51 protein-coding genes, 8 tRNA genes, 3 rRNA genes and 3 pseudogenes (1 of these 65 running past the window's edge) are annotated in these 56621 nt (G+C 59.9%); 28 read left to right on the top strand and 37 right to left on the bottom strand.

Going from position 1 to position 56621, the window contains the following annotated elements; genetic code table 11:
* The 3 genes from JV551A3_RS04975 to JV551A3_RS04965 form a co-directional block, all read left to right on the top strand.
* Window positions 1-3144, top strand: the 3' portion of a protein-coding gene (locus tag JV551A3_RS04975; protein ID WP_133970211.1) for a sensor domain-containing protein. The gene continues 687 nt to the left of window position 1, outside the view; the window shows 3144 of its 3831 coding nt (coding positions 688-3831); its start codon lies off the left edge, out of view; the stop codon is at window positions 3142-3144.
* A gap of 342 nt (window positions 3145-3486) precedes the next feature.
* On the top strand, window positions 3487-4740 hold the full coding sequence (gene glyA / locus JV551A3_RS04970; protein WP_133970210.1) for a serine hydroxymethyltransferase: 1254 nt from the start codon (window positions 3487-3489) through the stop codon (window positions 4738-4740).
* A 277-nt stretch (window positions 4741-5017) separates the two neighbouring features.
* The gene (locus JV551A3_RS04965) at window positions 5018-5971 is read left to right on the top strand and encodes an arsenic resistance protein (protein WP_133970209.1); all 954 of its coding nucleotides are present in this window, start codon (window positions 5018-5020) and stop codon (window positions 5969-5971) included.
* A 259-nt stretch (window positions 5972-6230) separates the two neighbouring features.
* On the opposite strand, the gene JV551A3_RS04955 is transcribed toward JV551A3_RS04965, so the two are convergent.
* A complete protein-coding gene (locus tag JV551A3_RS04955; protein WP_133970207.1) occupies window positions 6231-7160 on the bottom strand; it encodes a malate dehydrogenase in 930 nt (309 codons plus the stop codon).
* Window positions 7161-7412: 252 nt separating this feature from the next.
* Between JV551A3_RS04955 and JV551A3_RS04950 the strand changes: the two genes are divergently transcribed.
* On the top strand, window positions 7413-7922 hold the full coding sequence (locus JV551A3_RS04950; RefSeq protein ID WP_085618674.1) for a ferritin-like domain-containing protein: 510 nt from the start codon (window positions 7413-7415) through the stop codon (window positions 7920-7922).
* 42 nt (window positions 7923-7964) lie between these two features.
* Here JV551A3_RS04950 and JV551A3_RS04945 read toward each other — a convergent pair whose 3' ends face one another.
* From JV551A3_RS04945 to JV551A3_RS31325, 4 genes and pseudogenes are all read right to left on the bottom strand, one after another.
* Entirely contained in the window at window positions 7965-8840 is an 876-nt protein-coding gene (locus JV551A3_RS04945) for a manganese catalase family protein (RefSeq protein WP_133970206.1), read from the bottom strand.
* 58 nt (window positions 8841-8898) lie between these two features.
* A pseudogene (locus tag JV551A3_RS30940) lies at window positions 8899-8991 on the bottom strand (con-10 family general stress protein); the annotation flags it as partial.
* Window positions 8992-9138 (bottom strand): annotated as a pseudogene (locus tag JV551A3_RS31330) (con-10 family general stress protein); the annotation flags it as partial. It lies immediately after the preceding pseudogene.
* Window positions 9133-9252, bottom strand: a pseudogene (locus JV551A3_RS31325) (KGG domain-containing protein); the annotation flags it as partial. The pseudogenes JV551A3_RS31325 and JV551A3_RS31330, both read right to left, overlap by 6 nt.
* 460 nt (window positions 9253-9712) lie before the next feature.
* Here JV551A3_RS31325 and JV551A3_RS04935 point away from each other — a divergent pair.
* Window positions 9713-9964, top strand: a complete 252-nt coding sequence (locus tag JV551A3_RS04935; RefSeq protein ID WP_085618681.1) for a hypothetical protein — start codon at window positions 9713-9715, stop codon at window positions 9962-9964.
* 483 nt (window positions 9965-10447) lie between these two features.
* On the opposite strand, the gene JV551A3_RS04930 is transcribed toward JV551A3_RS04935, so the two are convergent.
* Window positions 10448-10675 (bottom strand): hypothetical protein, encoded by a 228-nt coding sequence (locus JV551A3_RS04930; RefSeq protein WP_133970218.1) that lies wholly within the window; start codon window positions 10673-10675, stop codon window positions 10448-10450.
* A 646-nt stretch (window positions 10676-11321) separates the two neighbouring features.
* Here JV551A3_RS04930 and JV551A3_RS04925 point away from each other — a divergent pair.
* Window positions 11322-12080, top strand: coding sequence for an NYN domain-containing protein (locus JV551A3_RS04925; protein ID WP_133970204.1), 759 nt, complete (start codon window positions 11322-11324; stop codon window positions 12078-12080).
* 133 nt (window positions 12081-12213) lie between these two features.
* Here the strand turns inward: JV551A3_RS04925 and JV551A3_RS04920 are convergent, their stop codons facing one another.
* On the bottom strand, window positions 12214-13398 hold the full coding sequence (locus JV551A3_RS04920; RefSeq protein ID WP_133970203.1) for a hypothetical protein: 1185 nt from the start codon (window positions 13396-13398) through the stop codon (window positions 12214-12216).
* Window positions 13399-14519: 1121 nt separating this feature from the next.
* On the opposite strand from JV551A3_RS04920, the gene JV551A3_RS04910 reads away from it, so the two are divergent.
* The 10 genes from JV551A3_RS04910 (at window position 14520) to JV551A3_RS30920 (ending at window position 20761) form a co-directional block, all read left to right on the top strand.
* The gene (locus JV551A3_RS04910) at window positions 14520-14945 is read left to right on the top strand and encodes a hypothetical protein (protein WP_133970202.1); all 426 of its coding nucleotides are present in this window, start codon (window positions 14520-14522) and stop codon (window positions 14943-14945) included.
* Window positions 14945-15931, top strand: coding sequence for a hypothetical protein (locus tag JV551A3_RS04905; RefSeq protein WP_133970201.1), 987 nt, complete (start codon window positions 14945-14947; stop codon window positions 15929-15931). Before JV551A3_RS04910 ends, JV551A3_RS04905 begins: the two co-directional genes overlap by 1 nt.
* Before the next feature lie 774 nt (window positions 15932-16705).
* Window positions 16706-17416 carry an NYN domain-containing protein gene (locus JV551A3_RS04895; protein ID WP_133970200.1) on the top strand — a complete coding sequence of 237 codons (711 nt, stop codon included), beginning with the start codon at window positions 16706-16708 and terminating at the stop codon, window positions 17414-17416.
* A gap of 295 nt (window positions 17417-17711) precedes the next feature.
* Window positions 17712-18002, top strand: a complete 291-nt coding sequence (locus tag JV551A3_RS30925) for a hypothetical protein (protein WP_235874542.1) — start codon at window positions 17712-17714, stop codon at window positions 18000-18002.
* Between the two features lie 196 nt (window positions 18003-18198).
* Window positions 18199-18477, top strand: a complete 279-nt coding sequence (locus JV551A3_RS04885; RefSeq protein ID WP_133970199.1) for a hypothetical protein — start codon at window positions 18199-18201, stop codon at window positions 18475-18477.
* Between the two features lie 20 nt (window positions 18478-18497).
* Entirely contained in the window at window positions 18498-18761 is a 264-nt protein-coding gene (locus JV551A3_RS04880; protein ID WP_133970198.1) for a hypothetical protein, read from the top strand.
* A gap of 72 nt (window positions 18762-18833) precedes the next feature.
* Window positions 18834-19391 (top strand): hypothetical protein, encoded by a 558-nt coding sequence (locus tag JV551A3_RS04875; RefSeq protein ID WP_133970197.1) that lies wholly within the window; start codon window positions 18834-18836, stop codon window positions 19389-19391.
* Window positions 19392-19485: 94 nt separating this feature from the next.
* Window positions 19486-19773: a hypothetical protein gene (locus JV551A3_RS04870; protein ID WP_133970196.1), complete on the top strand. Its 288-nt coding sequence runs from the start codon at window positions 19486-19488 to the stop codon at window positions 19771-19773.
* A gap of 128 nt (window positions 19774-19901) precedes the next feature.
* Window positions 19902-20558, top strand: a complete 657-nt coding sequence (locus JV551A3_RS04865) for a hypothetical protein (RefSeq protein WP_133970195.1) — start codon at window positions 19902-19904, stop codon at window positions 20556-20558.
* Window positions 20555-20761: a GNAT family N-acetyltransferase gene (locus JV551A3_RS30920; RefSeq protein ID WP_235874541.1), complete on the top strand. Its 207-nt coding sequence runs from the start codon at window positions 20555-20557 to the stop codon at window positions 20759-20761. The genes JV551A3_RS04865 and JV551A3_RS30920 overlap by 4 nt, the downstream gene beginning before the upstream one ends.
* Before the next feature lie 643 nt (window positions 20762-21404).
* Here the strand turns inward: JV551A3_RS30920 and JV551A3_RS04855 are convergent.
* Together JV551A3_RS04855 and JV551A3_RS04850 are read right to left on the bottom strand one after the other, a co-directional pair.
* A tRNA-Thr gene (locus JV551A3_RS04855) sits at window positions 21405-21480 on the bottom strand.
* 71 nt (window positions 21481-21551) lie between these two features.
* Complete coding sequence (locus JV551A3_RS04850; protein ID WP_133970194.1) at window positions 21552-21962, bottom strand: pilin; 411 nt, start codon at window positions 21960-21962, stop codon at window positions 21552-21554.
* 215 nt (window positions 21963-22177) lie between these two features.
* Here JV551A3_RS04850 and JV551A3_RS04845 point away from each other — a divergent pair, with 215 nt between their 5' ends.
* The 4 genes from JV551A3_RS04845 to yacG are packed head-to-tail and all read left to right on the top strand — an operon-like array spanning window position 22178 to window position 25075.
* Entirely contained in the window at window positions 22178-23386 is a 1209-nt protein-coding gene (locus JV551A3_RS04845) for a type II secretion system F family protein (RefSeq protein WP_133970193.1), read from the top strand.
* 2 nt (window positions 23387-23388) lie between these two features.
* The gene (locus JV551A3_RS04840; protein WP_133970192.1) at window positions 23389-24255 is read left to right on the top strand and encodes a prepilin peptidase; all 867 of its coding nucleotides are present in this window, start codon (window positions 23389-23391) and stop codon (window positions 24253-24255) included.
* Window positions 24255-24878 (top strand): dephospho-CoA kinase, encoded by a 624-nt coding sequence (gene coaE, locus JV551A3_RS04835; RefSeq protein WP_112251900.1) that lies wholly within the window; start codon window positions 24255-24257, stop codon window positions 24876-24878. The genes JV551A3_RS04840 and coaE overlap by 1 nt, the downstream gene beginning before the upstream one ends.
* Window positions 24875-25075, top strand: coding sequence for a DNA gyrase inhibitor YacG (gene yacG / locus JV551A3_RS04830; RefSeq protein WP_003260624.1), 201 nt, complete (start codon window positions 24875-24877; stop codon window positions 25073-25075). The genes coaE and yacG overlap by 4 nt, the downstream gene beginning before the upstream one ends.
* Window positions 25076-25304: 229 nt before the next feature.
* On the opposite strand, the gene JV551A3_RS04825 is transcribed toward yacG, so the two are convergent.
* Window positions 25305-25988: an energy-coupling factor ABC transporter permease gene (locus JV551A3_RS04825; protein WP_133970191.1), complete on the bottom strand. Its 684-nt coding sequence runs from the start codon at window positions 25986-25988 to the stop codon at window positions 25305-25307.
* 110 nt (window positions 25989-26098) lie between these two features.
* Between JV551A3_RS04825 and JV551A3_RS04820 the strand changes: the two genes are divergently transcribed.
* The 4 genes from JV551A3_RS04820 to JV551A3_RS04805 all read left to right on the top strand — a co-directional run bounded on the left by JV551A3_RS04820 (window position 26099) and on the right by JV551A3_RS04805 (window position 28901).
* Window positions 26099-26530, top strand: coding sequence for a hypothetical protein (locus tag JV551A3_RS04820; protein WP_133970190.1), 432 nt, complete (start codon window positions 26099-26101; stop codon window positions 26528-26530).
* 54 nt (window positions 26531-26584) lie between these two features.
* Window positions 26585-27214 carry a DUF1780 domain-containing protein gene (locus JV551A3_RS04815; RefSeq protein WP_013970766.1) on the top strand — a complete coding sequence of 210 codons (630 nt, stop codon included), beginning with the start codon at window positions 26585-26587 and terminating at the stop codon, window positions 27212-27214.
* Between the two features lie 133 nt (window positions 27215-27347).
* Window positions 27348-27521 carry a DUF3094 family protein gene (locus JV551A3_RS04810; RefSeq protein WP_013970765.1) on the top strand — a complete coding sequence of 58 codons (174 nt, stop codon included), beginning with the start codon at window positions 27348-27350 and terminating at the stop codon, window positions 27519-27521.
* 84 nt (window positions 27522-27605) lie between these two features.
* On the top strand, window positions 27606-28901 hold the full coding sequence (locus JV551A3_RS04805; RefSeq protein ID WP_025337608.1) for an NAD(P)/FAD-dependent oxidoreductase: 1296 nt from the start codon (window positions 27606-27608) through the stop codon (window positions 28899-28901).
* Window positions 28902-29070: 169 nt separating this feature from the next.
* Here the strand turns inward: JV551A3_RS04805 and JV551A3_RS04800 are convergent.
* From JV551A3_RS04800 to rluD, 8 genes are all read right to left on the bottom strand, one after another.
* A tRNA-Lys gene (locus tag JV551A3_RS04800) sits at window positions 29071-29146 on the bottom strand.
* A gap of 5 nt (window positions 29147-29151) precedes the next feature.
* Window positions 29152-29228: transfer RNA gene (locus tag JV551A3_RS04795), tRNA-Pro, on the bottom strand.
* A 46-nt stretch (window positions 29229-29274) separates the two neighbouring features.
* A tRNA-Lys gene (locus tag JV551A3_RS04790) sits at window positions 29275-29350 on the bottom strand.
* 6 nt (window positions 29351-29356) lie between these two features.
* Window positions 29357-29433 (bottom strand) — tRNA-Pro (locus tag JV551A3_RS04785).
* A 4-nt stretch (window positions 29434-29437) separates the two neighbouring features.
* Window positions 29438-29513, bottom strand: a tRNA-Asn gene (locus JV551A3_RS04780).
* 465 nt (window positions 29514-29978) lie between these two features.
* Window positions 29979-32543 (bottom strand): ATP-dependent chaperone ClpB, encoded by a 2565-nt coding sequence (gene clpB / locus JV551A3_RS04775; protein WP_112251897.1) that lies wholly within the window; start codon window positions 32541-32543, stop codon window positions 29979-29981.
* A 250-nt stretch (window positions 32544-32793) separates the two neighbouring features.
* The gene (gene pgeF / locus JV551A3_RS04770; protein WP_133970189.1) at window positions 32794-33534 is read right to left on the bottom strand and encodes a peptidoglycan editing factor PgeF; all 741 of its coding nucleotides are present in this window, start codon (window positions 33532-33534) and stop codon (window positions 32794-32796) included.
* Complete coding sequence (gene rluD / locus JV551A3_RS04765; RefSeq protein ID WP_085626778.1) at window positions 33531-34493, bottom strand: 23S rRNA pseudouridine(1911/1915/1917) synthase RluD; 963 nt, start codon at window positions 34491-34493, stop codon at window positions 33531-33533. Before rluD ends, pgeF begins: the two co-directional genes overlap by 4 nt.
* Before the next feature lie 147 nt (window positions 34494-34640).
* Here rluD and JV551A3_RS04760 point away from each other — a divergent pair, with 147 nt between their 5' ends.
* Both JV551A3_RS04760 and JV551A3_RS04755 read left to right on the top strand, forming a co-directional pair.
* Window positions 34641-35660, top strand: a complete 1020-nt coding sequence (locus JV551A3_RS04760; RefSeq protein ID WP_085626733.1) for an outer membrane protein assembly factor BamD — start codon at window positions 34641-34643, stop codon at window positions 35658-35660.
* Between the two features lie 94 nt (window positions 35661-35754).
* Window positions 35755-35985 (top strand): PP0621 family protein, encoded by a 231-nt coding sequence (locus tag JV551A3_RS04755; RefSeq protein ID WP_133978386.1) that lies wholly within the window; start codon window positions 35755-35757, stop codon window positions 35983-35985.
* 148 nt (window positions 35986-36133) lie between these two features.
* Here JV551A3_RS04755 and thiO read toward each other — a convergent pair whose 3' ends face one another.
* From thiO to JV551A3_RS04730, 5 genes are read right to left on the bottom strand one after another with little or no spacing between them, the layout of a single operon-like run.
* Window positions 36134-37231: a glycine oxidase ThiO gene (thiO, locus tag JV551A3_RS04750; protein WP_133970181.1), complete on the bottom strand. Its 1098-nt coding sequence runs from the start codon at window positions 37229-37231 to the stop codon at window positions 36134-36136.
* A 54-nt stretch (window positions 37232-37285) separates the two neighbouring features.
* A complete protein-coding gene (locus JV551A3_RS04745; protein WP_112251888.1) occupies window positions 37286-37675 on the bottom strand; it encodes a type IV pilin protein in 390 nt (129 codons plus the stop codon).
* 1 nt (window position 37676) lies between these two features.
* Complete coding sequence (locus JV551A3_RS04740) at window positions 37677-38141, bottom strand: hypothetical protein (RefSeq protein WP_133970180.1); 465 nt, start codon at window positions 38139-38141, stop codon at window positions 37677-37679.
* A complete protein-coding gene (locus JV551A3_RS04735; protein ID WP_133970179.1) occupies window positions 38138-38782 on the bottom strand; it encodes a PilW family protein in 645 nt (214 codons plus the stop codon). The genes JV551A3_RS04740 and JV551A3_RS04735 overlap by 4 nt, the downstream gene beginning before the upstream one ends.
* A complete protein-coding gene (locus JV551A3_RS04730) occupies window positions 38779-38961 on the bottom strand; it encodes a prepilin-type N-terminal cleavage/methylation domain-containing protein (RefSeq protein WP_133970178.1) in 183 nt (60 codons plus the stop codon). Before JV551A3_RS04730 ends, JV551A3_RS04735 begins: the two co-directional genes overlap by 4 nt.
* 109 nt (window positions 38962-39070) lie before the next feature.
* Between JV551A3_RS04730 and JV551A3_RS04725 the strand changes: the two genes are divergently transcribed.
* On the top strand, window positions 39071-39568 hold the full coding sequence (locus JV551A3_RS04725; protein ID WP_133970177.1) for a GspH/FimT family pseudopilin: 498 nt from the start codon (window positions 39071-39073) through the stop codon (window positions 39566-39568).
* Between the two features lie 156 nt (window positions 39569-39724).
* On the opposite strand, the gene ispH is transcribed toward JV551A3_RS04725, so the two are convergent.
* The 6 genes from ispH to murJ form a co-directional block, all read right to left on the bottom strand.
* Window positions 39725-40672 (bottom strand): 4-hydroxy-3-methylbut-2-enyl diphosphate reductase, encoded by a 948-nt coding sequence (ispH, locus tag JV551A3_RS04720; RefSeq protein ID WP_133970176.1) that lies wholly within the window; start codon window positions 40670-40672, stop codon window positions 39725-39727.
* A 14-nt stretch (window positions 40673-40686) separates the two neighbouring features.
* Window positions 40687-41124 (bottom strand): FKBP-type peptidyl-prolyl cis-trans isomerase, encoded by a 438-nt coding sequence (gene fkpB / locus JV551A3_RS04715; protein ID WP_112251882.1) that lies wholly within the window; start codon window positions 41122-41124, stop codon window positions 40687-40689.
* On the bottom strand, window positions 41117-41632 hold the full coding sequence (lspA, locus tag JV551A3_RS04710) for a signal peptidase II (RefSeq protein WP_112251881.1): 516 nt from the start codon (window positions 41630-41632) through the stop codon (window positions 41117-41119). Before lspA ends, fkpB begins: the two co-directional genes overlap by 8 nt.
* Window positions 41625-44456: an isoleucine--tRNA ligase gene (gene ileS / locus JV551A3_RS04705; RefSeq protein ID WP_112251880.1), complete on the bottom strand. Its 2832-nt coding sequence runs from the start codon at window positions 44454-44456 to the stop codon at window positions 41625-41627. The genes lspA and ileS overlap by 8 nt, the downstream gene beginning before the upstream one ends.
* Entirely contained in the window at window positions 44453-45403 is a 951-nt protein-coding gene (gene ribF, locus JV551A3_RS04700) for a bifunctional riboflavin kinase/FAD synthetase (protein ID WP_133970175.1), read from the bottom strand. Before ribF ends, ileS begins: the two co-directional genes overlap by 4 nt.
* 118 nt (window positions 45404-45521) lie before the next feature.
* Window positions 45522-47060: a murein biosynthesis integral membrane protein MurJ gene (murJ, locus tag JV551A3_RS04695; protein ID WP_133970174.1), complete on the bottom strand. Its 1539-nt coding sequence runs from the start codon at window positions 47058-47060 to the stop codon at window positions 45522-45524.
* A 250-nt stretch (window positions 47061-47310) separates the two neighbouring features.
* Here murJ and rpsT point away from each other — a divergent pair, with 250 nt between their 5' ends.
* Window positions 47311-47589, top strand: a complete 279-nt coding sequence (gene rpsT / locus JV551A3_RS04690; protein WP_003247625.1) for a 30S ribosomal protein S20 — start codon at window positions 47311-47313, stop codon at window positions 47587-47589.
* A gap of 238 nt (window positions 47590-47827) precedes the next feature.
* On the opposite strand, the gene JV551A3_RS04685 is transcribed toward rpsT, so the two are convergent.
* The 8 genes from JV551A3_RS04685 to JV551A3_RS04650 all read right to left on the bottom strand — a co-directional run.
* Complete coding sequence (locus tag JV551A3_RS04685) at window positions 47828-50128, bottom strand: PqiB family protein (RefSeq protein ID WP_133970173.1); 2301 nt, start codon at window positions 50126-50128, stop codon at window positions 47828-47830.
* Window positions 50121-50744, bottom strand: coding sequence for a paraquat-inducible protein A (locus JV551A3_RS04680; RefSeq protein ID WP_015268842.1), 624 nt, complete (start codon window positions 50742-50744; stop codon window positions 50121-50123). Before JV551A3_RS04680 ends, JV551A3_RS04685 begins: the two co-directional genes overlap by 8 nt.
* Window positions 50731-51390 carry a paraquat-inducible protein A gene (locus JV551A3_RS04675; protein WP_133978384.1) on the bottom strand — a complete coding sequence of 220 codons (660 nt, stop codon included), beginning with the start codon at window positions 51388-51390 and terminating at the stop codon, window positions 50731-50733. Before JV551A3_RS04675 ends, JV551A3_RS04680 begins: the two co-directional genes overlap by 14 nt.
* A 303-nt stretch (window positions 51391-51693) precedes the next feature.
* Window positions 51694-51809, bottom strand: a 5S ribosomal RNA gene (gene rrf, locus JV551A3_RS04670).
* A 131-nt stretch (window positions 51810-51940) separates the two neighbouring features.
* Window positions 51941-54832, bottom strand: a 23S ribosomal RNA gene (locus JV551A3_RS04665).
* Between the two features lie 243 nt (window positions 54833-55075).
* Window positions 55076-55151: transfer RNA gene (locus tag JV551A3_RS04660), tRNA-Ala, on the bottom strand.
* Window positions 55152-55175: 24 nt separating this feature from the next.
* A tRNA-Ile gene (locus JV551A3_RS04655) sits at window positions 55176-55252 on the bottom strand.
* Window positions 55253-55337: 85 nt separating this feature from the next.
* Window positions 55338-56621: ribosomal RNA gene (locus JV551A3_RS04650) — 16S ribosomal RNA — on the bottom strand; the annotation flags it as partial.

Genomic DNA, 56621 nt, shown 5'->3' with positions numbered 1-56621 from the left:
TTCATCGACAACAGTACCTGGCAGTTGCGCGGCCTGTTCGACGCCAAGCTGGCCCAGCAGAAGCTGCTGCCGGCGCTGCTCGGCAAATGTCTGCTGGTGCTGTTCTGCGCCCTGTTGCCGGTACTGGCCCTGATCAACATGCGCCGCCGCCAACGGGCGCTGCAGGAAGACCGTCGGCGCTATCAGGAAATCTTCGAAGGCACCGGCGTGGCCCTGTGCGTGCTCGACCTGTCCAGCCTGCCCGGCCAACTCGACCGCTACCACCTGCGCAACCGTGCCGCGCTCAAGCACAGCCTGGCGCTGGACCCGAACCTGCGCCGCTCGCTGCTGCTGGAGCTGAAGATCACCGAGATCAACCAGGTGGCCCGCCAGTTGTTGAACATCGACAGCCACGAAGGTGCCTGGCAGCGCCTGATCGACGGCACAGGCGATGGCCGCGACAGCATCGGCATGCAACTGATTGACGCGCTGATCGAGCAGCGCCCGCTGCTGGAGCTGGAAGTACGCCTGCCGGCGCCGCTGGGTGGCGAGCTGCACCTGTGGCTGATGGCCCGCCTGCCGCAGCAGCGCCGTGACTACCAGGCGGTCATCCTCAGCATCAGCGACATCACCAGCCGCAAGCAGGTGGAGCTGTCGCTGCTGGAGCGCGAAAGTTTCTGGTCGGACGTGGTGCGCACCGTGCCCGACCAGCTGTACGTGCAGGACGTGCTCAGCCAGCGCATGATCTTCAGCAACCGCCACCTCGGCCAGACCCTGGGCTACGACCGTACCGAGCTGGCGCAGATGGGCGACCGCTTCTGGGAGCTGCTGCTGCACCCCGAGGACGCCGCGCACTACCAGGCGCTGCGCCAGCAACAGCGCGACAGCGGCCATGACCAGCCGCTGCACTGCCAACTGCGCTTCCGCCACCGTGATGGCGGCTGGCGCTGCTACGACATCCGCGAACAAGTGCTGACCCGTGACGCCGACGGCCTGGTGACGCGCATCATCGGCGTGGGCAAGGACGTGACGGTGCAGATCGAGGCCAGCCAGTCACTGCGCGACAGCGAACAGCGCTACCGCATGCTCGCCGAAAGCATCAGCGATGTGATCTTCTCCACCGACAGGCTGCTCCAGCTCAACTACGTAAGCCCCTCGGTGCAGAGCGTGCTGGGCTACCAGGCCGACTGGATCTTTACCAACGGCTGGCAGTCGATCGTTGCCAACCCCTCCCAGCTCACCGGTATCTACAGCCTGATGGAACGCGTCAGCAAGGCCATGGGCGACCCGGCCCAGCTGGCCCTGCTGCGCAGCCAGTTGCCCACCCAGCTGTTCCTGTTCGACTGCCTGCGCGCCGATGGCCGCAAGATCCCCATCGAACTGCGCCTGGTGCTGGTGTGGGACGATGAAGAACGCTTCGAAGGCGTGCTTGGGGTAGGCCGCGACATCAGCCAGCAACGCCGCGCCGAAAAAGACCTGCGCATGGCCGCGACGGTATTCGAGCATTCCACATCGGCCATCCTCATCACCGACCCGGCAGGCTATATCGTCCAGGCCAACGAAGCGTTCAGCCGCGTCAGTGGCTATGCCGTCAGCGAGGTGCTCGACCAGTTGCCGGGCATGCTTACCGTCGACGAGCAGCAGGAAGGCCACCTGCGCTACGTGGTCAAGCAGCTGTTCCAGCGCGGAAGCTGGGAGGGCGAAGTGTGGCTAAAGCGCCGCGACGGCGACCACTACCCGGCCTGGGTCGGCATTACCGCGGTGCTGGACGACGAAGGCGACCTGGCCAGCTACGTGTGCTTCTTCACCGACATCAGCGAGCGCAAGGCCAGCGAACAGCGCATCCACCGCCTGGCCTACTACGACGCCCTCACCCACCTGCCCAACCGCACGTTGTTCCAGGACCGCCTGTACAACGCCCTGCAGCAGGCCGAGCGGCAAAAGGCCTGGGTGGTGCTGATGTTCCTGGACCTGGACCGCTTCAAGCCGATCAACGATTCCCTCGGCCATGCCGCTGGCGACCGCATGCTCAAGGACATGGCCCAGCGCCTGCTGGCCTGCGTGGACAACGACGACACCGTGGCGCGCATGGGCGGCGACGAGTTCACCCTGCTGCTGCAACCGCGCGCTACCCGCGAGATGGCACTCAACCGCGCCATCCACGTGGCCGAAAACATTCTTGCCAGCCTGGTGCGGCCGTTCGTGCTGGAAAACCGCGAGTTCTTCGTTACCGCCAGCATTGGCATCGCCCTCAGCCCGCAGGACGGCAGCGAGCTGAGCCAGCTGATGAAAAACGCCGACACCGCCATGTACCACGCCAAGGAGCGCGGCAAGAACAACTTCCAGTTCTACCAGGCGGAGATGAACGCCAGCGCGCTGGAACGCCTGGAGCTGGAGAGCGACCTGCGCCATGCCATGGAACAGAACGAGTTCATTCTCTACTACCAGCCGCAGTTCAGCGGCGACGGCAAGCGCCTGACCGGCGCCGAAGCCCTGCTGCGCTGGCGACACCCGACCCGCGGCCTGGTGCCGCCGGGCGATTTCATCCCGGTGATCGAAGAGCTGGGCCTGGTGGTGGACGTGGGCGACTGGGTACTGCGCGAGGCCAGCCGCCAACTCAAGGCCTGGCACAAGGCCAAGGTGCGTGTGCCCAAGGTGTCGGTGAACATCTCGGCGCGGCAGTTCTCCGACGGCCAGCTGGGCACGCGCATCGCCACCATTCTGGAAGAAACCGGCCTGCCACCGGCATGCCTGGAACTGGAACTGACCGAAAGCATTCTGATGCGCGAAGTGAACGAAGCCATGCAGATTCTCGCCAGCCTGAAAAACCTCGGCCTGAGCATCGCGGTGGACGACTTCGGCACCGGTTACTCGTCGCTGAACTACCTCAAACAGTTCCCAATCGACGTATTGAAGATCGACCGCACCTTCGTCGACGGCCTGCCCGAAGGCGAGCAGGATGCGCAGATTGCCCGGGCGATCATCGCCATGGCCCACAGCCTCAACCTGGCGGTGATCGCCGAAGGCGTGGAAACCCACGAGCAGCTGGAGTTCCTGCGCGAGCATGGTTGCGACGAAGTGCAGGGCTACCTGTTCGGGCGGCCGATGCCGGCGCATCAGTTCGAGGCGCAGTTCGCCAACGAGACGTTGTTCATGTTCCATTGACCCCGACGCCTCCTGGCGGGCACGGACTCTTGTAGGAGCGGCCTTGCGTCGCGAAAGGGGCGCGCAGCGGCCCCACGATTGCAGCGTTGCCGCCGAAATCGTCGGGACCGCGTTGCGGTCCTTTCGCGACGCAAGGCCGCTCCTACAGGGACCGCACCCGGGCTGAGAAGCGCGCCTGTAAAAACGGACCTTTGAGTCAACTCCGATCCCCGCCCAGCCCAGACACGGCGCGGGATGCAACATGAAGCCCATTGGTCCGCGACTTGATGCCACTTCATATGCCAGCCGCGAATCAATCGGTTAGAATGCCCCCCCAATTCACCCCGATCCTTGAGGACCGCCATGTTCAGCCGTGATTTGACCATTGCCAAGTACGACGCCGAGCTCTTCGAAGCCATGCAGCAAGAAGCTCTGCGCCAGGAAGAGCATATCGAGCTGATCGCTTCGGAAAACTACACCAGCCCGGCAGTCATGGAGGCCCAGGGCTCGGTCCTGACCAACAAGTACGCCGAAGGCTACCCAGGCAAGCGCTACTACGGTGGTTGCGAGTACGTCGACGTCGTCGAGCAACTGGCCATCGACCGTGCCAAGCAACTGTTCGGCGCCGACTACGCCAACGTCCAGCCGCACGCCGGCTCCCAGGCCAACGCCGCCGTCTACCTGGCCCTGCTGTCGGCCGGTGACACCATCCTGGGCATGAGCCTGGCCCACGGTGGCCACCTGACCCACGGTGCTTCGGTAAGCTCCTCGGGCAAGCTGTACAACGCCATCCAGTACGGCATCGACGGCAACGGCCTGATCGACTACGACGAAGTCGAGCGCCTGGCTGTCGAGCACAAGCCGAAGATGATCGTTGCCGGCTTCTCTGCCTACTCGCAGGTTCTGGACTTCGCCCGCTTCCGCGCCATCGCCGACAAGGTCGGTGCCTACCTGTTCGTCGACATGGCCCACGTTGCCGGCCTGGTTGCCGCTGGCGTATACCCGAACCCTGTTCCGTTCGCCGACGTGGTCACCACCACCACCCACAAGACCCTGCGCGGCCCGCGCGGCGGCCTGATCCTCGCTCGCAAGAACGAAGAGATCGAGAAGAAGCTGAACTCCGCCGTATTCCCAGGCGCCCAGGGTGGCCCACTGGAGCACGTCATCGCGGCCAAGGCCATCTGCTTCAAGGAAGCCCTGCAGCCTGAGTTCAAGGCTTACCAGCAGCAAGTGGTGAAGAACGCCCAGGCCATGGCCAGCGTGTTCATCGAGCGTGGTTTCGACGTGGTTTCCGGTGGTACCCAGAACCACCTGTTCCTGCTGTCGCTGATCAAGCAGGAAATCTCCGGCAAGGACGCTGACGCCGCCCTGGGCAAAGCCTTCATCACCGTCAACAAGAACTCGGTACCGAACGACCCACGTTCCCCGTTCGTCACCTCGGGCCTGCGTTTCGGCACCCCAGCCGTTACCACCCGTGGTTTCAAGGAAGCCGAGTGCAAGGAACTGGCTGGCTGGATCTGCGACATCCTGGCTGACCTGAACAACGAAGCGGTGATCGACGCCGTGCGTGAGAAGGTCAAGGCCATCTGCAAGAAGCTGCCGGTTTACGGCAACTGATTGGCGATTGCCTGACAGGAAAAAGCCCGGCCTAGTGCCGGGCTTTTTCGTTTGATTCAGGGTGCATGACTTGAAGTCGATGCGGTCAATGTGGAGCGGCCTTGTGTCGCGAAAGGGGCGCGCAGCGGCCCCACGATTGCAACTTCATCATCGAGATCGCCGGGACCGCTTTGCGGTCCTTTCGCGACACAAGGCCGCTCCCACAAAAAACCACGATATCCTGCTGCCATCTCATATTACCCTGTGCCCTTCCGCACCACCGAGCACAGGCCATACCTTGACCAGAGAGCAACTCGAAACCCACCAGGTCCCCATCTACTTCGCCGCCGTGCTCGCCGCCGTCACGTTCGGCCTGCTGGCCAGCGACACTGCACGCCACCTGCAAGCCCTGGTCACCCCCGCCATCGCCGTGCTGATGTACGCGATGTTCCTGCAAATCCCCTTCCTCGACCTGCGCCAAGGCCTGGGCAACCGCCGCTTCATCGCTGCCCTGCTGCTGGCCAACTTCGTCCTCGTGCCGCTACTGGTCTGGGCCATCACCCGCGGGTTGGTCGAACACCCGGCGATCCTCATGGGTGCGCTGCTGGTGCTGCTGACGCCGTGCATCGACTACGTGGTGGTGTTCACCCACATCGGCAAAGGCGACTCCCGCCTGACCCTGGCCGCCACCCCCGTGCTGCTGTTGGTGCAACTGGCGCTGCTGCCGCTCTACTTGGCCCTGATGCTGGGTGACAACAGCAACGTGGCCATCTCCATCACCCCGTTCGTGGAAGCCTTCGTGCTGCTGATCGTGCTGCCGATGGTCCTCGCCGTTCTCACCAGCGCCGGCGCCCGTCGCTCGCGCACGGTCTCGACCTGGAACGATGCCTGGGCGTGGATGCCGGTACCGGCCATGGCCCTGGTGCTGGTGGTAGTGATCGCCTCGCAGATTGCCGTGGTACTGCGTGATTTCGACCGCTTGCTGCCGGTGGTTCCGGTGTACATCGGCTTCATGCTATTGGCGCCAATGCTCGGGTTCGTTGCGGCGCGCTTGCTGCGCTTGCCGGTGACCGAGGCACGCTCGGTCACCTTCAGCGCCGCCACGCGGAACTCGCTGGTGGTGCTGCCGTTGGCGCTGGCACTGCCAGAAGAAATGCGCGGGCTGGCCGCCGCTGCGGTGATTACCCAGACGCTGGTGGAGTTGGTGTGTGAACTGGTTTACGTGCGGGCAGTGCCGCTGCTGGTGCGCTGAACCGTCAGCCCCGCCAGAGCAACAGAATGTGTTGCCGGTACTGGCCTCATCGCCGGCAAGCCAGCTCCCACAGGGACCGCGCAAATCCCCAGGCCTGCGGTGAACCTGTGGGAGCGGGCGAGCCCGCGAAGGGCTGCGAAGCAGCCCCTCGATAACTGCGGCAGCGTTAACATCCGGGGGCCGCTTCGCGGCCCTTTCGCGACACAAGGCCGCTCCTACAACCGACCGCGCCAGCCCGCCCCAAGGCGCTTGGCCTCGCTTACAAGGCCTTCATCTCAGCGATATCCCGCGCCACCTGATCAGCCGATTGGTCGAACATCGCCTGCTCCTGCGCATCCAGCGGCAACTCGATCACCTGCGCCAGCCCCTCCCCTGCCAGCACACAGGGCACACCCATGGCGATGTCCGTTCGCCCGTACTCGCCCTCCAGAATCGCCACTGCCGGCAAGATGCGGCTTCGCCCATTGACGATCGCATCCACCATCTGCGCAATCGCCACGCCCGGCGCATCGCAGGCACTGCCCAGCTTCTTCAGCCCCAGAATCTCGCCACCACCCTTGCGGGTGCGTTCGACAATCTGCTCGATCTGCTCGCTGGAGAGGAAGTGCGCCAGCGGCACCGAGCCGATCTGGCAATAGCGCATCAGCGGCACCATGCTGTCGCCATGCCCGCCCAGGACCAGCGCCGTGATATCCCGGGCAGAAAACCCGGTCTGCTCGGCGATGAAGCACTTCATGCGCGCGGTATCCAGCACCCCCGCCTGGCCGAACACCTTGCTGCGCCCCTGCCCGCTGAGGCTCCAGGCGCGGTAGGTGAGTACATCGACCGGGTTCGACACCACCAGCACCGTCGCCGTTGGCGCATGGTGTTTGATGTCCGCCATGATGCTATCGATAATCGGCAGGTTGATGCTGAGCACGTCCTGACGCGACTGCCCAGGCTTGCGCGGCACGCCTGCGGTGATCACCACCAGCTCAGCCCCGTCCAGCATTTCAGCCTTGGCCCCGCCGTAAACGCGGGTATCGGACCCCGACTCGACTGCCGCCTGCCACATGTCCAGCGCCTTGCCCTGGGCCAACTCGCCCTGCACATCCATCAACACCAACTCACGGCACAACTCTTCCCGGGCGATGATCTGCGCCGCCGCCTCGCCGACCATGCCGGCACCCACGATTGCTAGTTTGTTCACGTGACACCTCCCAGCGGCGCGCGCCACCAGGAACACGCCTGCAATACACAGAAGTATTGCCCGCTGAGGCGAAAAGGCCACTCGAAGGTTGATGCCAGCCATCCCCGGTGCAGCACCCGGCCGACCAGGTAGGTACTTTTTCGTGGATGTCCTCGGTCTCGCCTTCTCTTGCGCCGTTCGTCGGTCCAGCCGACCGTGGCAGCGGTGAGGGTTCTCTGAACAGATACCCATCACTGGAAACGAGGACTGATCATGGCAACTCCAAGGGACAACCTGCTCGACTGGCTGCGTGATGCCCATGCAATGGAGCAGCAAGCGGAAAGCATGCTAAAAGGCCAGGCCGAGCGCCTGGAGCACTACCCGGAACTCAAGGGCCGTATCGTCAGGCATATTGAAGAGACCCAAGGCCAACAGCGCGTGCTGGTGGAGTGCATCGAGCGCTTGGGCGGCAGCACATCGACCTTGAAGGACCTGGCCGGCAAACTCATGGCGTTCGGGCAGGCAGTGGGCGGGATGGCCATGAGCGATGAAGTGGTCAAAGGCGCCATGGCAGGGTACGTGTTCGAGAACATGGAAATCGCGTCTTACACAGTGCTGATCGAGGCGGCCGAGGCGGCCGGGGACAGCGCCACTGCACAGGCATGTCGTTCGATTCTGAAGGAAGAAGTCGCCATGGCCGAATGGCTGAAGGAGCACCTGCCGGAGGTAACCCGGGCGTTCCTGGCCCGCTCGGCCGACCCTGATGCCACAGCCAAGCGCTAAGTGTGCTGCCCCGCGCCGGATCAACTCCGGCGCGGGCATTTCTCATTGTTGTCCACTGTTGACCTTGCCCAGCTCCGCTCCGGTCAGAGGTTGCGCCTCCGGGTTCGACTGCGTGCGAAGCTTCATTGCCTCGACCGCCGACGCACTGTGCTCGTCCAGCTGGACGCTGGCAGAGCCATCGCCGCCGTCTACCGCCGGATGAGGCTCGTCGACATAGATCCAGTCCTGCCCCTGGTTCCACGCCCCACGCATTTCACCGCCCTGGGACAGGTTGAAATAGGTGCGGTTGAGCTCTGGGTCACCTGGCAACTTGCCTTGCGGGAAGTTTGGCTGGATGGCGTGCAATGCCTTCTCGAACGACATCTGGTGGGCGATTTCGCGGCTCATCAGGAAGCCCAGCGCGTCTTTGATGCCTGGGTCGTCGGTGAGGTTGATCAGCCGTTCGTAGACGATCTTGGCCCGTGCCTCGGCGGCGATGTTCGAACGCAGGTCGGCAGTCGGTTCGCCAATGGTATCGATGTAAGCAGCGCTCCAAGGTACGCCGGCGGAATTGACCAGCGGCGCCCCGGCCCCATACAGCAGGCTGGTGACATGTGAGTCATTGCCAGCACCGGTGAGCGAGCGGTAGAGCTCGCCCTCGGCCTCCACGCCCTCAGCAAGGTTGCCCTTGGCCCCTTTGTTGAGCATCACCACGATCGAACCGATGATCTCCAGGTGGCTGAGCTCCTCGGTCGCGATGTCGTAGAGCATGTCCTTGCGGCCTGGGTCGTCCTCACTGACCGCTTGGGTGAAATAGCGCATGGCGGCAGCCAGCTCCCCCTGCGGGCCACCGAACTGCTCCAGCAACAGGTTGGCCAGGCCCGGATCAGGCTGTGCCACCCGTACGGTGTATTGCAATCGCTTGTTGTGCATGAACATAAGCAGCTCCTCAGGCATGCAGGGGCAGCGCGGCTGCCCCTGCGTTTTTCACGGATGACTAGCGGTTGTCGTCACTCTTGCGACCACCGCCGTGGCTATGCTGGCCACCGACCCGTCCGGCCTCCGAAGCCTTTTCCCGGTCATTGGCGAAGTTGCCTCCGGACTCCTGACCGCCCTTGCGGCCAGCTTCGGACGCACGCTCAGGGTCGTTCTTGAAATTGCCACCCGACGCCTGGCCACCCTTGTGGCCTGCTTCCGATGCACGCTCTGGATCGTTCTTGAAGTTACCCCCTGACATCTGGCCGCCTTTCTGCCCGGCCTCCGATGCCTTTTCGCGATCGTTGGCAAAGTTGCCTGGATTGGTATTGGCGTTGCCACCTTGGTTACCGCGGTTGTCCTGATTGCTAGCCATGATTGGAACCTCATGTCGGTAGTTACACAGGAAGGTCTGTGTTCATCAGTGACAGAGCCCAAGCGGCGCATCTCGCAACGGATTTTAAAGGAGCTGACGAAATGCCCTAATGGATGTGGCCCCTACTTCTTGCGAAAACGATCATGGTGGCGAGGTATACAAATCGCGTTTATCAGCGGCCCTCAAAGCCTTGTCCAAAAACAATCGCTCGCCTGTGGGGCGAAACACAGTTTGATTCCCAGCCAGCCATCTATCCGGCTGAACGGATGCGGCTCGATCGGGATCAACCTAACTGAGCTGCTTGTCCCAGTTCCGCCAAGAGGGCATTCGCAATGGTCAACTACCTGTACTTGATCCCCTGCATCCTCGGCCAGCCCGGTACCTGCGAGTTATGCAGTTACCAGGAAGACTTGCACTGCGAAGTGTCATCGCTCGCTGATGTGCAGGCGCAGTTTTCGGCATGAACGCGTTCAGCGAGGAGATAGCCCTGGGACAGCGCCGGCTCGAAGCGATCAATCGCTGGTTTCTGCTGTACGACGACGTCGAGCAAAGACGAAACTGCCCTAGCACCCACCACGAGGAATTGTTGCGCCTGGCCGATGAGATGGACCGCCTTGGATTGGTGGACTGGCGCGAGTGGCGGGACCTGCGGCGGCTGGCCGATCGAGGCTTTCTGCGAGCGATTGCGGGCTCTGACTATCACGGCGTTTAGTGCTGGCCGGCTGTGGTGGATAAGGAAAGAGCCCGCCACAAGGCGGGTTTCAGGAGGGCGTGCCATTTGCCCCAGCGCCTTCCCACTGCCGCAGCCAAAGCAGATACCTCATGATTTCGCGCCCCCTGTAGGAGCTTGCCTGCGATGGGCTGCACAGCAGCCCCATACTCTACCTGGCAGGAATAAACCCCAGGCGACCTTTGGCAGAGGGCCAGTCGCCAATATCTGGCTCGCCCCAACAATGATTGCTATTCAAAGCGAAGACGAGCGAAGCCCGTGCCGTTTTGCCGTTTCCCCGCGCCTGCACCACTGCCACAGGTAAAGCAAATATCCAGGAATTAGCGCGGTCCCTGTGGGAGCTGGCTTGCCTGCGATGGGCTGCGCAGCAGCCCCATACTCTACCTAGCAGGAGTAAACCTCAAGCGGCCTTCGCCAGAGGGCCAATCGCCAATATCTGGCCCGCCCCCCCAACAACGATCTTGCCTAACTTTCAGGGCCCTGCCCGTTTCGCTCCATCACCTTTCCACACTGCTCACTGGCCAAACGGCTGATGATCCGGATCGCCTGATGGATACCGGCCGTGTTGCGAAAGCTCAGGCGTGGGTTGTGTTCGCACTCCAGCATTTCGTCGTGCTGGACCAGGGCTTCGCCTAGCAGTTCGAGGGTCCAGGCGTAGCTTTGGATGGTGGATAGGCGTTCTTGGTTAGTCATGGCGTGCCTCCCTTGTTTCCGAGACACAGCGAGATTGGCTGGAGGTGAGATCACTGACGGCCATAGATGAACGACGGTGGAGAACGGATGCGTGGATCCTGGATGAACTTGAGATAAGCATGCATGACACTCCAAGTTTGAGTTGGAGCTACCACGATCCTTCCTACGGGATTGGGTGGCAGCTGTGCATGGGGTAGGAATACCGGGAAACTTGGAAACCCGGCCAGGCCGAAGCCTGCCCACACACAGCCGCCATGACACAGCACGGCAGGCACAAAAAAAGCGCCAGCTGTGGTGCAGGGGCGCGTAGTGCGTGCGCCAAGTTTACCAACGGGTTCCTACGCCCGGTCACGGAATTTTCCGCGACGGGGAAATTTAGCCTCACATTTCTCAACTAAACAAGTGGCAAAGTTGTAGGAAACGTCGTCAAATAACGTGCGAACAGCGTCTAACTTTAGGTCAAAGCCACATACGGCCCTCCGCATTCACATACCCATTCAGAATTCGAATGCAGCGACATAGGCTCAGCTGAAAACGCCAAGGCGAGGTGATGCGCACGATGAACATTGGAACTGCTGCCACGGCAGTTGAGCTAGAGTTTGGTGACACAGGAACTAACGGGGGTTGACCGTGGGAGTCGAAACGGATAGCACTGCTGATTGACTGCGACAATGTGAGCCATGCTTCCATCGGGGGCGTGCTCGATGAGCTGGCCAAGTACGGCATGGTCAACATCAGGCATGCACACGGGAACTGGAGTTCTCCCCTCCTCGCAGGCTGGGTCGAGAAGATCCACCCGTTCGCCATCCGCCCCATGCAGCAATTCGCTTTCACCAAGGGCAAGAATGCCACTGACTCGGCGATGATCATTGATGCGATGGATTTGCTATACAGCAAAAATGTCGATGCCTTTGCGCTCATGACAAGCGACAGCGACTTCACCCCGTTGGTGCTTCGGTTGCTGGAAAGTGGCTTGCCGGTCTATGGCTTTGGGGAGAAAAAGACACCGAAGCCATTTGTAGATGCGTGCTCGCAGTTCATCTACACGGAGAACCTGCTTGGCGATGATCAGGAGAAAATTGTTGAAGGCGAAGCGTCGAAATGCAGTAAACGCACCCGGAACGAGCTTCGCAATGACACATCACTTGTACGCTTGCTGAGAACTGCAGCAGAGAAGACCGCCGATGACGCAGGCTGGTCGCACCTCAGCCAGGTCGGTACTTTTATCCGCAACAACAGTTCGTTTTCAGCCGTGAACTACGGGCACCGGACCCTTGGCGATCTGATTCGAACCTCAGGGCTGTTCGAGATCGATATGCGGAATGGTGGAACGGCGATGTTCATCAAAGCTGCTCGGAAATCAAACCCGCTAATGCATTCCCAAACTGAGGTATCCATCTCATGAATCCGTGCTTCGGCTGCGGGAGACAGGAACCAAACGAAGTAGGTTACGCCTAGTAATTACTAGGATTTTCCATCACACCTCACGAAATGTATCCCTAAACGTATCCCTAAACGAGAATCTGCCCTGCTGTGACTTACTCGGCAGCTTCACGAGCACGCTGGAGGTTCTCCACAATGTATTCTCCATGGTTCTCGATTAACAGCCGATCGAGCTCCAACCTAGGAATGACACCTGAGCGATCAACCTGACTGACAAATCGGCTGTACATGTTAGAACCTGGTAGGTCAGCACCGGTTTCACGAGGCATCCTGATAATCCGTTCGACATCATCACGACCTAGGCTGTCAAACAACGGGATGACCAGCTTCTCAATAATTTCGTTTGTCGCATGCCAGTTGCGAGATTCAGAAAGCAACTGCAATGCCTGGGGCTTAACAAGAGTTCCTAGACCGTGCTCCTGTATTGCAGTAGCGAGGCGGTCGATACTGAGACCCTGGATTCGTAGGTACGCTGCGTTAGCAAACGAGGGATGGCGCCCCACGGCCAAGGCCGGCAACACATCACCTTCAGGCCCTACCCTGAGAAATTCGTTCAAGCGTACGCGCGCAGCCTCGTCAATAAGTCCCGTGATCTCAGGTGCCGTCGCTATTAACCGCGCCACTGATGGCAAGCCCAGGTCTCCTACCTGCCGAACTAGAGCACTTAGCTGCTGGGAAATTCGCGCCTCAGCAACCGCTCGGTGAGAATCGAGCAGCACCGACAGCACAGCACCAACCTGGGTCTTTGCAAACACAGGGCTCTCGTTATTGGCAAATCCGAAAATGAGGGCGTCGACTAGACCACGAACCAGGGCATCCGACGGATTGGCTAAAGGGGTTTGAAGCAGAGCAATTGATGCCTGGTGGTGATCCCTTGGAAAATATTCAGAGGCGATGGTAGTAAGCAGCTCAGCAATAGCGGCGCGGCCCTGAATAGGAGGCTGAGACAACACATGCTCTACAGCGTTACGGAGGTGGAGCCTTGCAAGCTCAGCATTTGGGCGATGAGGAATTCCTGCCGACTGAAATGACGGGTGAGCACATTGATGTCGGTCTTCACGGAGACGCTGGAGATCGCGCATTTGCTGGTGGTCAAAAAAACCCAGCTCAGTTCCGCAGGTACTGATGATGGTACGTTCGAAATCGAGGGCATTTTTTACCCCTTGATCGTTACCCTCGTTGATCTGGTCGATGTAGGTTTCATAGCGATTGTTGATGCGCTGGGCGGTGGCGTCATTTGCAAGCGCGAGATCCCTGATCTTGTCGACCAAGTCAAACACGACAGCGATCCACACATTGACAATGGCCGACCTGTAAGCGCCAGCCTTGTAACATTGGATCGACTCAGAAATGTAGTCCCTTGAACGCTCTGCTCGGCACTTGAGCACAAGGGTGTCTAGGTCAGCTAAGGAGTCACTCATCCATCAACCTTTTGTGTAAGGCACTCGCTTCATGCTCGCGCCGCTGGAAGGCTGAGCATAACCGAAGGTATGCAATTGGGTAGGTACGAGAGGGCCTAACTCTGACGGAGATCAGCGAAATGGCGGGTGTCAATGAAGGCGCACCATTCATCACCAGTTCACCTAGTTAACCAGTTCACTAAGCTGTACGGTCAGCCGCTAACGAAGATCCGCGGGTTCCCAGCCCCGTATGCTGCCCAAACTCCCAGGGTCCCCGACTGGTAACAGAAAGCGGGGATGGAGATCACCTCTACCGCTGAAGGCACGAACAAATAGGGGCATGGGGTTATTAGGTTGCCAATCTCAATCTAGCAGTGTAACAAGTGTAATCCGTGTAACAATCCTACCAACCTATTGATTTTAAAGGGCAAAAGCATGGTTACACGCTAGCTTGTATGCTCGTGGCTAGAGTGTAACGGCCGGATCGGTGTAACCCCAGATAAAGGGGGGCTGTGACTGAGCGCTGACAATAGATCGATACCGTTCTGTTTTCCGTTAACACCACAGCGTTCGGGCCTGTACGCTGTTCAGAAGGCGGGCTACCAACTCTCTCAGGATCGTTAGCGATTCGTCACCAATCCCGACAGAGAACCCCGTGACTGCACCCAGCCGCCGAGCACTGTCCCTTCGCCCAGAACAGTACAAGCACCTGATCCGCATAACATCCGTGACTGGGCGCCTACCAGAACGCGACGTGTTGCTTTTATGGTTCGCTCAGCGATTTTCCTGCGCCCAGAGGTGGACAATCGAGCTCATGCTTAGAGGCCACGCACATCTGGCCTGCGATCATCTATGCGCCTCACTGGTTGAGAAGATGGCTAAACACCATCGGTACCGATCATCGACTGGTTGTTTAACCAGGCGACATGAGATCTTTTGTATGAATATAATTGAATCAGTTTGATAGCTAATTGCTATCTCGAATACAAGATTGATAGAGCATGAATATGGTGAACATGGAAGTGAAGGTTTCGGTTAAGACCATCGCATCGGCTTATCACGAGACATTGCCTGGAAGCTGCCCACCTGCAGATGTTGTGAAGCCGCAGACCGATACCCTTTGGCGACTGCTACAGTCCCAGGCTTTTAGCGATGCTGACTTTAAATCAGAACTCCTAAAAGACCCGACCAGAAAATTCCGCGACCCTTGCGGTGGCGCGTCTATTTCGCTGGTTCCGACTTTTGAACAAGCCGTCGCAGCCGTGAAGTCACCAGTCATGCGCAAAAAGAACTTTACTCATGCTGTCGCGGTTCGCTATGACGAAAAAGCCGGAGCTTGGCACCTGGATAAGCCTACCCATTGTCATTTCTGGCCTTATTTTGGCTTCGATCATAAAGTCCTCGCTGGCGAAGTAAGGGCGCTATGATGAAAATCACCGTAACTCAGGTTCTCTTGAACTATGGCATGCCGCTCGTAGTTCTCGCAAAGAACGAACAGGGCGGAGTATTTTTGGGCATTAACTATGATGACCCGGAAGACGGGACACCTTATAGCTTTTACTTTATTCGCCCTCGCTCCAAGCAACTGCGCAGCTTCATGAACCAAAAAGTTGACTTGCGCTATGTTATTCTTCATGGGTGCTATAAGCAGAAATATGTAGCATCCACTTGGGGTGATGAAAAAGAAGAAGTCACCCTAGGCAAGCTTGAAATCGAGCTAACTGAGGAAATGCTTCCTGCCCCTCGGTTGTTCAACCCAACACCAGCGCCTCGCTCTGCTGCTGTTACGCGCAGAAAAATTGAAATTGATGGTCGTTGGGATGTCGCTGACTTGAGTTTGTTCTCAGACCTCATACGAGACTGCTACGCATTTGGTCATGCGCTTCTGCGCGATACAAGCACGTTAGCACTGAAGCAAATATTTCAGCACTATCCGTGGCGCGGAGGCGGCAGTTCATTAGGGTTCTTTAGGGATCTCAGCGACAACATTAATGCTGATGAGCTTATGAAAGTCACAAAGATGCAATACGCATCCCCAGGCTTCATCGAGTTCTCTCTTCGCGATGATGTGGCAGACCTGATCAAAACCTTGATTGTAGAGATAAACCTTCCGGAAAGCCCTGCCGCTAACTCTTACTATGAAGCCAGAGAGTATCTCAGAGTGCGAAACTGGTTGACGAGGTCAGAGGATGAGATACCTGATCTTTCACAGGATGAAAAGGACAGGGTCAAGGCCATCATGGATGACCTTTGCGAGAAGTTTGGTTTGATTGACTATCGAGATCATATCTTCGAACTATCCCAGAACGACGAACTAGCTGGAGTTAAAATCCTTTTGGCATTTTATCGTCGACTTAAAAAGTTTGCTGACTACTCTGCCACCGGCAAAGCAGTTGAAATCTTCACAGCCTAACCAATGTAAAGAAATCCTAGAAATAGATTTCCTCCTTCGAATGTGCTGATGCCATGAGAAATCATGCCAGCACATATCGAAGCGTAGGATCGAAAATAGCATCGACTAGCACTCGATCCTAAATCCTATCCTGTAGCTAACCAATTCGGGCTATCGCGGCACTCTTTCTCAAGACCGTCTATTGAGTCCCCGCCCACATTAAGACCTACAACCGATCGCTGATTCGAAGAGCGTCTCGAACAACTAGATTTTTCCATGTGTAGTGAGTACGCACTACTCAAACCTTACCCCATTGCATCGACCTTGTGATTCGCTGCAGCAGACCATTAGCAGGCTTTACCGACAGGCAGGTATCAAGCTGGGGTCTTCGCACCGCGGCAGGCCTCCCTGTCTGCCAAAGTACTGGCAGCAACAGGAGCTGTTGAGACGGTGCAGACTATTCTTGGACATTCCTGTCTTGATCACAACAAGCCTTATTTGGCCGTTGACCAAGTGACGGTACGACATGCATTCGAGGTTGCACTGGCATAGCGACATCAGTAGTGTTTATCGGATCTGGATTCATCTTTACACTGGAATTGCCCCATGCACACCCAATCCCTGCCGTCGAACGTGAGGCCTATGCCTTAGGAGAGGCACAATCCAGGGTTGTCAGGATCCAGGAGGTAAAATGCTCAAACGCGCATACAGGACACGCCCGTCCAGCCATGTGCGGTAACGCTCGCAGCAGCAATGCGGGCTAACTGCTTGACTAATTGAAAAGGACCTCTTTCCATGAGCCTGTCTGAAAGTCTTCGCTTGGCTGTGCTTATCGACGCTGACAACGCCAGTTCGTCCGTGGTCCAGGAGCTTTTGCAGGAGGTAGCAACCCTAGGGACTGCTACGGTCAAGCGTGCGTATGGCGACTGGACCACCTCCAACCTGTCGGGTTGGAAAAACCACCTGCACAAACATGCGATACAGCCTATTCAACAGTTCGCTTACACCCAGGGCAAGAATTCGACAGATTCGGCATTCATCATTGATGCCATGGATTTGCTGTATGCCGGAAACGTGGATGGGTTCTGCATTGTTTCCAGCGACAGCGACTTCACGCGTCTTGCCACCCGTTTGCGAGAGGCCGGCAAACATGTGTACGGCCTTGGCGAACGTAAGGCTCCTGAAGCTTTCAGAGCCGCCTGCGAAAAGTTCGTGTTCTTCGAAGTGCTCAAAAAGCCAGCCCAGAATGCGGCGCCAGTGGCCATCGAAGACCTGCCTGACCTCAAGGAAATTCTGACCCAAGCTATCGAGGCCAAAGCGCGCGAGAACGGTTTCGCGCCGCTGTCGGCAGTGGGTAGCTACATCCAAAAAAACCACACCTCGTTTGATCCACGAAACTATGGCTTTGCCAAATTGAGCACGCTGGTGCGCGACGTGCCCTACATCGAAGTGAAAGAGGTGCCCTCTGGCGAGGTTCTCCACATTTACATTCGCATGAAGGCCTAAATGGAAGGCTGAGGAACGGAGTGCGCCGGACACAAATGTAAGTGAGCTTCGTGCGCCTCCCTCCGAAAGTCTGACCATTGATCGGCTCGACGGCCAATTTCAGGTAAACGGACTAGGTACACGCCAAGCCCAGCCATCGAGCTGGGCAGCAGCGGCACCGGAAGGACGCCCAATTTCGCGTCCGCGAAAATGACAGGAGGCGCATTCATGAGCGTAATCGCGAAGAAAAGCCCAGCCACAGGGCCGAGGTTTTAGATGCTGCCTCATTAAGGCTCTGGAAGCGGGAGTATGACGCATGGCATTGACTGATCCACTTCAAGCACTCTTGAGCCTTCAAGCTGAGATTCGTAAGGGCATGCCCACCCATCCTACCGAAAAATATCCTTCGGTTCGGTTGGTGCTGGATGAAAGAAACGGACGTGTTCGGTACACCTATGCTCGGTTAGAGCATGGCCGGGTGAAAGCAATGGCAATGTTCGTGAGCATGGACAAGATCGACGGTATTGGATGTTTTCAGGTTGGCTATGCCGTTCCAGAGGCGTACCGAGGCAGGGGCTGGGCAATAGAGATACTGGAGCAGGACTAAACGAGCTCAGCAATGGCCTGGCCCGGCACGGAGTCAAAAGGTTCTACGTGGAGGCGGTGATAGGCACGTCCAACTTGGCTTCCATTGGGGTTGCAACACGATTGCTGTCTGATGCCCCTGTCCCGACTATGGATAGCGTCTCTGGTGAACCTGCTTTGGCATTTACCAAACTCGTAGAATGTTGAAGGACAATCCCATGAGCAGTGAAAAGAAAGAGCACAAAATCACCCTAGCTCCTGGTTCTCGATATCGTCGGCAGGCAGGTCCTTACGACCTGGACTCTGGCCGGCCTCGATACGCCTTCGAGGTAATCGCACCGGACGAGCAAGCGCTACCTCAGGTTGAGGATAATTCGCAGATCATGGGTGTTCCTGGCAGTCACTTTTATGTTTGGGATATCAAGAACAGTTCCAGTTGGCCTGTATTCTTGACACTGACCGTAGATGGTGTAGTGGTAGACCAGGACAACAACTGAGAACCGTTCGAGGAAAAGCGATGGCCAACACACATCAGGAATTACGCGGGCAATCTCTGTTGCCGAATGAACGGGTCCAAGCTGCGTGGTTCGTGTTACAGACGCAAATTATGGGAGGAGCCTCTAAAAAGGACGTACGTGAGCACTACCAGAAGGCAATGGGCTACATTGATGCTCTACGTGACGCAGAGTTAATCGACGCTGCTGATTTCAAACTTATGGCCACTATTGTACTTCGGGCTTTGAACGATGCCTTGGAGCGCTTGCACAACCAGGCAGATTGACGATTGCCGAAAGGTTATAGTCCACAGAGCTAAACAGTCACCCGAAGATAGGATAAGTGGAGGAGCATCCAAATGGAGGAAGTCGCTGTTTTCACCCGGCAGATTCTTAGGCGCTCCAATGATCATCAGCGGGCCATGCAGCTCGTGTCGGTAGCCAATATCCCTAGTCAGATGATGGCAATTTTACGTCAAGAGCTGGATTCGATGGTCCGAGTCATCTACCTGTTGGCTCAGGACCCTATACGGCGAGGAGAATTAATCACCGCATCTGTTAATGGCGAGCTCTGGCGGCAATCCAGTGGACGCGGCCGGGTAACAGATCAAGAAATGGTTGTTCTGGCGCAACAGCTCCAAGCCTGGACACAATCCGTTTACAAATTCGGGTGTGCTTTTATCCACTTGTCCAACATGCATGATTATACCGACCGAGATCCGATGTTTCTCCTTTCACCCGAGGAGCGCGAAGCTATCCTCAACCACTGCCGGGACTACCACGGAGGCCCTTTCGGCGCGGGATTTGCCGACTTGGTTCCCTACCTTCCAAGCGTCCTGAATAAGATATCAGGCAATCTTGAGTTCTACCTGAAGCAGCTAAATGAGGGTGGTACTTACGACCCTGGAGAAATATAGGAAAACCGTCCTGCTGCACCCTAAGCCCTGGCCTAAAACCCAGGGCTAGGGTGGTAGAAGGGTATGATTCCCATACCCCATATGGAGAAGCAACGTGCATTACAGCATCGATTTTCAGCAGTTACACAAAGGTCGCGAACGCCCTACCGACGACGGTGACGTTGTCGGAGTGAGCTTTGAGAGCGAGGCAGGTTTTGCCTTGATTCCAAACGTGGGTGATGTTGTAAACATTCCGGAAATGGAAGGCCACGCTGGTGTTCAGGGTGTAGTTAAATCGCGGCTGTTCAACTATGTGCGCTCGGGGGAAAAACTCTTCTGCGGTATCAATATTGTGGTTGAAGAGCGCGACGATATTAACTGGGGTGCTCTGATCAAAGAATAATCTGGGCTGGCCTGTTCGCGGGCCAGCTTTGTTGCAGGAAACCGCTGCACACCACCGGCCCTTAATTGGGCCTTCCGTAATATCAGGACGCGGCTTTTGCGCTTAACATTTGAGGGAAAATTTTACAGATGCTCGCTTACAAAATCATGCGCTCAAGGTACTACAAGCCTGGAGCGAAGGTACTCACGTCGAAAGCGAACTATGGTAAGCGCATGTTCAAGGATCAGCCCACAACCGCCCTTATCCTTTCGGCGCTCGATCTATCCCGACAGTACAGCCTATCGTTCCAGCAAATCTTGTGGATGTTTCTCGACTTCCAGAATAGAAGCTACCAGCCTCGCATTCCCGACAAAATTTCGGATACTCAAAGACGTGAGCTTATTGCACTGGCCAACTCATCCAATAGAATCCTTGATGAAAAATTTAGTGCAACTTTCTGGGAGACCTTATACGAACAGGTCAGAATCGCAGACCGGCCTACATGCCCAACTAGGTTGAAGTCCTACTTCGCCAGCAAAGACATACCATCGCTCAGTCAATACCGAGACAAACACTGGGGTGACAAAATGGGCGATAAGCTAGCTTGCGAGATCGAAATTAAAGCCTGCAAAGTTGTTTTTGAGGCGGACATGGTGATCTTGGATCGTGTGACTGAAGAAATGAACTTCGAGAGCGCTCGGCCACACATCCTCCGTTACTGGGATCAAGAAGTGTCAAACCAACCAATCGCTGAACTGTTGCTGCAAGGTACAGTGGCTCTTGGGAAACGTGTCCAGCTAGCATGAATCCACGCTGCATCACCAGCCCGCCCAGTCGCGGGCTTTGCCAGGTAGACGACGCTGCGGGGGAGGAGGTAGTTGGGTTTCTTCTTTATTCTCCAGTTCCCACTCATCCCGAAGCCTGTGGGGTCAACTACATGGCCGTCAAGCAGAGTCGACGTCGACGGGGAATTGGTAGCGAACTTATGAAGGAGATGGTCGTTCAGTAGCTGACCTGCTCGGTCAAGAAAGTGCCCTTTTATCAATCCATCGGGTTTAAGGTGCCAGATAGCCACAATACGCAGGTAGTGATGAACACGCGCTCAGCCAGCACGACAGGCCAGATGGCTGTCCTCAGCCCCAGCGTCAAGCGCGTGACAGAGGTTTGAACAGTTCTATTAGCAAACAGCCCGCTTATGCGGGCTGTTTCGGGGGTTAGGCTTCGATAAGATCTATTAGGGTGATGCCTTTAGCTCCCTCTAGCACATCGTCGCGGAAGATCTCCCTGGCCGAAGGGCCGAAGAGCGGGATCGACAGGTCTGTCAACATCATGCCCCCGCTACCTCGATGATGGTCTGCGGCGAGAATTCGAGAGCCCACAGCGGCAAGTTGCTTGGCCAAGGCCTTTGCCATCGAACAGCTTGTAATCCTTCTCCCGAGGCTTGGCCGCATCACATTTGGGATCGGTGAGAGGCACCACAGTGCGCGCCATAGGGATACGTTTCCTTGTCGAACCGAGATATCCCTAACCATATCCCTAAATCGCGTAGATGCCCAGAGACAAAACGAGACAGGCAGAAACAACAAAGCCCGCGCTAGGCGGGCTTTGTGGGGTGTTCCGTAGACAGTCATAGACTTCTGGAAACTGGTCTCTGGTGCCGGAGACAGGAATCGAACCTGCGACCTTCGCGTTACGAGTGCGCTGCTCTACCGACTGAGCTACACCGGCGTGTAGCGCAACGTACCACTGCTCGCACCCGTTACGCAAACCCCTGTTTCCGCTAGTTTATTGCCCTGCCCTCAAGGCGCCTTGCACCCCTTCGGCGCCAGGTCTTCCTCGATGTCGGTCGTACACGCCCACCCGGTGGCCGAACGCGTCAGGGTCAGTGCCTTGCCCAGCACAGTGGCCGGCGCATCCACCAGCGTGCACACGATGCTCCCGGTGCCATCCGCCGCGTTGCCGCTAGCCGTGATCGCACAGTGCGCCGTCGCCGGCTGGCCACCCAGCTCGGCCACGCCCGCCACGTCCTTGCCGTCATTCAACCGCAGGTCCATCGCGGTCTTCAGCGCGCTGATCTCCAGCAACCCGGCCGCAGCCTTGGAGCGTGACTGGTGGTTGGTGTACATCGGTAAGGCGATGGTCGCCAGAATGCCGATGATCGCGACGACGATCATCAGTTCGATCAGGGTGATACCGCGTTGCCCTTTCATGAACGTTTCCTTTTTGATACGCGTACTCGTTGAGGTCAGGCTCGACCCCGGCTGGCAGCGGCGCAGTAGGCCTGAACAGACACCTTTTGTCACCCCTGCCCGCTCGGGCGTCGTCTTCGCTGAACTACTCTAGTGAGCATCACGGACGCGCGCCCTTGCATGGACGCGGCAAGCTGTTTCCAGGCTTGTCGCACGGGCAGAAAAAGGACCTTTGCATGACCCAATCCACACTCCTCTACTCCTGGCACGGCACCGACGCCAACGGTACGCCGGTCAGCGGCCAAACGCCCGGGCGCAGCCCGGCCTATGTGCGGGCCGGGCTTATCCGCCAGGGCATCAAGGTCGCCAGTTTGCGGCCTGCCGGTGGGCTTAAGTTCAGCTTGCCGAAACGGCGGGAAAAGGCCGACCCGGCGGGGTTCAGCCGGCAACTGGCGACCTTGCTCAAGGCCGGGGTGCCGCTGCTACAGGCGTTCGAGGTGATGGGGCGCAGTGGCTGCGATGCGGCGCAGGCGGCATTGCTGGATAGATTGAAACAGGATGTGGCCTCGGGTCTGGGGCTGGCGGATGCATTGCAGCGCCACCCGGGGTGGTTCGATGGGCTGTACTGCAACCTGGTGCGGGTGGGTGAGCAGTCCGGCACGCTCGACCGGCAGCTGGAACAGCTGGCGGGCATGCTGGAGCAGCGTCGGGTGCTGCACAAGAAAGTGCGCAAGGCGATGATCTACCCGCTGATGCTGTTGCTGACGGGGCTGGGGGTGTCGGCGATCCTGTTGCTGGAGGTGATTCCGAAATTCGAGAGCATGTTCTCTGGCATGGGCGTGGCGTTGCCAGCATTTACCCAATGGGTGATCGACTTGTCCACAGGGCTGAGCCGGTTTGCCCCGCTGCTGCTGGTGATGGGTGTGGTACTGGGTTTTGCCATGCGCCAGCTCTACCGGCAGCATGCGCCAGCGCGCCTGTGGATATCTCGCCGGGTGCTGGGCTTGCCGGTGTTCGGCACGCTGCTGGGGCAGGCGGCGCTGGCGCGCTTTGCGCGTAGCCTGGCAACGTCCTATGCCGCCGGGGTGCCGTTGCTGGATGCGCTGGGCACTGTGGCCAGGGTCAGTGGCGGCGACCTGCATCAGCAGGCGGTGATGCGGCTGCGCCAGGGCATGGCCAATGGGCAGGGGCTGCACCAGGCGATGGCCGCCGAGCCGCTGTTTCCGCCGCTGCTGGTGCAACTGACGGCCATCGGCGAATCCAGTGGCACGCTGGACCAGATGCTGGAAAAAGCCGCCAGCCACTACGAGGAACAGGTCGGCCAGGCGCTGGACCAGTTGACCAGCCTGCTGGAGCCGGCCATCGTGCTGGTCCTGGGCCTGCTGGTGGGCGGCCTGGTGGTGGCGATGTACTTGCCGATCTTCCAGTTGGGTAGCTTGATCTGAACATGACTTTATGGACTTTGCTGGCTGAGCAGCCAGCGTATTTTCTCACCCTGGCCACGGTGCTCGGCCTGCTGGTGGGCAGTTTTCTCAATGTGCTGGTGTACCGCCTGCCGATCATGCTGGAGCGGCAATGGCAGCGTGAGGCGCAGGAAATGCTGGAATTGCCGATCACGCCGCACGAGCGTTTCGACCTGTGGCTACCTGCTTCGCGCTGCCCGCATTGCGCGCATCGAATTCGCGCGTGGGAGAACATTCCGGTCATCAGCTACCTGGCCTTGCGTGGGCGTTGTTCTGCCTGCAAAACCCGCATCAGCCCGCGCTACCCGTTGGTGGAGGTGGCCAGTGCGCTGCTGTCGCTGGTAGTGGCCTGGCGCTTTGGTGCTTCGCCCGAGGCCTTGCTGGCGCTGCCGCTGACCTGGTGCTTGCTGGCCCTGAGCCTGATCGATGCCGAACACCAATTGCTGCCGGATGCGCTGGTGCTGCCGATGCTGTGGCTGGGGCTGATCGTCAATGCCTTCGGCCTCTACGTCCCGCTGAGCAGTGCGCTGTGGGGCGCGGTGGCCGGGTACCTCAGCCTGTGGACGGTGTACTGGGTGTTCAAGCTGGCCACTGGCAAGGAAGGCATGGGCTATGGCGACTTCAAGCTCATGGCACTGATCGGGGCCTGGGGTGGCTGGCAGGTGTTGCCATTGACCCTGCTGTTGTCATCGGTGGTCGGGGCGCTGGCTGGGCTGTGCCTGCTGCGTCTGCGCCGCCATGCCATGGGCACGGCGATCCCGTTCGGGCCTTATCTGGCAATTGCGGGGTGGATTGCCGTGCTCTGGGGTGATGAAATATACGCTTCATACACACAACTGCTTGGATTCTGATGACCACTGCGGCCTTTACCCCCTGGATTCTCGGCCTGACCGGCGGCATTGGTAGCGGCAAGAGCGCCGCTGCCGAGCGTTTCGTCGAGCTTGGCGTGCACCTGGTCGATGCCGACCAGGCGGCGCGTTGGGTTGTCGAGCCTGGCCGCCCTGCCCTGGCCAGCATCGTCGAGCGCTTCGGCGCCGGTGTGTTGCAGGCGGACGGCCAACTCGATCGTGCCGCCCTGCGCCAGCTGATCTTTGCCGACCCGGCGCAGCGCAAATGGCTGGAGCAATTGCTGCACCCGCTGATCGGGCAGGAAATTTTCAGCTACCTGGCCAAGGCAGAGTCGCCGTATGCGGTGTATGTGTCGCCGCTGCTGATCGAGTCGGGCCAGTACCAGAAAACCCAGCGGGTGCTGGTGATCGACGCGCCGCAAGAGCTGCAGGTGGCGCGTACCCTGGCGCGTGACAACACCAGCGCCGAGCAGGTGCAGGCCATTCTCAAGGCCCAGCTGGCCCGCGAGGAGCGCCTGCGCCATGCCGATGATGTGGTGGTCAATGACGGCGACCTCGCCGCGCTGCATGAGCAGATTGATCGCCTGCACCACTTTTACCTGACTTTACGAGGAGGCCAGCCATGAGCCAGCCATTGACCGTCGATTGCCCGACCTGTGGCGCACCTGTGGAATGGAACGAGAAAAGCCCGTTCCGGCCGTTTTGTTCGGACCGTTGCAAGCTGATCGACCTGGGGGCCTGGGCGGCTGAAGAGCACAAGATTCCCGGGGCGGAAGAGTCCGAGGATGAGCTGTATTCGGGGGACCTGGAGCCGCGGCATTGAGCTGATGTTGGGGTGGCTTTGCCGGCCTCTTCGCGGGCATGCCCGCTCCCACAGGGAGCCCCACAAGCTTCAGGACTGGCGCGGTACCTCTGTAGGAGCGGCCTTGTGTCGCGAAAGGGCTGCGAAGCAGCCCTCGATTTCAGTGTTGACTCAGATATTGTCGGGGCCGCTTTGCGGCCCTTTCGCGACACAAGGCCGCTCCTACAAGGAGGGATCACACCCGGTTAAATCACCGCTCATCCTCCTTCCACGGCGCCTGCAGATACCGCGTGCGGTTGAAGGTTTCCAGCCACTCCGGGCAAAACACCACCAGCGCACTGATCACCGTGCCGTTGATGAACGCTTCGGGGAACATCATCAGCCACAGGTAGCCGACAAAATCGCTGAGCCACTCCGGCATGGCGAAGCGCCCGTCCAGCCACAACAGCCCCAGCGCGGTCGACAGGCAGACCAGTACGGTCAGTGCTGCCGGGAAGAACCCTGAACAGAAGATATACACGAACAGATTCCGCGGCTGGGCGCGCTCGACCCCTATCGCGCACGCCTCAGCTATCAGCACCGGCAGGCCAACCAGCAACAAGCCGTTCACCCCCAGCGCTGCCAGGTCGTGGCGCCCCAGCAACAGCAAGCCAAGCTGGGCCATGAACCCGCCAAGCACCGCCAGTGGCCAGTCCAGCAACAGCGTGACCGCCGTCATGCCAATGAAGTGGTACGACACCCCGGTATCGAAATCGCGCCGCACCAACCACAAGGCAAACAGGCAGAACACCGTGCCGAACAGCAGATGCTGGCGGCGCCGGTCAGTGAACAGCTCAACCCAGCGCACCTGGCTGACCGCCCAGATCAGCAACGGCACATAACCTAGCCAGCCAAGCGTAAGGGTGGTGCCGGACAACACCTGCGCGCTGATCACCTGACGAATGCCCCTTGTTACCTTGTGGATAAAATCGATTCTACACCCATTCTCCCTTACCTTCGGCTGCGGTAGGCTGGCGCCCTTATTCGATGCAGGAAGCATTGCTCATGCCGGAAGGACTCAACCTCGCCCTGCTGCTGGCAGCGGCACTCGACGCCATCATAGCCGTGCTTCACCTGGCCATCATCGTCGTCGGGCCGCGTTGGTACCGCTTGTTCGGGGCGGGCGAGCGCATGGCCATAGCTGCCGAGAAGGGCCGTTGGTACCCGGGGCTGATCACGGCCGCCATCGCCTGCGTGCTGCTGGTCTGGTCGGCCTATGCCCTGTCGGCTGCCGGGGCAATCGGGCGGCTGCCCCTGCTGTTGCCAGCCATCTGCCTGATCACCCTGGTGTTCCTCGCCCGCGGCTTGCTCGGCCCCATGCTGCTGGCCGGCACCGGGCGTTCGCGGCGTTTCATCGTGGTCAGTTCACTGGTCTGCCTGGGCTTCGGCCTGGTGCATTTGCTGGGGGTAGTTCAGCAGTGGCCTGTGCTGGGCTGATTTCTGCGCACAAACAGCATCTTATCGTCATCGATTAACGTCTAAGCTTGTCCCATGGATGACTCAGACTACCTGCGCCTGCTTACTATCCAGGCCGAACAAGCCAATGCCTTTCTCTCCAACGCCCGCAAGTGGGAGCGGGAGCGTTGGGTGTGCCAACGCCTGTTGCAGGGGCTGAACATCCCCTACCGCAGCGAGGACTTCACCCCGGCCGGGCAAGAACCGCCAGATGTGCTGTTCCGCGATGCGGCCTTCGAGGTGTTTTTCGTGCTCGACGAGGGCCGCCGGCTAAACGATGAATGGCGCGAAGAGCTGCAGCGCCGGCGCAGTGCGTTCTCCCTGGCACAGCTGGTACGCCGCGAAGCGCGCCCGCGGCGCATCAGTGCCACCGAGCTGCTGGGGCGGCTGGCGCCGACCTTGCGCAAGAAGGCGCACAACTACAGGGAGCGCGGGCTGGAGCTGAACGAACTGGACATCATTGCCTTCGCCAGCCTCAAGCGCGAAGTGCTCGACCTCAACACCCACTTCCCGCCGCCCACCGAATACCTGCGCCAGGGCTGGCGCTCGCTGTCGCTGGTCGGGCCGACCTTCGCCCGGGTGCTGTTCGCCCACCCCGATGCGCCGGACTTCCTGCGCGGCAACCTGGGCCGCAGCATTGTTTTCGACGTAGGCATCAGTCTTTGATCCAGTGCAGCGAGTGTTTGCGATGGCGTAAACTCGGCGCCAGCTATAGAAAGCCTTATCATTTGTTTCATGCGCTTGCGTGAACACTGTAGCGTTTACGCAGTCACAAACGTCTACCTGACGAGGCCCCACCATGACCAGCCGCCTGAATCCTGAAGATCAGCGTCGTGTCGATGAGTATCTGCGAGCCCCCCAGCACCAAGTCGAGCGCCGGCCCTTCCGGCCGTGGCTGCTCCTTGTGCTGGTGGTGGCCGTGACCATCGGGTTGGGTCTCATCAGCCGCCTGCTCAGTGGACTGGTGCTATGAGCCGCTTCGCGCTCGCCCTCCCCTCGTGCAGTTTGCGGCCGGCCCCCGTGGCCACGAATTCCGTAAACCTTATGAGATATCCCAATGACTCATCGCATCGTGATTGTCGGCGGCGGCGCCGGCGGCCTGGAACTGGCGACCCGCCTGGGTAAAAGCCTGGGCAAGCGCAAGCAGGCCGAGATCACCCTGGTCGACGCCAACCTCACGCACATCTGGAAGCCTCTGCTGCACGAAGTGGCCGCCGGCTCGCTCAACTCCTCGGAAGATGAACTGAACTACGTGGCCCAGGCCAAGTGGAACCACTTCAACTTCCAGTTGGGGCGCATGAGCGGCCTGGACCGTGAAGGCAAGCAGATTCAACTGGCCGCCACCCTCGATGAAGAGGGCCGCGAGCTGCTGCCTGCGCGCACACTGGGCTACGACACGCTGGTGATTGCCGTGGGTTCCAACACCAACGACTTCGGCACCCTGGGCGCGGCGCAGCACTGCCTGTTCCTCGACACCCGCAAGCAGGCCGAGCGTTTCCACCAGCAGTTGCTCAACCACTACCTGCGTGCTCATGCCGGTGATGTGGCGAGCGAGAAGATCAGCGTGGCCATCGTCGGCGCCGGTGCCACCGGTGTGGAGCTGGCAGCCGAGCTGCATCACGCGGCCCACGAACTGGCGGCCTATGGCCTGGACCGCATCCAGCCCAAGGACATGCACATCACTATTATCGAGGCAGGCCCGCGCGTGCTGCCGGCACTGCCAGAGCGCATCAGCGTACCGGTGCACAAGACCCTGGAAAAACTCGGGGTGAAGGTGATGACCAACGCCGCAGTCAGTGAAGTGACCGAGGATGGGCTGAAAACCAAGGACGGTGAAGTGATCCAGGCCAGCCTGAAAGTGTGGGCGGCCGGTATCCGTGCGCCGGGCTTCCTCAAGGACATCGATGGCCTGGAAACCAACCGCATCAACCAACTGGTGGTGCGCCCGACCCTGCAGACCACGCGCGACGACAATATCTTTGCCTTCGGTGACTGCGCCGCCTGCCCGCAACCGGGCAGCGACCGCAACGTGCCACCACGTGCCCAGGCGGCGCACCAGCAGGCTTCGATGCTGGCGCAGAGTTTGAAGGCGCGGCTGGAGAACAAGGCGTTGCCGACCTATGAGTACAAGGACTATGGCTCGCTGGTGTCGCTGTCGCGCTTCTCGGCGGTGGGCAACCTGATGGGTAACCTGATGGGCAGCGTGAAGCTGGAGGGTTGGCTGGCGCGGATGTTCTACGTGTCGCTGTACCGGATGCACCAGATGGCGTTGTACGGGTTCTTCCGTACGGCGTTGATGATGCTGGGTAGCAAGATTGGCCGGGGTACCGAGCCGCGCCTGAAGTTGCACTGACAGGCGCTAGCATGCCCTGTGGGAGCGGGTTTACCCGCGAATGCGATGGTGGACCTGCTGACGCATTCGCGGGTGAACCCGCTCCCACAAAGGATTGTGTGGGCCCCAATAGCGCATCTTAATTTCGAGGCAAAAAAAGGGCATCTCATGCGAGATGCCCTTTTTTTCATGGTGGGTCGTGTAGGATTCGAACCTACGACCAATTGGTTAAAAGCCAACTGCTCTACCAACTGAGCTAACGACCCGGAAATGGTCGGGGTGAGGGGATTCGAACTCCTGACATCCTGCTCCCAAAGCAGGCGCGCTACCGGACTGCGCTACACCCCGTGATACTTAAAGAAAAAGGGCATCTCGCTGAGATGCCCTTTTTACATGGTGGGTCGTGTAGGATTCGAACCTACGACCAATTGGTTAAAAGCCAACTGCTCTACCAACTGAGCTAACGACCCGGAAAATGGTCGGGGTGAGGGGATTCGAACTCCTGACATCCTGCTCCCAAAGCAGGCGCGCTACCGGACTGCGCTACACCCCGAGATTGGCTCCGCGACCTGGACTCGAACCAGGGACCCAATGATTAACAGTCATTTGCTCTACCGACTGAGCTATCGCGGAACTGAACTTCGGTACATCTTTACAGCTTCGAAGCTTGTGTTAGCTTCGGTCTCTTTGGCTATCCGCTTTCGCGTTACAGCTGCTGAGGCCGGCTATTCTACATTCTTCGTTTTGCTTGTCAACCACTTTTTTTCATTCAACTTACTGATTTGTAAGTTGTTTTGCGGTCACCGATGTTGCTGGTGATTCGCTTAGTGCCTGACAACGCGGCGTATATTAGGGGCACCCGATTTTAGATGCAAGCAAAAATTTCAAAAATTTCAGCAAGTTATCCAGAAAGCCTGAAAAGCCTTGGTTTCGCGGGGCCTGTGCTGGCCTCTTCGCGGGTAAACCCGCTCCCACAGGTGCTGCGCAAGCCTCGAGGCTGTCGGTATTCCTGTGGGAGCGGGTTTACCCGCGAAGAGGCCAGCACAGGAAAACAGGCAAAAAAAAGCCCCGCAAATGCGGGGCTCATGGTGAAACAGATCAGCCGAAGACGATTTCGTCGCCTTCCACCTTGGCGGTAATCGCCGTCCCAGGCATGAACTTGCCTGCCAGGATCAACTGCGCCAACGGGTTTTCGATCCAGCGCTGGATCGCCCGCTTCAACGGCCGTGCGCCGTACACCGGGTCGTAACCCACGGCAATCAGCTTGTCCAAGGCCTCCGGGCTCAGGCTCAACGACAGTTCGCGCTCCAGCAGGCGGCTGCGCAGGCGGCCCAGCTGGATTTCGGTAATGCCGGCAATCTGCTCGCGGCCCAGTGGCTCGAACACCACCACTTCGTCGATACGGTTGATGAATTCCGGACGGAAGTGCGCACCCACCGCATCCATCACCGCCGCACGCTGTGCCTCGCGGTCACCCACCAGTTCCTGGATCTGCGCCGAGCCCAGGTTGGAGGTCATCACGATCACGGTGTTGCGGAAGTCCACGGTGCGCCCGTGGCTGTCGGTCAGGCGGCCGTCTTCCAGCACCTGCAGCAGTACGTTGAACACATCCGGGTGGGCCTTTTCCACTTCGTCCAGCAGCACCACCGAGTATGGCTTGCGCCGTACTGCCTCGGTCAGGTAACCGCCCTCTTCATACCCTACATAGCCTGGTGGGGCACCGATCAGGCGAGCCACGGAATGCTTCTCCATGAACTCGGACATGTCGATACGCACCATCGCCTCTTCGGTGTCGAACAGGAACTCGGCCAGCGCCTTGCACAGCTCGGTCTTGCCCACCCCGGTCGGGCCGAGGAACAGGAACGAACCACTTGGCCGGTTCGGGTCGGACAGCCCGGCACGCGAACGGCGCACGGCGTTGGCCACGGCGGTTACCGCTTCGCCCTGGCCGATCACGCGCTGGTGCAGCAGCTCTTCCATTTTCAGCAGTTTCTCGCGCTCGCCTTCGAGCATCTTGGCCACCGGGATACCGGTCCACTTCGACACCACTTCGGCAATTTCTTCCTCGGTTACCTTGTTGCGCAGCAGCTGGTTCTCGGTCTTGCCGTGCTGGTCGACCATTTGCAGGCTGCGCTCCAGGTCCGGGATCACCCCGTACTGCAGCTCGGCCATGCGGCTCAGGTCGCCTTTGCGACGGGCGGTTTCCAGCTCCTGGCGGGCCTGCTCGATCTTTTGCTGGATCTGCGCCGAGCCCTGCACTTCGGCCTTCTCGGAGGCCCAGATTTCTTCCAGGTCGGCGTACTCACGCTCCAGCCGGTCGATTTCCTCGGTCAGCTTCTCCAGGCGCTTTTTCGCCGCTTCGTCTTCTTCCTTCTTCAGCGCCTGCGATTCCACCTTCAGCTGGATCAGGCGACGGTCGAGGCGGTCGAGCACTTCCGGCTTGGAGTCGATCTCCATGCGGATGCGGCTGGCCGCCTCGTCGATCAGGTCGATGGCCTTGTCCGGCAACTGACGGTCGGTGATGTAGCGGTGGCTGAGCTTGGCCGCGGCAATGATGGCGCCGTCGGTGATGGCCACCTTGTGGTGCACTTCGTAGCGCTCTTTCAGGCCACGCAGGATGGCGATGGTGTCTTCCTCGCTCGGCTCCTCGACCAGCACCTTCTGGAAGCGGCGCTCCAGCGCAGCGTCCTTCTCGATGAACTGGCGGTACTCGTTCAGCGTGGTGGCGCCAACGCAGTGCAGCTCGCCACGGGCCAGGGCCGGCTTGAGCATGTTGCCAGCGTCCATGGCGCCCTCGCCTTTGCCGGCGCCGACCATGGTGTGCAGTTCGTCGATGAACAGGATGATCTGGCCTTCCTGTTTGGACAGCTCGTTCAGCAGGCCTTTGAGGCGCTCTTCGAACTCGCCGCGGTACTTGGCACCGGCAATCAACGCGCCCATGTCCAGCGCCAGCAGGCGCTTGCCCTTGAGGCCGTCGGGCACTTCACCATTGATGATGCGCTGGGCCAGGCCTTCGGCGATGGCCGTTTTACCTACGCCAGGCTCACCGATAAGCACGGGGTTGTTCTTGGTACGGCGTTGCAGCACCTGCACGGTACGGCGGATTTCGTCGTCACGGCCGATCACCGGGTCCAGCTTGCCTTCTTCGGCGCGCTTGGTCAGGTCGACGGTGTACTTGTCCAGCGCCTGGCGCGACTCCTCGGCGTTGGCATCGTTGACCGCCGCGCCGCCACGCAGGTTGTTGATGGCGTTTTCCAGGGCTTTCTTGCTTACGCCCTGGCCCAGCAACAGCTTGCCGAGCTTGCTGTTCTCGTCCATGGCAGCCAGCAGCACCAGCTCGCTGGAAATGAACTGGTCACCCTTCTGCTGGGCCAGGCGGTCAGCCTGGTTGAGCAGGCGCGCCAAGTCCTGCGACATGTTCACGTCGCCAGTGGGGTTCTGAATTTTCGGCAGTTGGTCGAGTTCTTTCACCAGCGCCTGGCGCAGGCTGTTGATGTCGAAGCCGACCTGCATCAGCAGTGGCTTGATCGAACCGCCCTGCTGCTCGAGCAGTGCCTGCAACAGGTGCACGGGCTCGATGGCGGGGTGGTCCATGCCAACGGCCAGGGATTGGGCATCGGATATTGCAAGCTGCAGCTTGCTGGTCAAACGGTCTATTCGCATGGGGTACCTTCCTTTAAAGGGCAGGTCGGAGCGATGGACAGCGCCTGTTTATGAAGAAACCTGCCTGAGATGACCTTATAGATAAGGCTGATTCTGGAAGATTCAAGCGTAGCGGGGTTGACCGGGGTCAACCTGGTGGATTAGCGGTGAGGCATTCGCGGGTGAACCCGCTCCCACAGGATCCTCACAGACCTTGAGAGCGATGCAGTACCTGTGGGAGCGGGTTCACCCGCGAAGAGGCCGGCGCAGGTTAACGCGGTTCCAGCCACACCAGTGAAGCAAAGCGCCCACCCTGCGGGGTACGGCGATAGGAGAAGAACCGCTCATCGCTGACCGTGCACAAGCCACCGCCATAGACAGCAGTCACCCCACGCGCCGCCAAACGAATACGCGCCAGCTCATAGATGTCGGCCATCAACTTGCCCGGCCGGGCACCCTCGACAAAGGCCCTGGCCGCTTCCGGGTGCACCTCTGTAAAGGCATCGCGCACCTCCAGCCCCACTTCGAACGCCTGCGGGCCAATCGCCGGCCCCAACCACACCAGCACCTCTTCAGGCGGCAGTGCCAGGCGATCCAAGGTGGCCTCCAGCACACCACCGGCCAGCCCGCGCCAGCCAGCATGCGCCGCCGCCACGCGGGTACCGGCTTGGTCGCAGAACAGCGCAGGCAGGCAATCGGCAGTCATCACGGTACAGGCAACGCCAGGCTGGTCGGTCCAGCTGGCGTCGGCCTCGGCCACCACGGCAGGGTCGGCATCCGCCACCACCAGCCCATGCACCTGCTTGAGCCAGGCCGGCTGGATGGCGAATTCGTCGCTCAGGCGGCGACGGTTCTCGGCCACCGCGGCAGGGTCGTCCCCTACATGGTCGCCAAGGTTGAAGGTTTCATAGGGCGGCAGGCTGATGCCGCCCTGGCGGGTGGTGACACAGGCGCGCACCGAGGCCGGGGCCGGCCAGTCGGGGAACAGCAGCGACTGCGTCAGGCCACTCATCCGATAAAACTCTCGCGGTCCTGGTTCAGTAGTGACAGCAACCAGACGAAGTCATCCGGCAGCGGCGATTCCCACTTCATGACTTCACCGGTAATCGGGTGGGCCAAAGCCAGGAAGCGCGCATGCAGAGCCTGGCGCGGGAAGGTTTTCACCGCCTCGACCATGGTCGGGCTGGCTGCCGGCGGAATGCGGAAGCGCCCGCCGTACGTCTGGTCGCCGACCAACGGGAAGCCAACGTGAGCCATGTGCACGCGAATCTGGTGGGTACGGCCGGTTTCCAGCTTGACCCGCACGTGGGTGTGCGAGCGGAAGCGCTTGAGTACACGGTAGTGGCTGACCGCCGGCTTGCCGCCGTCGGTGACCGCCATACGCTGGCGCATGCCGCCATGGCGGCCGATCGGGGCATCGATCTTGCCGCCGGCAGTGACCACGCCAATCACGATGCACTCGTAGATGCGGCTGACCTTGCGCGCCTGCATCTGCTCGACCAGCCGGGTCTGCGCCTGCAAGGTCTTGGCCACTACCATAAGGCCGGTGGTGTCCTTGTCCAGGCGGTGCACGATACCGGCGCGCGGTACGTTGACGATGTCAGGCACGTGGTGCAGCAGTGCATTGAGCAAAGTCCCGCTGGCATGCCCGGCGGCCGGATGCACAACCAGCCCGGCAGGCTTGTTGATCACCATGATATGGTCGTCTTCGTAGACGATATCCAGCTCGATATCTTCGGCGACCCACTCGCCCTGGGCTTCTTGCTCGGCCTCAAGGACAAGTTGCGAGCCACCATGGACGAGGTCTCGAGGGCGCACCACGGCACCATCGACCGTCAGGCGGCCTTCTTTGATCCACGAAGTCAGCCGGGAACGCGAGTACTCGGCGAACAATTGGGCGGCGACCTGGTCGAGGCGTTGACCGCCCAGTTCGGACGGGACCTCTGCGCTAAGTTGAATGATCTCGGACATGCTCGATTCGGCGGGCGCACAGCCTTTGGTTTCGGCTGCGAGCTTGTGGTTAAATACGACTTCTTTTGTCCCGGGGTTGGCCGGGGCGCTCATCATAACAGGACGGCACCGCCCAAGACAGCGGCCGTCAAAGGGACGCAAGCCGCCATGCAAGTGAAACACCTGCTGCTGATCGCCATCCTCGGGCTCACCGCGGCCTGTTCCTCCAATAAAGAAGTGATCGACGAGAACCTCAGCGAGGCCGAGCTGTACCAGCAGGCGCAAGCTGACCTGGACAACTCCAGCTACACCAGCGCCGTGAACAAGCTCAAGGCCCTGGAGTCGCGCTACCCGTTCGGCCGCTATGCCGACCAGGCGCAGCTCGAGCTGATCTACGCCAACTACAAGAACTCCGAGCCAGAGGCAGCCAAGTCGGCGGCCGAGCGCTTCATCCGCCTGCATCCGCAGCACCCGAATGTCGACTACGCCTACTACCTCAAGGGCCTGACCTCGTTCGACCAGGACCGTGGCCTGGTGGCGCGCTTCCTGCCGCTGGACATGACCAAGCGTGACCCGGGTGCCGCCCGCGACTCGTACAACGAGTTCGCCCAGCTGACCAGCCGCTTCCCCAACAGCCGCTACGCGCCCGACGCCAAGCAGCGCATGATCTACCTGCGCAACCTGCTGGCCTCGTACGAAATCCATGTGGCCGACTACTACCTGAGCCGCCAGGCCTATGTAGCTGCCGCCAACCGTGGCCGCTACGTGGTGGAGAACTTCCAGGAAACCCCATCGGTCGGCGACGGCCTGGCAGTGATGGTCGAGGCGTACCAGAAGATGCACCTGGACGAACTGGCCGCCACCAGCCTGGAAACCCTCAAGCTCAACTACCCTGACCACCCGAGCCTGGCAGATGGCGAGTTCCAGCCAAAGCAGACCGAGTCTGACGGCCGCGGCTGGCTGTCCAAGGCAACCCTGGGCCTGATCGAAACCGACACCCCGCTGCCGCCGGGCGAAACCCGCGCCAACCAGGATGTGGTCAAGCAGTTCCAGGATGCCCGTGACGAAATGCCGCGCGAGCTGCTGCCAACTGACGAGAACGGTGACCCGATCGTGCCGGAAGGGCCGAAGGAAGCCGAGAAGGACCGCTCCTGGTTCAGCTACATGACCTTTGGTCTGTTCGACTGATACGCAGCGGTACATGAAAGGGAGGCCTTGGGCCTCCCTTTTTTATTTGCCGCGTCCTAGACTGTCGGCTTCTTAAACCGACAAGCTGGACACCATGGTTCGCCTACTTTTCTGGATCGCCCTGATCGCCGCCGCGTTCTGGCTGTGGCGCAAGTTCAAAGCCAGCCAACAGTCGCACCCCGAGGCGAAGCTGGATGCACCGCTGAAAATGGTGCGTTGCGCCCATTGCGGCGTGCATCTGCCCAATGACCGGGCGCTGCAACAGGGCAACGAGTGGTATTGCAGCCAGGCGCACCTGCAACAGGGCCCCGGCCGCCAGGGCTGAACACAGTAGCCTGTTGGAGCGGGTTCACCCGCGAATGCATCGGTAGCTTCACTGCAGCATTCGCGGGTAAACCCGCTCCCACAGGGATCGCACGGTTTTCGAAACCTGTGATGTACCTGTGGGAGCGGGTTTACCCGCGAAGAGGCCCTCAGCTCAAGCGCCCGGCTGGCGCATACGGCGCCGGGTCAATGATCGGCTCTGCCCCGGTCAACAGGTCGGTAAACAGTTGGCACGAAGCCGGCGCCAGCACCAGCCCGTTGCGGTAATGCCCACAGTTCAACCACAACCCCTGATGCCCCGGCACCGGCCCGATATACGGAATACCTTCCGGCGACCCCGGCCGTAGCCCGGCCCAATGCGCCACCACCGGCGCCCCCTCGAGCTCAGGCAACAACTCCACCGCCGACGCCTTCAGGCTCTCCAACGCCTCGCCGGTCGGGGTCTTGTCGTACCCGGCATGCTCCAGCGTGCTACCCACCAGAATATGCCCGTCACGCCGGGGGATCGCATAGCGCCCCTTGGCCAGCACCATGCTCGGCAGGAAGTCGTCGGCACACTTGAACAAAATCATCTGGCCCTTCACCGGCTCCACCGGCAGCTCCAGGCCTAGCGTACGCAGCAGGTCGCCACTCCAGGCGCCGGCACTTAGCACCACCTCATCCGCCGCCAGCACACCGTCTGCCGTCTGCACACCGGTCACGCGGCCGCCTTGCTCGACGAAGCCGGTAATCTGGCAGTGCTCACGCAAGGTCACGTTGGGCAACGCCAGCAACGCCGCCTTGAGCGACTTCACCAGGCGCGGGTTGCGCACGTTGGCCACCCCGGCCATGTAGATGGCACGCTTGAAGCCCGGGCCCAGCACCGGCACTGCGTCATAGGCCGCCGAGATATCCACGGCACTCAGCGGCCGCTGCTCGCGCTCGGCCCAGGCCAGCGCTTCGGCCTCGTCGTCCAGGTCGAGCCAGTACAGGCCGGTAGTGTGCACTTCGGGGTCGACGCCGGTGCTGGCGAACAAGCGCTCGCCCAGCTGTGGATAAAAGTCTTGCGACCAGTGTGCCAAGGCAGTCACGGCCGGGCTGTAGCGCCACGGGTACAGCGGCGAGACGATGCCACCGCCGGCCCAGGACGACTCGCGGCCGACTTCACCCTGATCACACACCACTACCTGCCCGACCTTCGCCGCCAGGTTGAATGCCGTCAGCAGGCCGATCACCCCGCCACCGACCACCACTACTTGCTTGCTCATCTGTCGATCCAACACCTGAAGTAAATCCGCGATGCACCGGGCATCATTCAACCTTCAGCTTCCCCAGCAGTGCACGCTGTCTTCGACGGCCCCCGGATTGCGCTGCACGCCAGCCTGGTCGAGCTGGAAATCGCCACAGCGGTCCTGTGCCATCAGCCCATTCGGCAGTCGCCGGGCGCGCAGCGTGAAGGTGTCGCTGTCGCGCTGGGCCTGCAGGCTGTAATAGCGGGTACCGTCGGGCAAGGCCGGGTCGCCCTCGGCGTATTGGCCAGTGCGTACGCGATGGCGTTCCAGGCGCAGGGCGGCATCATGCAGCAGGCCAACCACTTCGCTGCGCGCGGCTCGCCGTAACTGGTCGCTGTAACTGGGGTAGGCAATGGCTGCCAGAATGCCGGTCACGGCCAGCACAATCAACAACTCGATCAGGCTCAAGCCTTGCTGCATGTCAGTCTCCTCGCAATCTCTGCCGCCAGGCGATGCGCCGGGTTGTGTCGCCGTCCATGGCATAGACCGCTTCCAGCACATGCCGTGACTGGGTTTGCAAGCTGACGGCGGTGACTCGGTACAGCGTGACCTGCTGCCCTTCCGGCATATGCGCGGCGTAATCGCTGGTACCCAGATTCTGCAAGTGGAAGTAGCCAGTTCGCGTGCGCTGCCACTGCCCGCTCAGGTCGTGCGGTCGAGCTGGTGGCGGGCACCCTTCGCAAGGGTCGGGGGGAGCCCGTTCGAGCTCGCCTGCCCCTGCCAGCAACGTGTCCTCGGCCTGCTCCAGCGCCAGCAGGCCTTCGCTCAGGTAACCGGTCATCCGCGTTGCCGCTAGGGCATCACGCAGGGCGGACGCCGCAAGCAACCCCAGCAGCGTGCTCAAGACCAGGGCCACCAATAGGACTATGCCACGCTGACGACTCATGAGGCCGGCACCGGGTTGCGGATTGCCACGCTCAGTTCATGGCGCTGTTCGAGTTCGAGCGTGGGTTCGTAAAGCGTCAGGGCAATATCCACCCGCTCACCTTGCGCCATTTGCACACGCTGGAAACGCATGGACCGCACATTCTCAACGAGCGGCTGGAAGTTGCTGTTGTTGCGTTTGAATCTCAGCGTATTGCCCTGGAGCTGGTAGACATATCTGCTGATGGGGTAAGCCTGTGGGTAGCCCTCCTTCAAATTGTCATCCACAGACACTTCACTGGTGCAGTCCGTGTGCAGGAACCACAGCGGCGCCCCGGCTTGCCCAGGCAACTCCGTCACGACCAGGCTCAGGGTGGATGCTTCGACTTCCATCGGCCGGGCGAATGCGTGCTCTGCGCTGGAACTGCTGAAGTGCTGTGGCCGCAGTCGCAGGCAGCCGAACATCCCGGTCATGCGGATATCCTGGGCTATTCGCAGCAATGCCAGGCGCGCCTCATCCTGCATGCGTACTGCCGTGCTTTGCAGCCGCCATGTGTGGTGGGCCGAGGTAAAGAGCTGGCTGGCGGCCGCCAACAGCAGCAACCCGATGGTCAGCGCCAGCATCAGCTCGAGCAAGCCGAAACCACGCTGGCCGCACCTCATGGCCGCCCCCTTTCCCGCTCACTGTGCGCCGCCATCAGCGCCTGCCCATCGCGACGCGCGTCCTCGGCAGCCTGCAATGCCCGCAGTTGCAAGCCTGCCGCTGCGAACATACCCACGGCCACCACTCCCACCGCCAATAACACTTCCAGAAGCGTCATGCCCCGTTGTATTGCACGCATCCCTGCACCTCCTGCGACTTTTCCTGCAATTGCATTGAACCCGGGCGACTGGACCGCCGGTCCAACGACCGTGAAGCTATAGCCAAGCACTTCCAGGGAGGAATGCACGGTGAAGCAACGAGGTGTAACACTGATACAAATGTTGTCCGCCCTGGCGGTGGCCGTATTGCTGACACAGCTCGGCATGCCGGCCTACGCCAGATTGAGCGACGACCTGCACAGGGCGGCGGCTGCGCGTGACTTGGCGCAGGCGCTGCGCAGTGCGCGCAGCCATGCCATGCTGCAGAGCCAGCCGGTGCTGGTGCAGGCGCTGGATGGTGATTGGGGGAATGGTTGGCGGGTGATGCTGGAGCATAACCAGCAGGTGCTGCGCGAGCAGCGCCTTTCACGGCCGCTGACGATCACCAGCAATGGCGGCGGACAACTGAAGTTCAGTGCGCAGGGGGTTCCACTGGGGGCGAACAATAACTGGTTTGGTTCAACGATGGAGGTTTGCGAGCGCTTGACTGCAACTAGTCAGTATCGAGTGGTGATGGCACAGACTGGCAGGGTCAGGGTAGAAATGGGAGAGGCCAAGAACTCCCGGTGCAAAGGCTCCGCCAGCTAGCATGTGCGATCGTTGTGGGAGCGGCCTTGTGTCGCGAAAGGGCTGCAAAGCAGCCCCAGGATTTCAGCGCTGGTGCTGCCATTGCCGGGGCCGCTTTGCGGCCCTTTCGCGACACAAGGCCGCTCCCACAAAAAACAGCCCCAGGTAGGGGCCGTGTCAGATCAGCGACCGAACCCGCAGCTCCTTGGGCATGGAGAAGGTGATGTTCTCTTCCCGCCCATCCAGTTCTTCAGCGCCGGTGGCACCCCAGGCCTTGAGCTGTTCGATCACGCCACGCACCAGTACTTCAGGGGCAGAAGCACCGGCGGTGATGCCGATCCGCGCTGTCTGGTCGAACCAGTCACGCTGCAGGTCCTCGGCACCATCGATCAGGTAAGCCGGGGTGCCCATGCGCTCGGCCAGCTCGCGCAGGCGGTTGGAGTTGGAACTGTTCGGGCTGCCGACCACCAGTACCACATCACACTCGTCCGCCAGTTGCTTGACCGCGTCCTGGCGATTCTGGGTGGCGTAGCAGATGTCGTCCTTGCGCGGGCCACCAATGTTCGGGAAACGCGCACGCAGGGCGTCGATGACGCGGCTGGTGTCGTCCATCGACAGCGTGGTCTGGGTAACGAACGCCAGGTGGTCCGGGTCCTTCACCTGCAGGTTGGCAACATCCTCCTCGTCTTCGACGAGGTAGATGGCGCCACCGTTGCTGGCGTCGTACTGGCCCATGGTGCCTTCGACTTCCGGGTGCCCTTCGTGGCCGATGAGGATGCACTCACGGCCGTCGCGGCTGTACTTGGCCACTTCGATGTGCACCTTGGTCACCAGCGGGCAGGTAGCATCGAACACTTTCAGGCCACGGCCAGCGGCTTCCTGGCGCACGGCCTGGGAAACGCCGTGGGCACTGAAGATGACGATGACATCGTCCGGTACCTGGTCCAGCTCTTCGACGAAGATGGCGCCACGGTTGCGCAGGTCTTCCACCACGAACTTGTTGTGCACCACTTCGTGACGCACGTAGATCGGCGGGCCGAAGACTTCCAGCGCGCGGTTGACGATCTCGATCGCCCGGTCGACCCCCGCGCAGAAGCCGCGAGGGTTGGCGAGTTTGATTTGCATGCTCGGCTCCAGGCTTACAGGGCCTTCACCTCGAGGATCTCCACCTCGAAGGTCAGGGTCTTGCCAGCCAATGGGTGATTGAAGTCTATGGTCACCTGGTCGTCATCGAACGCTTTGACAACACCTGGCAGCTCGGTGTTGGCGGCGTCGTTGAAGATGATCAACAGCCCTTCGGACAACTCCATGCCCTCGAACTGGGACCGCGGCATGACTTGCACGTTCTGCGGGTTGGGCTGGCCGAAGGCGTTCTCCGGGGCCACCACGACGGTACGCTTGTCACCGCTTTTGAAGCCGAACAGTGCGTTCTCGAAACCTGGCAGCAGGTTGCCATCGCCAACCTTGAAGGTGGCCGGGGCCTTGTCGAACGTGCTGTCGACAGTGTCGCCGTTTTCCAGGTGCAGCGCGAAGTGCAGAGTGACTTCGGTGTTCTGGCCGATACGGGTGTCAGTCATGGACCGGATCCTCGGACTTCTTGCTCTTGAACATATCCAGCGCCAGCATCACAGCACCGACGGTGATGGCGCTGTCGGCCAGGTTGAAGGCCGGGAAGTAATGGCGGTTCTGCCAGTGCACCAGGATGAAGTCGACCACATGGCCGAGCACGACGCGATCGTACAGGTTGCCGATCGCGCCACCCAGCACCAGCGCCAGCGCCACGGCCAGCCAGGTCTCGTTGCGCCCCAGGCGCTTGAGCCACACCACCAGCACGGCACTGACCGCCACGGCGATCAGGGCGAACAGCCAGCGCTGCCAGCCGGAGCTGTCCGCCAGGAAGCTGAACGCCGCGCCGGTGTTGTAGGCCAGGGTCCAGCTGAAGTAGTCGGGGATGACGACGATCTGCTGGTACATGGTCAGGGCGTTGTTGAAATACAGCTTGGTGGCCTGGTCGAGGACCAGTACCACCAGGCTAAGCCAAAGCCATGCAAGGCGCCCGAAGCGCCCCGCTGCAGGGTTAGGCATAGTGGCGCACCTCGCCGGAACCGCTGAGGTTGTCGACGCAACGGCCGCAGATTTCCGGATGCTCCGGGTGGCTGCCGACGTCGGCGCGGAAGTGCCAGCAACGGCCGCACTTGGCATGACCGGACTTGACCACTTGCAGCTTGAGGCCTTCGACTTCGGTGGCCACGGCTTCGGCCGGCGCCTGCACGAACGGCACCACGCTGGCAGCCGAGGTGATCAGCACAAAGCGCAGTTCATCGCCCAGCTTGCCCAGGTCGGCACTCAGGCCTTCATCGGCGTACAAGGTGACCTCGGCTTGCAGGTTGCCGCCGATGACCTTGGCGGTACGCTGGTTTTCCAGCTCCTTGTTGACCGATGCCTTGACGGCCATCACGCGGTCCCAGTAGGCGCGGTCCAGTTCGCTGCCTTCTGGCAGCTCGCTCAGGCCTTGGTACCAGCCGTTGAGCATTACCGACTCGTTGCGCTCGCCTGGCAGGTACTGCCAGATCTCGTCGGCGGTGAACGCCAGGATCGGCGCGATCCAGCGCACCAGGGCCTCGCTGATGTGGTACAGCGCGGTCTGGCAGGAACGGCGGGCGACACTGTTGGCGCCGGTGGTGTACTGGCGGTCCTTGATGATGTCGAGGTAGAAACCGCCCAGCTCCTGCACGCAGAAGTTGTGCACCTTGGAGTAGACGTTCCAGAAACGGTACTCGCTGTAGTGCTCTTCCAGCTCGCGCTGCAGCAGCAGGGTACGGTCTACAGCCCAGCGGTCCAGTGCCAGCATGTCTTCCGGGGCGAGCAGGTCGCGGGCCGGGTCGAAGCCGGACAGGTTGGAAAGCAGGAAGCGTGCAGTGTTGCGGATACGTCGGTAGGCGTCGGCGCTGCGCTGCAGGATCTGCTCGGAAACGGCCATTTCACCGGAATAGTCGGTAGCGGCGACCCAAAGGCGCAGGATATCGGCACCCAGGGTGTTGTTGACCTTCTCCGGCTCGATGGTGTTGCCCAGCGACTTGGACATCTTGCGGCCGTTCTCGTCCACGGTGAAGCCGTGGGTCAGAAGCTCGCGGTACGGCGCGTGGCCGTCGATGGCGCAACCGGTCAGCAAGGACGAGTGGAACCAGCCGCGGTGCTGGTCGGAGCCTTCCAGGTACAGGTCGGCACGCGGGCCGGTGGCGTGGCCGATGTCGTGCGAGCCACGCAGCACATGCCAGTGGGTGGTACCCGAGTCGAACCAGACATCGAGGGTGTCGGTGATCTTGTCGTACTGCTCGGCTTCAGCGCCCAGCAGTTCGGCGGCGTCCAGCTTGAACCAGGCCTCGATGCCTTCCTGTTCGACGCGCTTGGCCACTGCTTCCATCAGCTCGACGGTGCGCGGGTGCAGCTCGCCGGTCTGCTTGTGCAGGAAGAACGGGATCGGTACGCCCCAGTTGCGCTGACGCGAGATGCACCAGTCCGGGCGGTTGGCGATCATCGAATGCAGGCGCGCCTGGCCCCAGGCCGGGACGAACTTGGTGTCCTCGATGGCTTTCAGTGCGCGCTCACGCAGCGGCTCGCCGGTGGTCGGCTGCTTGTCCATACCCACGAACCACTGCGCGGTGGCGCGGTAGATCAGTGGAGTCTTGTGGCGCCAGCAGTGCATGTAGCTGTGGCTGATGGTTTCGGTGTGCATCAGCGCACCGACTTCGCTCAGCTTCTCGACGATGGCCGGGTTGGCCTTCCAGATGAACTGGCCGCCGAAGAATGGCAGGGAATCGACATACACGCCGTTGCTCTGCACCGGGGTGAGGATATCGTCGTTGACCATGCCGTAGCGCTTGCAGGTGACGAAGTCGTCTTCACCGTAGGCTGGCGAGGAGTGCACCACGCCGGTACCGGCGCCCAGTTCGACGTAGTCGGCCAGGTAGACTGGCGACAGGCGGTCGTAGAACGGGTGGCGGAAGTTGATCAGTTCCAGCGCCGAACCCTGGGCGGTGGCGATGACCGAGCCCTCCAGGCTGTAGCGCTTGAGGCACGACTCGACCAGCTCTTCGGCCAGTACCAGCAGGCGCTCGCCGGTGTCGACCAGGGCGTACTTGAACTCGGGGTGGATGTTCAGCGCCTGGTTGGCCGGGATGGTCCACGGGGTGGTGGTCCAGATCACGATGGCGGCCGGTTTGGCCAGCGAAGCCAGGCCGAAGGCAGCGGCCAGCTTGGCCTCGTCGGCTACCGGGAAGGCAACGTCGATGGTCTGCGATTTCTTGTCGGCGTACTCGACCTCGGCCTCGGCCAAGGCCGAACCGCAATCGAAGCACCAGTTCACCGGCTTCAGGCCCTTGAACACGAAGCCTTGCTTGACCATTTCGGCCAGGGCGCGGATTTCACCGGCCTCGTTGGCGAAGTTCATGGTCTTGTACGGGTTGTCCCAGTCACCCAGCACGCCCAGGCGGATGAACTCGGTCTTCTGCCCTTCGATCTGCTCGGCGGCATATTCGCGGCACAGCTCGCGGGTGCGGTCGGCGGACAGGTGCTTGCCGTGGGTGACCTCGACCTTGTGCTCGATCGGCAGGCCATGGCAGTCCCAGCCCGGCACGTACGGCGCATCGAAGCCGGCCAGGGTCTTGGAACGGACGATCATGTCCTTGAGAATCTTGTTCAGCGCATGACCGATGTGAATCTTGCCGTTGGCATAGGGCGGGCCGTCGTGCAGGACGAACTTGGGACGATCCTTGCCAATTTCGCGCAGCTTCTGGTACAGGCCAATGCTGTCCCAGCGCTGCAGGATCTGCGGTTCGCGCTGAGGCAGGCCGGCCTTCATGGGGAAGGCGGTGTCCGGAAGGTTAAGCGTGGCTTTGTAGTCGGTCATTTCAGGCTCTTCGTTAACGGTTGAGCGTGCCAATGTGCACGTGCGGCGGCGATATCCGCATCGATCGCCGACTTCAGCGCCTCCAGGGAGGCGAAACGCTGCTCTTCACGCAGCTTGTGGTGGAACTCCACCGTCAGGCGCCGGCCATACAGGTCGCCGGCATAATCCAGCAGATGAATCTCCAGGTGCGGGCGCCCGTCACCGGCAACGGTGGGGCGCACGCCGATATTGCCGACACCCGGCCAGGCCTTGCCGTCGATTTCGATGCTGGCCAGGTAGACCCCGGACAGCGGTACGCGGCGGCGCTTGAGCTGGATGTTGGCGGTAGGTGTGCCGAGCTGGCGGGCCAGCTTCTGGCCATGCAGCACGCGGCCGCTGATGCGGTACGGGCGGCCCAACAGGTGCTCGGCCAGCTCGAAGTTGCCTTCGGACAGGGCCTTGCGCACTTCGGTGCTGCTGACACGCAGGCCGTCCTGGATCACCGTGTTGGCGGCCTCGACGGTGAAGCCGTACTGCTTGCCGGCCTCGACCAGGAAGGCGAAGTCGCCGGCGCGGTCGCAGCCGAAGCGGAAGTCATCACCCACTTCGAGGTGGCGTACACCCAGGCCGTCGACCAGGATGGCCTTGACGAAGGCATCGGCACCGAGCTTGCTCAGGCGCTGGTTGAATGCCAGGCACAGCACCCGGTCGATACCCTCGCCCGCCAGCAGTTCGATCTTGTCGCGCAGGCGGGCCAGGCGGGCCGGCGCGGTGTCGGGGGCGAAATACTCGCGTGGTTGCGGTTCGAAGATCACCACGCAGGTCGGCAGGCCCAAGGCCTGGCCGCGCTCGCGCAGGCGCGCCAGGATCGCCTGGTGGCCGCGGTGAACCCCGTCGAAGTTGCCAATGGTGGCGACACAGCCCCGGTGCTCGGGGCGCAGGTTGTGAAGACCTCGAACCAGCTGCATAACGCGCTTCTTGCTCATAAAGTGGCCGATTATAACCACACCCGGGCGCCGGTGACAGGCAGCAGCGCCCAAGGGCGGCGTGGAATGCGAAAAACCGACGCCTGACCCGCCCGAAGCCTCAGTGCAAGGCCTTGCGGGCGAAATGCCGAGGCCGGAAGCCGCACAGGTACAGGCAGCCGAAATAGGTCACGACGCCGGCCAGAACCAGAGCCCCCAAACGCACCAGGCGCTCGAGCATGTTGCCCTGCTCCCAGGCCGGCAGATAATGCATGCCGGCCAGCAAAACCGCCGACATCAGCCCCACCGCCAACACCAGCTTGAACAGGAACATCCCCCAGCCTGGCTGCGGCTGGAACAGCTGCTGGCTGCGCAGCTTCCAGAACAGCAGGCCGGCGTTCAGGCAGGCCCCCAGGCTGATCGCCAGGGCCAGGCCGGCATGCGCGAGCGGGCCGATCAGGGCCAGGTTGAACAGTTGGGTGCAGACCAGCGTGAATACCGCGATCTTCACCGGTGTACGGATATTCTGCTGCGCATAGAAGCCGGGTGCCAGTACCTTGACCAGGATGATCGCCAGCAAGCCTACGGAATAGGCAATCAGCGCCCGCTGGGTCATGGCCGCATCGGTGGCGGTGAACTTGCCGTACTGGAACAGCGCCACGGTCAGTGGCTCGGCGAGGATGGCCAGGGCCAGGGTGCAGGGCAGCACCAGCAGGAAGCACAGGCGCAGGCCCCAGTCGAGGATCCGCGAGTACTCCTCGCGGTCCTTGTTGGCGTAGGTCTTGGCCAGGGTCGGCAACAGTATGGTGCCCAGGGCCACGCCCAGTACGCCGGAAGGCAGCTCCATGAGGCGGTCGGCGTAGTACATCCACGACACCGAGCCGGCTACCAGGAAGGAGGCGAAAATGGTGTTGATGATCAGCGAGATCTGGCTCACCGACACCCCGAGGATCGCTGGCAGCATCTGCTTGAGCACCCGCCACACACCGGCGTCACGCAGGTTCAGGCGCGGCAGCACGAGCATGCCGATCTTCTTCAGCGCTGGCAGCTGGTACAGCAACTGCGCCAGGCCACCGGCCAGCACGCCCCACGCCAGGGCCATGATCGGCGGGTCGAAATACGGCGTGAGCAGCACCGCGAAGGCGATCATCGCCACGTTCAGCAGGGTCGGGGTAAAGGCCGGCACCGAGAAACGGTTCCAGGTATTGAGGATCGCACCGGCCAGGGAGGACAGCGAGATCAGCAATATATAAGGAAAAGTCACCCGCAACAGGGCAGTGGTCAGCTCGTATTTTTCGGCACTGTCGACAAAGCCTGGCGCAGTCGCCCACACCACCCACGGCGCCGCCAGGATGCCGATGGCTGTCACCAGCGCCAGAACCAGGGTCAGCAGGCCGCTGACATAGGCGACGAAGGTGCGGGTCGCCTCCTCGCCTTGCTGGGTCTTGTATTCAGCCAGAATCGGCACGAAGGCCTGGGAAAACGCGCCCTCGGCGAAGATGCGCCGCAGCAGGTTGGGCAGTTTGAAGGCAATGAAGAAGGCATCGGTGGCGATGCCGGCGCCAAAAACACGCGCCAGGATGGTGTCGCGGACAAAGCCCAGCACCCGCGAAATCATGGTGATCGAGCTTACCGCAGCCAGGGATTTGAGCAGGTTCATCGAAAAGATTCACGCCAAGGGCAGAGGACGCTGCCAGACAGCGTCCGAATGTGCGATACTCCCGCGCCTTCGCAGGGGAGCCAAAAATTCCCGAGTTTACAGGTCGCGCAGCAGAAAGGAATATTTCCCTCTTGTTGGCGCACCGCTCGGCGGAACCTTGCAGGTGGCCTTGACATCCGTTCGACTGATCGGCATGATTCGCGGCCTATTTTGTTTGCTATTTACCTAAAGTCTTTCGAGGAGCTCGACGGTGGCCAACACACCTTCCGCCAAGAAACGTGCAAAACAGGCTGAGAAGCGTCGCAGCCACAACGCCAGCCTGCGTTCCATGGTCCGCACCTACATCAAGAATGTAGTCAAGGCCATCGACGCAAAAGACGCCGAAAAAGCGCAAGCCGCTTACGTTCTGGCTGTGCCTGTAATCGACCGTATGGCCGACAAGGGCATCATCCACAAGAACAAGGCTGCTCGTCACAAAGGCCGTCTGAATGGCCACATCAAGGCGCTGAAAGAAGCTGCAGCTGCCTAAGCGACGCGCTAGTCGAAAAGCCGACCCTAGGGTCGGCTTTTTGTTGCCTGCGATTTGTGCAACATCGCCGCAACCCATGCAACATCGCCGATCCGCTTTTGTAGGAGCGGCCTTGTGTCGCGATCGGGCTGCGCAGCAGCCCCAGCAATATCAGTATCGACGCTGAAACCGAGGGGCTGCTGCGCAGCCCGATCGCGACACAAGGCCGCTCCTACAACAGGGCCGTGTTTACCCCGTGTTACTTGGCAATCTGAATCTTCGGCGCCCACTGCAGCCATTCATCCTCAGCCTTGTCGAACAAGGCAAAGGTCTGCTGCGGCCGTGCCGGGTTGCCCATCTGCTCGCCATCCGGCGTGGCAAAGGCGATACCGCCGTCGATCATGGTCTCCACCGACTCGGTACGCACTGTAGCCCCCTTGAACAGCCCCCAGTCGAAACCGAAGCCACTGCTGTTCCAGAAGCGGCTGCCGCTGCGCACCAGGGCCGCATAGCGCGGCTCGATCAGGATGTGGATCAGTACACGGTCAGCGCTCTGGCCCAACTCGAAGCCCGTCACCTTGCCCACTGCAACCTCACGGTAGGTTACCGGCACGCCCGGCTTGATCGAGCCACGGCGCGGGGCGCTTAGTGTCAAAGGCAGGCCAACCTCCGGCCCAGCCACCTGCGGGGCGTCGGCCAAGGCGATGAAATCGCGCTGCGGGCCACGGTCCTTGGCAGCCGGCTGCACCTCCAGATATTGCCCACCCACCAGCGTGTCGAGGTTCTGCGTGCGCACCAGGCCAAAGGCTGGCTTGACCACCCAGAACTGCGTACCAACGCGGGCGATACGGTCCGCCGCTTCGGTAATGCGCGCCCGCAGCAGCACCGCCTGCAGGTCATCGGTCAGGTCGACGCTCTCGATGCTGCCCACATCCAGGCCGCGGAAGCGAATCGCCGTACCCGGCTTGAGGCCATCGGCACGGTCCACGCGAATGGTGATCAACGTACCCGCGCGATTGACCGCTTCCTGGCTGTCATGCAGGCGGAAGCGCGGGATGTGGCGCTTGAGCGGCACATCGGGCCGTGGCGTGTCGAACGCAATACCACCAGCCATCAGGGTTTGCAGTGATTCACTCTTGATCTTGATGCCCGACAAGCCGCCCGTCAGGGTGATACCGCTGACATTCCAGAAGCGCGACGAACCATTGACCAGCTTTTCGTATTCCTTCTCGATATGCACACCGATCAGGATGCGGTTGCTGTTGCGGGCGAACTGGTAGCTCTGCACGCTACCCACCTTCACCTGGCGGTACATGACCGGGCTACCGACTTCCAGCGAACCCAGGGTGTCGGCGAACAACACCATGTGCAAGCCTGGTGCCTTGAGGTCGAGCGGCGGCGCCTTGGCGCGGGCTTCGAACTCACGCTCGGGCCGCGCCCCCTTGTCACCGGGGCGAATGGCGATGTAGTTACCCTTTACCAGCGCCTCCAGGCCGGTGATACCTGCCAGGGAAATCGATGGCTTGACCACCCAGAACTGCGTGCCCTCGACCAGATAGTCCTCGGCCAACGGGTCCAGCGTAAGCTCGGCCGATGCACTGGCCAGGTTGTCTGCCATTGTCAGGGATTTCAGCGAGCCCACCTGGATGCCCTTGTACATGACCGGTGTACGGCCCGCCTGCAGGCCTTCGTAATCGCTCAATTTCACCTTTACCCGGATACCGGCCTGGGCCGCATCGAAGTCCTCATACAGACGAAACGGCAGGTTCGAGTCGGTGGGTGGGCTGTCCTTGCGGTGTTCCGGTGTGGCGAAGGCAATGCCACCGGCAACAATGCTCGACAGCGATTCGCTCCGCACTTTCACGCCCGAGAGCGAAGCATCGATGCTGACGCCGCTGGCATTCCAGAAACGCGTATGCTTGCGCACCAGGCTGGCATAGGCCGGCTCAATGAAGACTTTGATCTCGACGGTGCTCTGGTCCTCGGACAGGCGGTAGCTTTTAACCCGGCCAACCTGGATCTGTTTGTAGAACACCGGGCTGTCACGGTTGAGCGACCCCAGCCGCTCGGCCTTCAGGGTAAGGTGCAGGCCCGGCTCGGTGTCCGACAGTGGCGGCGCCACCTTCAAGGCAGTAAAACGTTTGGTGCGCTCCCCCTCCCCCGGGCTGACGGCGATATAGTTGCCTGATACCAGTGTTTCCAGGCCGGAAATACCCGCCAGGCTGACACTCGGTTTCACCAGCCAGAAACGCGTGCCCTTGGTCAGATGAGGCTCGGCAGCCTTGTTCATCTCGATGGTGGCGATTACACCCTGGTTCTCACCCTTGGCGTCGAGCACCAGGCTTTTGACCTTGCCCACCGGCATGCCCTTGTAGATCACCTCGGTCTTGTTGGCGACGATCCCCTCGCCCGATTCGAAGCGGACTTCAATTTCCACACCGGCATCGCGGTAAGCCTGCCACGCAAGCCAGCCACCGATCATCAAGGCGATCAAAGGCAGGATCCAGATGGCCGACCAGTTCGAGGCTGGGCGGGTTTTAGCCGTTGGCAGGTCACTCATGGTCGTCATCCGACTCCGTGTTATCCCAAATCAGTCGGGGATCGAAAGTTAAAGCGGCAAGCATTGTCAGGATCACCACAGTTGCAAAGGCGACAGCGCCCAGGTTGGCTTCGACACTGGCTATTCGGCCGAAATTCACCACCGCCACCAGGATGGCGATAACGAAGATATCGAGCATGGACCAGCGTCCAATGAATTCGATGAAGCGGTACATCAATATCCGTTGCCGCGCCGAAAGTGGCTGCCGACGCTGAACGGAGTACAACAGCAAGCCAATGCCCACCAGCTTGAACGTGGGCACCAGGATACTGGCAATGAACACCACGGCAGCAATGGGCACCATGCCATGCTTGAGCAAGGTGATGACGCCCGACATGATCGTGTCGGGGCTGCCTTGGCCCAAGGTACTCACGGTCATGATCGGTAGCATGTTGGCCGGGATGTACAGGATCGACGCAGCAATCAGCAGCGCCCAGGTGCGTGCGATGCTGTTCGGCCGACGGGCATGCACGATCGCGCCGCAGCGTGTACAGGTTTGTGAAGTGCTGTCTGGCTGTTGCCTGTTCAGCTCGTGACATTCATTGCAGACGAGAATGCCTGCATCAATCGCCCGCATGCAGGTCCTCCCCTGATAGTGCACTCCAGATCTGGTGCGGTGACATCACCACCTCGAGCCACACCTGGATCAACAACAGGCTGATAAAGCAGAACAGCCCCAGCCCCACGGTCAGTTCGGCCAGGTCCACCAGCTTGACGATGGCCACCAGCACGCCCATGAAATAGACCTCGAGCATGCCCCAGTCACGCAAGTGGTGATAGATGCGATAGAACAGCAGGCCGAAACTACGCCCCACGTTCAGGCGGATGCTCAAGAGAACCAGCAGCTGACAGAGCAGTTTTGCCAAAGGGATGGCCATGCTGCACAGGAACACTACCACGGCCACGCCGCGCATTCCCGAGTTGTACAGGCCCAGCACGCCGCTCCAGACAGTATCGTCCGATGTCTGGCCAAGCAGGTGCAGCTGCATGATCGGCAGGAAATTGGCAGGCACAAACAGCAGCAAGGCAGTGAGTACCAGCGCCAGGCTGCGGTTGACCACGTTGTGCCGATGGGCGTAGAGCTCGTAGCCGCAGCGTGGGCATTGGGCCTTCTCGTCATGCTGGAGCACGGGTTTGCGCAACAGCAAGTCGCATTCATGGCAGGCGACAAGCTCGTCCAGCGGCAACTGGGCCAAGGTTTCAGGTTCGACAGGATTGGGCATATAGCGCTTCTGAATAGGTGCGTGGGCCTATTCTAGTGTTCTGGCTCGAATTGTGGGAGGCGACATAACAGCGGGCCTGCGCGATCTTTGTAGGAGCGGCCTTGTGTCGCGATCGGGCGCGCAGCGGCCGCCATCCGGGCGACGCGGTTTACCTGTGAGATCCGGGATACAGGTTTGGCGGCCGCTGCGCGCCCGATCGCGACACAAGGCCGCTCCTACAGGGGCCGCGTATGCCTGGGAGTTTTTGCGCCAGAAAGACAAAACCCCTACCTGCATGCGCAGATAGGGGTTTTGCGAAATGAATCTTGACGATGACCTACTCTCACATGGGGAAACCCCACACTACCATCGGCGATGCATCGTTTCACTGCTGAGTTCGGGATGGGATCAGGTGGTTCCAATGCTCTATGGTCGTCAAGAAATTCTGTTGCCAGAATGTCCAGATGGACAGCCCAGCGAATTCGGATATGCGATATTTGTGATGTTGCGAACTTTCGGTTCTTTCGTCTTCACCACCGCAATCTGCGTCAGCAAATTGCTTGGGTGTTATATGGTCAAGCCTCACGGGCAATTAGTATTGGTTAGCTCAACGCCTCACAGCGCTTACACACCCAACCTATCAACGTCGTAGTCTTCGACGGCCCTTTAGGGGATTCAAGATCCCAGTGAGATCTCATCTTGAGGCAAGTTTCCCGCTTAGATGCTTTCAGCGGTTATCTCTTCCGAACATAGCTACCCGGCAATGCCACTGGCGTGACAACCGGAACACCAGAGGTTCGTCCACTCCGGTCCTCTCGTACTAGGAGCAGCCCCTCTCAAATCTCAAACGTCCACGGCAGATAGGGACCGAACTGTCTCACGACGTTCTAAACCCAGCTCGCGTACCACTTTAAATGGCGAACAGCCATACCCTTGGGACCGGCTTCAGCCCCAGGATGTGATGAGCCGACATCGAGGTGCCAAACACCGCCGTCGATATGAACTCTTGGGCGGTATCAGCCTGTTATCCCCGGAGTACCTTTTATCCGTTGAGCGATGGCCCTTCCATACAGAACCACCGGATCACTAAGACCTACTTTCGTACCTGCTCGACGTGTTTGTCTCGCAGTCAAGCGCGCTTTTGCCTTTATACTCTACGACCGATTTCCGACCGGTCTGAGCGCACCTTCGTACTCCTCCGTTACTCTTTGGGAGGAGACCGCCCCAGTCAAACTACCCACCATACACTGTCCTCGATCCGGATAACGGACCTGAGTTAGAACCTCAAAGTTGCCAGGGTGGTATTTCAAGGATGGCTCCATGAGAACTGGCGTCCCCACTTCAAAGCCTCCCACCTATCCTACACAAGCAAATTCAAAGTCCAGTGCAAAGCTATAGTAAAGGTTCACGGGGTCTTTCCGTCTAGCCGCGGATACACTGCATCTTCACAGCGATTTCAATTTCACTGAGTCTCGGGTGGAGACAGCGCCGCCATCGTTACGCCATTCGTGCAGGTCGGAACTTACCCGACAAGGAATTTCGCTACCTTAGGACCGTTATAGTTACGGCCGCCGTTTACCGGGGCTTCGATCAAGAGCTTCGCTTGCGCTAACCCCATCAATTAACCTTCCGGCACCGGGCAGGCGTCACACCCTATACGTCCACTTTCGTGTTTGCAGAGTGCTGTGTTTTTAATAAACAGTCGCAGCGGCCTGGTATCTTCGACCGGCATGGGCTTACGGAGCAAGTCCTTCACCCTCGCCGGCGCACCTTCTCCCGAAGTTACGGTGCCATTTTGCCTAGTTCCTTCACCCGAGTTCTCTCAAGCGCCTTGGTATTCTCTACCTAACCACCTGTGTCGGTTTGGGGTACGGTTCCCAGTTATCTGAAGCTTAGGAGCTTTTCTTGGAAGCATGGTATCAACCACTTCGTCGCCTAAAGGCAACTCGTCATCAGCTCTCGGCCTTGAAATCCCGGATTTGCCTAAGATTTCAGCCTACCACCTTAAACCTGGACAACCAACGCCAGGCTGGCCTAACCTTCTCCGTCCCTCCATCGCAATAACTGGAAGTACAGGAATATTAACCTGTTTTCCATCGACTACGCTTTTCAGCCTCGCCTTAGGGACCGACTAACCCTGCGTCGATTAACGTTGCGCAGGAAACCTTGGTCTTTCGGCGTGCGAGTTTTTCACTCGCATTGTCGTTACTCATGTCAGCATTCGCACTTCTGATACCTCCAGCAAGCTTCTCAACTCACCTTCACAGGCTTACAGAACGCTCCTCTACCGCGTCATCAAAGATGACACCCGTAGCTTCGGTGCATGGTTTGAGCCCCGTTACATCTTCCGCGCAGGCCGACTCGACTAGTGAGCTATTACGCTTTCTTTAAAGGGTGGCTGCTTCTAAGCCAACCTCCTAGCTGTCTAAGCCTTCCCACATCGTTTCCCACTTAACCATGACTTTGGGACCTTAGCTGACGGTCTGGGTTGTTTCCCTTTTCACGACGGACGTTAGCACCCGCCGTGTGTCTCCCATGCTCGGCACTTCCAGGTATTCGGAGTTTGCATCGGTTTGGTAAGTCGGGATGACCCCCTAGCCGAAACAGTGCTCTACCCCCTGGAGTGATACATGAGGCGCTACCTAAATAGCTTTCGAGGAGAACCAGCTATCTCCGAGCTTGATTAGCCTTTCACTCCGATCCACAGGTCATCCGCTAACTTTTCAACGGTAGTCGGTTCGGTCCTCCAGTCAGTGTTACCTAACCTTCAACCTGCCCATGGATAGATCGCCCGGTTTCGGGTCTATACCCAGCGACTAAACGCCCTATTAAGACTCGCTTTCGCTACGCCTCCCCTATTCGGTTAAGCTCGCCACTGAATATAAGTCGCTGACCCATTATACAAAAGGTACGCAGTCACCTAACAAAGTAGGCTCCCACTGCTTGTACGCATACGGTTTCAGGTTCTATTTCACTCCCCTCTCCGGGGTTCTTTTCGCCTTTCCCTCACGGTACTGGTTCACTATCGGTCAGTCAGTAGTATTTAGCCTTGGAGGATGGTCCCCCCATATTCAGACAAAGTTTCTCGTGCTCCGTCCTACTCGATTTCATTGACAAGAGATTTTCGTGTACGGGGCTATCACCCACTATGGCCGCACTTTCCAGAGCGTTCCACTAATCTCAAATCAACTTAAGGGCTGGTCCCCGTTCGCTCGCCACTACTAAGGGAATCTCGGTTGATTTCTTTTCCTCAGGGTACTTAGATGTTTCAGTTCCCCTGGTTCGCCTCTTGCACCTATGTATTCAGTACAAGATACTCAGCTTATGCTGAGTGGGTTCCCCCATTCAGAGATCTCTGGATCACAGTCTGTTTGCCGACTCCCCAAAGCTTATCGCAGGCTACCACGTCTTTCATCGCCTCTGACTGCCAAGGCATCCACCGTATGCGCTTCTTCACTTGACCATATAACCCCAAGCAATCTGGTTATACTGTGAAGACGACATTCGCCGAAAATTCGCATGTTGCTCTTTCGAGCAGAACTCACAAATTTTACCTTAGCCTGATTAACCAGCAGTGAAACTGGTCATCAGTCTATATCTATCACATATCCGAATTTTTAAAGAACGATCTGACAAAAGTCAGAAATCAACATTCGATCTGAATGTTCATTTCTAAGTTCTGACAAGTTACTGTGTACTGCGGAAGTGGTGGAGCCAAGCGGGATCGAACCGCTGACCTCCTGCGTGCAAGGCAGGCGCTCTCCCAGCTGAGCTATGGCCCCGTATTCTACGGCTGAACCATGTAATGGTAGGTCTGGGCAGATTTGAACTGCCGACCTCACCCTTATCAGGGGTGCGCTCTAACCAACTGAGCTACAGACCTATAACAGGGTCGCGTTACAGCATCGTCTTTTACAATGAATCAAGCAATTCGTGTGGGAGCTCATCAGCAGGCTGATGTCGTCGATTAAGGAGGTGATCCAGCCGCAGGTTCCCCTACGGCTACCTTGTTACGACTTCACCCCAGTCATGAATCACACCGTGGTAACCGTCCTCCCGAAGGTTAGACTAGCTACTTCTGGTGCAACCCACTCCCATGGTGTGACGGGCGGTGTGTACAAGGCCCGGGAACGTATTCACCGCGACATTCTGATTCGCGATTACTAGCGATTCCGACTTCACGCAGTCGAGTTGCAGACTGCGATCCGGACTACGATCGGTTTTGTGAGATTAGCTCCACCTCGCGGCTTGGCAACCCTCTGTACCGACCATTGTAGCACGTGTGTAGCCCAGGCCGTAAGGGCCATGATGACTTGACGTCATCCCCACCTTCCTCCGGTTTGTCACCGGCAGTCTCCTTAGAGTGCCCACCATAACGTGCTGGTAACTAAGGACAAGGGTTGCGCTCGTTACGGGACTTAACCCAACATCTCACGACACGAGCTGACGACAGCCATGCAGCACCTGTGTCAGAGTTCCCGAAGGCACCAATCCATCTCTGGAAAGTTCTCTGCATGTCAAGGCCTGGTAAGGTTCTTCGCGTTGCTTCGAATTAAACCACATGCTCCACCGCTTGTGCGGGCCCCCGTCAATTCATTTGAGTTTTAACCTTGCGGCCGTACTCCCCAGGCGGTCAACTTAATGCGTTAGCTGCGCCACTAAAATCTCAAGGATTCCAACGGCTAGTTGACATCGTTTACGGCGTGGACTACCAGGGTATCTAATCCTGTTTGCTCCCCACGCTTTCGCACCTCAGTGTCAGTATCAGTCCAGGTGGTCGCCTTCGCCACTGGTGTTCCTTCCTATATCTACGCATTTCACCGCTACACAGGAAATTCCACCACCCTCTACCGTACTCTAGCTCGCCAGTTTTGGATGCAGTTCCCAGGTTGAGCCCGGGGCTTTCACATCCAACTTAACGAACCACCTACGCGCGCTTTACGCCCAGTAATTCCGATTAACGCTTGCACCCTCTGTATTACCGCGGCTGCTGGCACAGAGTTAGCCGGTGCTTATTCTGTCGGTAACGTCAAAACAGCAAGGTATTAACTTACTGCCCTTCCTCCCAACTTAAAGTGCTTTACAATCCGAAGACCTTCTTCACACACGCGGCATGGCTGGATCAGGCTTTCGCCCATTGTCCAATATTCCCCACTGCTGCCTCCCGTAGGAGTCTGGACCGTGTCTCAGTTCCAGTGTGACTGATCATGCTCTCAGACCAGTTACGTATCGTCCCCTTGGTGCGCCCTTAC

Source organism: Pseudomonas inefficax, from assembly GCF_900277125.1.
Lineage (GTDB): Bacteria > Pseudomonadota > Gammaproteobacteria > Pseudomonadales > Pseudomonadaceae > Aquipseudomonas > Aquipseudomonas inefficax.
This window is presented reverse-complemented; position numbering and strand designations above follow the sequence as displayed.

Coding starts and splice junctions, on each gene's coding strand:
- glyA (WP_133970210.1), top strand. CDS start 3,487: ATGTTCAGCCGTGATTTGACCATTGCCAAGTACGACGCCGAGCTCTTC.
- JV551A3_RS04950 (WP_085618674.1), top strand. CDS start 7,413: ATGGCAACTCCAAGGGACAACCTGCTCGACTGGCTGCGTGATGCCCAT.
- JV551A3_RS04945 (WP_133970206.1), bottom strand. CDS start 8,840: ATGTTCATGCACAACAAGCGATTGCAATACACCGTACGGGTGGCACAG.
- JV551A3_RS04935 (WP_085618681.1), top strand. CDS start 9,713: ATGAACGCGTTCAGCGAGGAGATAGCCCTGGGACAGCGCCGGCTCGAA.
- JV551A3_RS04930 (WP_133970218.1), bottom strand. CDS start 10,675: ATGACTAACCAAGAACGCCTATCCACCATCCAAAGCTACGCCTGGACC.
- JV551A3_RS04910 (WP_133970202.1), top strand. CDS start 14,520: ATGAATATGGTGAACATGGAAGTGAAGGTTTCGGTTAAGACCATCGCA.
- JV551A3_RS04905 (WP_133970201.1), top strand. CDS start 14,945: ATGAAAATCACCGTAACTCAGGTTCTCTTGAACTATGGCATGCCGCTC.
- JV551A3_RS04895 (WP_133970200.1), top strand. CDS start 16,706: ATGAGCCTGTCTGAAAGTCTTCGCTTGGCTGTGCTTATCGACGCTGAC.
- JV551A3_RS30925 (WP_235874542.1), top strand. CDS start 17,712: ATGGCATTGACTGATCCACTTCAAGCACTCTTGAGCCTTCAAGCTGAG.
- JV551A3_RS04885 (WP_133970199.1), top strand. CDS start 18,199: ATGAGCAGTGAAAAGAAAGAGCACAAAATCACCCTAGCTCCTGGTTCT.
- JV551A3_RS04880 (WP_133970198.1), top strand. CDS start 18,498: ATGGCCAACACACATCAGGAATTACGCGGGCAATCTCTGTTGCCGAAT.
- JV551A3_RS04875 (WP_133970197.1), top strand. CDS start 18,834: ATGGAGGAAGTCGCTGTTTTCACCCGGCAGATTCTTAGGCGCTCCAAT.
- JV551A3_RS04865 (WP_133970195.1), top strand. CDS start 19,902: ATGCTCGCTTACAAAATCATGCGCTCAAGGTACTACAAGCCTGGAGCG.
- JV551A3_RS30920 (WP_235874541.1), top strand. CDS start 20,555: ATGAATCCACGCTGCATCACCAGCCCGCCCAGTCGCGGGCTTTGCCAG.
- JV551A3_RS04850 (WP_133970194.1), bottom strand. CDS start 21,962: ATGAAAGGGCAACGCGGTATCACCCTGATCGAACTGATGATCGTCGTC.
- JV551A3_RS04845 (WP_133970193.1), top strand. CDS start 22,178: ATGACCCAATCCACACTCCTCTACTCCTGGCACGGCACCGACGCCAAC.
- JV551A3_RS04840 (WP_133970192.1), top strand. CDS start 23,389: ATGACTTTATGGACTTTGCTGGCTGAGCAGCCAGCGTATTTTCTCACC.
- coaE (WP_112251900.1), top strand. CDS start 24,255: ATGACCACTGCGGCCTTTACCCCCTGGATTCTCGGCCTGACCGGCGGC.
- yacG (WP_003260624.1), top strand. CDS start 24,875: ATGAGCCAGCCATTGACCGTCGATTGCCCGACCTGTGGCGCACCTGTG.
- JV551A3_RS04820 (WP_133970190.1), top strand. CDS start 26,099: ATGCCGGAAGGACTCAACCTCGCCCTGCTGCTGGCAGCGGCACTCGAC.
- JV551A3_RS04815 (WP_013970766.1), top strand. CDS start 26,585: ATGGATGACTCAGACTACCTGCGCCTGCTTACTATCCAGGCCGAACAA.
- JV551A3_RS04810 (WP_013970765.1), top strand. CDS start 27,348: ATGACCAGCCGCCTGAATCCTGAAGATCAGCGTCGTGTCGATGAGTAT.
- JV551A3_RS04805 (WP_025337608.1), top strand. CDS start 27,606: ATGACTCATCGCATCGTGATTGTCGGCGGCGGCGCCGGCGGCCTGGAA.
- clpB (WP_112251897.1), bottom strand. CDS start 32,543: ATGCGAATAGACCGTTTGACCAGCAAGCTGCAGCTTGCAATATCCGAT.
- pgeF (WP_133970189.1), bottom strand. CDS start 33,534: ATGAGTGGCCTGACGCAGTCGCTGCTGTTCCCCGACTGGCCGGCCCCG.
- rluD (WP_085626778.1), bottom strand. CDS start 34,493: ATGTCCGAGATCATTCAACTTAGCGCAGAGGTCCCGTCCGAACTGGGC.
- JV551A3_RS04760 (WP_085626733.1), top strand. CDS start 34,641: ATGCAAGTGAAACACCTGCTGCTGATCGCCATCCTCGGGCTCACCGCG.
- JV551A3_RS04755 (WP_133978386.1), top strand. CDS start 35,755: ATGGTTCGCCTACTTTTCTGGATCGCCCTGATCGCCGCCGCGTTCTGG.
- thiO (WP_133970181.1), bottom strand. CDS start 37,231: ATGAGCAAGCAAGTAGTGGTGGTCGGTGGCGGGGTGATCGGCCTGCTG.
- JV551A3_RS04745 (WP_112251888.1), bottom strand. CDS start 37,675: ATGCAGCAAGGCTTGAGCCTGATCGAGTTGTTGATTGTGCTGGCCGTG.
- JV551A3_RS04740 (WP_133970180.1), bottom strand. CDS start 38,141: ATGAGTCGTCAGCGTGGCATAGTCCTATTGGTGGCCCTGGTCTTGAGC.
- JV551A3_RS04735 (WP_133970179.1), bottom strand. CDS start 38,782: ATGAGGTGCGGCCAGCGTGGTTTCGGCTTGCTCGAGCTGATGCTGGCG.
- JV551A3_RS04730 (WP_133970178.1), bottom strand. CDS start 38,961: ATGCGTGCAATACAACGGGGCATGACGCTTCTGGAAGTGTTATTGGCG.
- ispH (WP_133970176.1), bottom strand. CDS start 40,672: ATGCAAATCAAACTCGCCAACCCTCGCGGCTTCTGCGCGGGGGTCGAC.
- fkpB (WP_112251882.1), bottom strand. CDS start 41,124: ATGACTGACACCCGTATCGGCCAGAACACCGAAGTCACTCTGCACTTC.
- lspA (WP_112251881.1), bottom strand. CDS start 41,632: ATGCCTAACCCTGCAGCGGGGCGCTTCGGGCGCCTTGCATGGCTTTGG.
- ileS (WP_112251880.1), bottom strand. CDS start 44,456: ATGACCGACTACAAAGCCACGCTTAACCTTCCGGACACCGCCTTCCCC.
- ribF (WP_133970175.1), bottom strand. CDS start 45,403: ATGCAGCTGGTTCGAGGTCTTCACAACCTGCGCCCCGAGCACCGGGGC.
- murJ (WP_133970174.1), bottom strand. CDS start 47,060: ATGAACCTGCTCAAATCCCTGGCTGCGGTAAGCTCGATCACCATGATT.
- JV551A3_RS04685 (WP_133970173.1), bottom strand. CDS start 50,128: ATGAGTGACCTGCCAACGGCTAAAACCCGCCCAGCCTCGAACTGGTCG.
- JV551A3_RS04680 (WP_015268842.1), bottom strand. CDS start 50,744: ATGCGGGCGATTGATGCAGGCATTCTCGTCTGCAATGAATGTCACGAG.
- JV551A3_RS04675 (WP_133978384.1), bottom strand. CDS start 51,390: ATGCCCAATCCTGTCGAACCTGAAACCTTGGCCCAGTTGCCGCTGGAC.